This window comes from Chitinophagaceae bacterium (genome assembly GCA_016717285.1).
Classification (GTDB): domain Bacteria; phylum Bacteroidota; class Bacteroidia; order Chitinophagales; family UBA10324; genus JACCZZ01.
In genome coordinates this window covers 1,558,941-1,616,611 of record JADKFU010000005.1, presented here as the reverse complement: position 1 = coordinate 1,616,611, position 57,671 = coordinate 1,558,941, and the positions used below count along the sequence as shown (strand labels likewise).

40 protein-coding genes (1 of these 40 only partly in view) are annotated in these 57,671 nt (G+C 40.5%); 17 read left to right on the top strand and 23 right to left on the bottom strand.

Annotated features, from left to right (window positions below):
• From IPO83_16395 to IPO83_16385, 3 genes are all read left to right on the top strand, one after another.
• A protein-coding gene (locus IPO83_16395) for a hypothetical protein (protein MBK9732833.1) crosses the window boundary here: on the top strand, positions 1 to 1,222 show its 3' portion. It extends 32 nt beyond the left edge of the window; the window shows 1,222 of its 1,254 coding nt (coding positions 33-1,254); its start codon lies beyond the left edge, outside the window; it ends in the stop codon at positions 1,220 to 1,222.
• A 50-nt stretch (positions 1,223 to 1,272) separates the two neighbouring features.
• Positions 1,273 to 1,575 carry a hypothetical protein gene (locus IPO83_16390; protein ID MBK9732832.1) on the top strand — a complete coding sequence of 101 codons (303 nt, stop codon included), beginning with the start codon at positions 1,273 to 1,275 and terminating at the stop codon, positions 1,573 to 1,575.
• A gap of 269 nt (positions 1,576 to 1,844) precedes the next feature.
• The gene (locus IPO83_16385) at positions 1,845 to 3,440 is read left to right on the top strand and encodes a tail fiber domain-containing protein (GenBank protein ID MBK9732831.1); all 1,596 of its coding nucleotides are present in this window, start codon (positions 1,845 to 1,847) and stop codon (positions 3,438 to 3,440) included.
• Between the two features lie 294 nt (positions 3,441 to 3,734).
• Here the strand turns inward: IPO83_16385 and IPO83_16380 are convergent, their stop codons facing one another.
• The 4 genes from IPO83_16380 to IPO83_16365 form a co-directional block, all read right to left on the bottom strand.
• Positions 3,735 to 5,078 carry an MFS transporter gene (locus IPO83_16380; GenBank protein ID MBK9732830.1) on the bottom strand — a complete coding sequence of 448 codons (1,344 nt, stop codon included), beginning with the start codon at positions 5,076 to 5,078 and terminating at the stop codon, positions 3,735 to 3,737.
• A 100-nt stretch (positions 5,079 to 5,178) separates the two neighbouring features.
• Positions 5,179 to 6,246 carry a hypothetical protein gene (locus IPO83_16375; GenBank protein MBK9732829.1) on the bottom strand — a complete coding sequence of 356 codons (1,068 nt, stop codon included), beginning with the start codon at positions 6,244 to 6,246 and terminating at the stop codon, positions 5,179 to 5,181.
• Positions 6,247 to 6,343: 97 nt separating this feature from the next.
• Positions 6,344 to 6,805 carry an META domain-containing protein gene (locus tag IPO83_16370; GenBank protein MBK9732828.1) on the bottom strand — a complete coding sequence of 154 codons (462 nt, stop codon included), beginning with the start codon at positions 6,803 to 6,805 and terminating at the stop codon, positions 6,344 to 6,346.
• A gap of 154 nt (positions 6,806 to 6,959) precedes the next feature.
• Positions 6,960 to 8,138 (bottom strand): acetyl-CoA C-acyltransferase, encoded by a 1,179-nt coding sequence (locus tag IPO83_16365; protein MBK9732827.1) that lies wholly within the window; start codon positions 8,136 to 8,138, stop codon positions 6,960 to 6,962.
• A gap of 435 nt (positions 8,139 to 8,573) precedes the next feature.
• On the opposite strand from IPO83_16365, the gene IPO83_16360 reads away from it, so the two are divergent.
• Positions 8,574 to 9,848, top strand: a complete 1,275-nt coding sequence (locus IPO83_16360; protein MBK9732826.1) for an aspartate kinase — start codon at positions 8,574 to 8,576, stop codon at positions 9,846 to 9,848.
• 65 nt (positions 9,849 to 9,913) lie between these two features.
• Here the strand turns inward: IPO83_16360 and IPO83_16355 are convergent, their stop codons facing one another.
• Positions 9,914 to 10,405, bottom strand: a complete 492-nt coding sequence (locus IPO83_16355) for a hypothetical protein (GenBank protein MBK9732825.1) — start codon at positions 10,403 to 10,405, stop codon at positions 9,914 to 9,916.
• A gap of 349 nt (positions 10,406 to 10,754) precedes the next feature.
• Here IPO83_16355 and IPO83_16350 point away from each other — a divergent pair, with 349 nt between their 5' ends.
• The 3 genes from IPO83_16350 (at position 10,755) to IPO83_16340 (ending at position 16,842) form a co-directional block, all read left to right on the top strand.
• Positions 10,755 to 12,038 (top strand): AAA family ATPase, encoded by a 1,284-nt coding sequence (locus IPO83_16350; protein ID MBK9732824.1) that lies wholly within the window; start codon positions 10,755 to 10,757, stop codon positions 12,036 to 12,038.
• Positions 12,039 to 12,229: 191 nt separating this feature from the next.
• Positions 12,230 to 14,425, top strand: a complete 2,196-nt coding sequence (locus tag IPO83_16345; GenBank protein MBK9732823.1) for a sulfatase-like hydrolase/transferase — start codon at positions 12,230 to 12,232, stop codon at positions 14,423 to 14,425.
• A gap of 239 nt (positions 14,426 to 14,664) precedes the next feature.
• Positions 14,665 to 16,842, top strand: coding sequence for a sulfatase-like hydrolase/transferase (locus IPO83_16340; GenBank protein ID MBK9732822.1), 2,178 nt, complete (start codon positions 14,665 to 14,667; stop codon positions 16,840 to 16,842).
• A 46-nt stretch (positions 16,843 to 16,888) separates the two neighbouring features.
• Here the strand turns inward: IPO83_16340 and IPO83_16335 are convergent, their stop codons facing one another.
• Positions 16,889 to 17,362 (bottom strand): DNA starvation/stationary phase protection protein, encoded by a 474-nt coding sequence (locus IPO83_16335; protein ID MBK9732821.1) that lies wholly within the window; start codon positions 17,360 to 17,362, stop codon positions 16,889 to 16,891.
• A gap of 294 nt (positions 17,363 to 17,656) precedes the next feature.
• On the opposite strand from IPO83_16335, the gene IPO83_16330 reads away from it, so the two are divergent.
• The 3 genes from IPO83_16330 (at position 17,657) to IPO83_16320 (ending at position 22,221) form a co-directional block, all read left to right on the top strand.
• On the top strand, positions 17,657 to 18,466 hold the full coding sequence (locus tag IPO83_16330) for a serine acetyltransferase (GenBank protein ID MBK9732820.1): 810 nt from the start codon (positions 17,657 to 17,659) through the stop codon (positions 18,464 to 18,466).
• Between the two features lie 41 nt (positions 18,467 to 18,507).
• Positions 18,508 to 19,425, top strand: coding sequence for a cysteine synthase A (gene cysK, locus IPO83_16325; protein MBK9732819.1), 918 nt, complete (start codon positions 18,508 to 18,510; stop codon positions 19,423 to 19,425).
• 1,548 nt (positions 19,426 to 20,973) lie between these two features.
• Complete coding sequence (locus IPO83_16320; GenBank protein MBK9732818.1) at positions 20,974 to 22,221, top strand: DEAD/DEAH box helicase; 1,248 nt, start codon at positions 20,974 to 20,976, stop codon at positions 22,219 to 22,221.
• 173 nt (positions 22,222 to 22,394) lie between these two features.
• Here the strand turns inward: IPO83_16320 and IPO83_16315 are convergent, their stop codons facing one another.
• The 5 genes from IPO83_16315 to IPO83_16295 form a co-directional block, all read right to left on the bottom strand.
• A complete protein-coding gene (locus IPO83_16315; protein MBK9732817.1) occupies positions 22,395 to 22,988 on the bottom strand; it encodes a hypothetical protein in 594 nt (197 codons plus the stop codon).
• Positions 22,989 to 23,094: 106 nt separating this feature from the next.
• The gene (locus IPO83_16310) at positions 23,095 to 24,954 is read right to left on the bottom strand and encodes a T9SS type A sorting domain-containing protein (protein MBK9732816.1); all 1,860 of its coding nucleotides are present in this window, start codon (positions 24,952 to 24,954) and stop codon (positions 23,095 to 23,097) included.
• Positions 24,955 to 25,042: 88 nt separating this feature from the next.
• Positions 25,043 to 26,647: an FAD-binding protein gene (locus tag IPO83_16305; GenBank protein MBK9732815.1), complete on the bottom strand. Its 1,605-nt coding sequence runs from the start codon at positions 26,645 to 26,647 to the stop codon at positions 25,043 to 25,045.
• A gap of 336 nt (positions 26,648 to 26,983) precedes the next feature.
• Entirely contained in the window at positions 26,984 to 27,958 is a 975-nt protein-coding gene (locus IPO83_16300; protein MBK9732814.1) for a fatty acid desaturase, read from the bottom strand.
• A 136-nt stretch (positions 27,959 to 28,094) separates the two neighbouring features.
• Positions 28,095 to 28,967 carry a lysophospholipid acyltransferase family protein gene (locus IPO83_16295; protein MBK9732813.1) on the bottom strand — a complete coding sequence of 291 codons (873 nt, stop codon included), beginning with the start codon at positions 28,965 to 28,967 and terminating at the stop codon, positions 28,095 to 28,097.
• Positions 28,968 to 29,196: 229 nt separating this feature from the next.
• Here IPO83_16295 and smc point away from each other — a divergent pair, with 229 nt between their 5' ends.
• Positions 29,197 to 32,727, top strand: a complete 3,531-nt coding sequence (gene smc, locus IPO83_16290) for a chromosome segregation protein SMC (protein ID MBK9732812.1) — start codon at positions 29,197 to 29,199, stop codon at positions 32,725 to 32,727.
• Positions 32,728 to 32,832: 105 nt separating this feature from the next.
• Here the strand turns inward: smc and IPO83_16285 are convergent, their stop codons facing one another.
• Positions 32,833 to 34,494, bottom strand: a complete 1,662-nt coding sequence (locus tag IPO83_16285) for a glutamine--tRNA ligase/YqeY domain fusion protein (protein MBK9732811.1) — start codon at positions 34,492 to 34,494, stop codon at positions 32,833 to 32,835.
• Positions 34,495 to 34,707: 213 nt separating this feature from the next.
• On the opposite strand from IPO83_16285, the gene IPO83_16280 reads away from it, so the two are divergent.
• Positions 34,708 to 36,579: a PQQ-dependent sugar dehydrogenase gene (locus tag IPO83_16280; protein MBK9732810.1), complete on the top strand. Its 1,872-nt coding sequence runs from the start codon at positions 34,708 to 34,710 to the stop codon at positions 36,577 to 36,579.
• Between the two features lie 183 nt (positions 36,580 to 36,762).
• Here IPO83_16280 and IPO83_16275 read toward each other — a convergent pair whose 3' ends face one another.
• The 5 genes from IPO83_16275 to IPO83_16255 form a co-directional block, all read right to left on the bottom strand.
• A complete protein-coding gene (locus IPO83_16275) occupies positions 36,763 to 38,004 on the bottom strand; it encodes a T9SS type A sorting domain-containing protein (protein ID MBK9732809.1) in 1,242 nt (413 codons plus the stop codon).
• A 244-nt stretch (positions 38,005 to 38,248) separates the two neighbouring features.
• Positions 38,249 to 39,871 (bottom strand): family 16 glycosylhydrolase, encoded by a 1,623-nt coding sequence (locus IPO83_16270; protein MBK9732808.1) that lies wholly within the window; start codon positions 39,869 to 39,871, stop codon positions 38,249 to 38,251.
• Positions 39,872 to 40,156: 285 nt separating this feature from the next.
• Positions 40,157 to 40,930, bottom strand: coding sequence for a DUF2236 domain-containing protein (locus IPO83_16265; protein MBK9732807.1), 774 nt, complete (start codon positions 40,928 to 40,930; stop codon positions 40,157 to 40,159).
• A 270-nt stretch (positions 40,931 to 41,200) separates the two neighbouring features.
• A complete protein-coding gene (locus IPO83_16260) occupies positions 41,201 to 42,325 on the bottom strand; it encodes a hypothetical protein (GenBank protein MBK9732806.1) in 1,125 nt (374 codons plus the stop codon).
• Positions 42,326 to 42,443: 118 nt separating this feature from the next.
• On the bottom strand, positions 42,444 to 42,665 hold the full coding sequence (locus IPO83_16255) for a hypothetical protein (protein MBK9732805.1): 222 nt from the start codon (positions 42,663 to 42,665) through the stop codon (positions 42,444 to 42,446).
• Between the two features lie 275 nt (positions 42,666 to 42,940).
• Between IPO83_16255 and IPO83_16250 the strand changes: the two genes are divergently transcribed.
• On the top strand, positions 42,941 to 44,113 hold the full coding sequence (locus IPO83_16250; protein MBK9732804.1) for an ATP-binding protein: 1,173 nt from the start codon (positions 42,941 to 42,943) through the stop codon (positions 44,111 to 44,113).
• On the top strand, positions 44,094 to 47,000 hold the full coding sequence (locus tag IPO83_16245) for a sel1 repeat family protein (GenBank protein ID MBK9732803.1): 2,907 nt from the start codon (positions 44,094 to 44,096) through the stop codon (positions 46,998 to 47,000). The genes IPO83_16250 and IPO83_16245 overlap by 20 nt, the downstream gene beginning before the upstream one ends.
• Positions 47,001 to 47,437: 437 nt before the next feature.
• Here the strand turns inward: IPO83_16245 and IPO83_16240 are convergent, their stop codons facing one another.
• The 5 genes from IPO83_16240 to IPO83_16220 all read right to left on the bottom strand — a co-directional run bounded on the left by IPO83_16240 (position 47,438) and on the right by IPO83_16220 (position 51,452).
• Entirely contained in the window at positions 47,438 to 47,728 is a 291-nt protein-coding gene (locus IPO83_16240; protein ID MBK9732802.1) for a T9SS type A sorting domain-containing protein, read from the bottom strand.
• Positions 47,685 to 48,506, bottom strand: a complete 822-nt coding sequence (locus IPO83_16235) for a hypothetical protein (protein MBK9732801.1) — start codon at positions 48,504 to 48,506, stop codon at positions 47,685 to 47,687. The genes IPO83_16240 and IPO83_16235 overlap by 44 nt, the downstream gene beginning before the upstream one ends.
• 31 nt (positions 48,507 to 48,537) lie before the next feature.
• The gene (locus tag IPO83_16230; protein ID MBK9732800.1) at positions 48,538 to 49,725 is read right to left on the bottom strand and encodes a T9SS type A sorting domain-containing protein; all 1,188 of its coding nucleotides are present in this window, start codon (positions 49,723 to 49,725) and stop codon (positions 48,538 to 48,540) included.
• Positions 49,726 to 49,827: 102 nt separating this feature from the next.
• A complete protein-coding gene (locus tag IPO83_16225) occupies positions 49,828 to 50,100 on the bottom strand; it encodes a T9SS type A sorting domain-containing protein (protein MBK9732799.1) in 273 nt (90 codons plus the stop codon).
• Positions 50,097 to 51,452 carry a hypothetical protein gene (locus IPO83_16220; protein MBK9732798.1) on the bottom strand — a complete coding sequence of 452 codons (1,356 nt, stop codon included), beginning with the start codon at positions 51,450 to 51,452 and terminating at the stop codon, positions 50,097 to 50,099. The genes IPO83_16225 and IPO83_16220 overlap by 4 nt, the downstream gene beginning before the upstream one ends.
• 182 nt (positions 51,453 to 51,634) lie before the next feature.
• On the opposite strand from IPO83_16220, the gene IPO83_16215 reads away from it, so the two are divergent.
• The 3 genes from IPO83_16215 to IPO83_16205 all read left to right on the top strand — a co-directional run bounded on the left by IPO83_16215 (position 51,635) and on the right by IPO83_16205 (position 56,272).
• Positions 51,635 to 54,808 carry a hypothetical protein gene (locus IPO83_16215; protein MBK9732797.1) on the top strand — a complete coding sequence of 1,058 codons (3,174 nt, stop codon included), beginning with the start codon at positions 51,635 to 51,637 and terminating at the stop codon, positions 54,806 to 54,808.
• Positions 54,809 to 54,904: 96 nt separating this feature from the next.
• Positions 54,905 to 55,540 (top strand): response regulator transcription factor, encoded by a 636-nt coding sequence (locus IPO83_16210; protein ID MBK9732796.1) that lies wholly within the window; start codon positions 54,905 to 54,907, stop codon positions 55,538 to 55,540.
• A 606-nt stretch (positions 55,541 to 56,146) separates the two neighbouring features.
• Positions 56,147 to 56,272 (top strand): T9SS type A sorting domain-containing protein, encoded by a 126-nt coding sequence (locus tag IPO83_16205; GenBank protein ID MBK9732795.1) that lies wholly within the window; start codon positions 56,147 to 56,149, stop codon positions 56,270 to 56,272.
• 123 nt (positions 56,273 to 56,395) lie between these two features.
• Here the strand turns inward: IPO83_16205 and IPO83_16200 are convergent, their stop codons facing one another.
• Positions 56,396 to 57,187, bottom strand: a complete 792-nt coding sequence (locus IPO83_16200; protein ID MBK9732794.1) for a hypothetical protein — start codon at positions 57,185 to 57,187, stop codon at positions 56,396 to 56,398.
• Positions 57,188 to 57,671: the final 484 nt, after the last annotated feature.

Below are 57,671 nucleotides of genomic sequence, written 5' to 3'. Positions count from 1 at the left end.
GCTGTCTGTTGCACGAATTTCTTCTGCACAGATTGATTCTTCTCTTTTAAAACGTGTTGAAAAAGACACCACGAATACAACCATGAGCATGGATGAGTTGTACAACCGTCCGTTTCTGAAAATAAATAAGCTGCCGGTTTCCCTTGGCGGCTATTTAGAATTCAACTATCAGCATCTTGGAACAGATGGTGTTTCTGACGGACATGAATTTCAATTTCGCAGATTGAGTTTATTCATCGCTTCTTCAGTTTCAAAAAGAATTAAATTTCTTTCGGAAATAGAATTTGAACATGATAAGGATGAAGAGTTGGAAGGAAATCCCATGGAAATAGAAATTGAATTTGCAGCAATTGATTTTGAGTTTCATCCGTTACTGAACCTGCGGGGTGGCATAATTCTGAACCCGATCGGCAGCTTCAATCAAAATCATGACGGACCTAAATGGGAATTCACCGACCGGCCAATTGCCATGACGCAAATGTTACCTGCCACTTTCAGCAATACAGGTTTCGGACTTTATGGAAAACACTATTCCAATGATTGGATGTTTGGATATGAATTTTATCTCACAGGCGGATTAGACAATACAATTATTGACAACGATCTAAACAAAACATATTTGCCTCACGCAAATGAAAACTCTGCGAGGTTTGTAACCAGCAACAGCGGTGAGCCGCTGCTTACAGGAAAATTAGCAGTGCGAAATACTAAAATCGGGGAATTAGGAATTTCGTGGATGGGTGGCGTTTATAACAAATGGCGGGAAGACGGAGCAATCATTGATGAAAAGCGAAGGAGCGATGTGATAGATATTGACTTCAACACCACCCTTCCAAAAATTGACACAAAAATTATTGCAGAGTGGGCATGGGTATTTGTGCAGGTGCCGGATGATTATTTTGAGCAATTCGGAACAAAACAACAAGGAGGTTTCATGGATATAGTGCAACCTGTTTTAAAAACAAAAATATTAGGGTGGGAAGATGCAACACTCAACATTGCCATGCGATTGGAATATGTAGACTGGAACATCGGAGAATTTGAAGACACCGGCGACAATATTGCGGATGATGTGTGGAGTATTATGCCGGCGATAAGTTTCAGACCGACAGCGCAAACTGTTTTGCGGTTGAACTACCGATACTTGAAACAACAGGATATAATTGGTAATCCTCCGGCAACGACTGGCGGAATTATTTTTGGAGTGTCTTCTTATTTTTGAAGCAGGATGGTTGGATAGTTGGATGAACCTATTAAAACTGCAGGATAAACATGAACGAAAGAAGCGATAAATCATCACATATCATGAACACTTCAGCAAATCTGCTGGGACTTTGCTTTATAGTATTAACATCGCGGAGTATACTCTCAATGAAAGGGGCCACTTATATTGATGAACTGACAGCTTTCGCCATTTTAATGTTTATGTCAAGCTGCGTGCTTTCCTTTATTTCTATGAGAAGAACCAATGCAGTGAGCAAACGATTTGAAAACATTGCAGATTTTATTTTCTTCATCGGTCTTTTCTTTCTTTTTGCCACCACCATGCTGATATCGTTTGATATCATCAGTTAGTCGTACCTCTGTGCAATAAATAAAATTAGTTACGCGGATTATTATAGTTGTTTGTGAAGACAAACGGCGGCGGAATCATCTTTCACTGTGTATCACATCCAACTTCTCTGCGCTGATTTATATTCTAAATAAATATTGGAAGCATGAAGCTTTAACCATATCCGGATTTATGCGCCGCACGATCATCATTGTCCCATGTTCATGGTATTGATTTCAGTAGCAATATGTTGGACGTTTGCATCCTGAACTTTCACTAAAAAAACAAACCAATGAAACACACCATCCAAATCATTTCATTTACTCTCATGCTGATCGTTTTCTTCTCCAATGCGGAGGCACAATGGAGCTTATCAGGAAACGTACTCTCAGGTAATGAGAAACTCGGTTCCACCAATTCGGCCGATGTAAATATGATTACCAACAATAACACGCGGCTGACCATTAAATCAAGTGGGAAAATAGGTATCGGTACTACTTCACCCTCGGCGAAGCTTGCAATAAAATACAATAGTAGCGAAGCTGAGCCAACCCTTCTGCTCAATGAATCAGAAAATGACTACTCAAGGATCTCGTTCAAGAACACAACCAATTCCAACTACTGGAATATTTCCGGCTATACAAATAGCACAAACAGCTTATCGAAACTAAGTTTCTATAACAATATTTCAGGAAACCTGATGACACTCAGCGGAGATGGAAAAATCAATATCGGAGGCCCTGCCGTAAATTATACAATGACCACCATCAATAATAATATCAACAGCAGTCAGACGCTTGATGTTGAAGGCGGTTACCGGGCACTCAATGTTCACACACGCGGAGTGAATACTTTGGGATATGGTGATTCTTCTGCTGTCGCTGGCACATTCACTGCTGATAATGAACATTCATATGACAATATCGGATTACAGGTTTATGCAAAAAATGCGGCAAATCAAAATGCCTTTTATCCTATCAATACAGGTATGTACTGCAGCGGTGTCAGTGACTACTTTACAAGCAGCGGTGGTATTAATACCGGTATCAATTGTTTTGGATCTGGTAAAGGCAATATTAATTATGGCATATACGCATCAGCAGATTATGCAACTACGAACTATGCAATTTATGGAACGTACTACAGCGGCACACCAGGAACCAAATATGCAGGCTATTTTAACGGGAATATCGGAGGTACCGGAATATTTTCCTATACCTCTGATGAAAAATTAAAAAAAGATATTAAACAGGAAAGCGGAATGGTTAACAGGATTATGCAATTGCAGCCAAGCAATTATACTTTCAGAACCGGTGAATTCGGTGCGATGAATCTTGCGGAAGGACTTCATCACGGATTAATTGCGCAACAACTGAAAACAGTTTTTCCGGAGCTGGTTTCTGAACAGGTTTTCCCGGCGCAATACGATGCAAAGACGCATAAAATAACACAGGAAGAAGTCAAATACCTGGGTGTAAATTATATTGAGTTGATTCCTGTCCTGATAAGTGGAATGCAGGAGCAACAAAAACAGATCGACCAGCTTACAAAGGAGCTGAATGAATTAAAAGGCTCAGGAAGCACTACATTATCTTCATCTGACGCAAACAAAAATGTAACACCAGGCGAAAGTTACCTTTTGCAAAATGCACCGAATCCGTTTTCTCAGTTTAGCCAAATCAACTACAGCATCAGCTCAAATGTGAAAAATGCTGTTATCATAGTTCACGATTTGAATGGAAACATTGTCAGATCGTTTGACAACCTGAAGACTGGTAACGGATCTGTTTCCCTCGCAGCCGGTTCCCTGGCAAGCGGCACTTACTCCTATTCACTGATCCTTGACGGAACTCCGGTTGAAACCAGGAATTTCGTCATCACCCGATAAATAGCTATGTGAAATATTTCATCCCCGTTGCCGGAATCATTCCTGCAACGGGGATTTTTTTCATCAGTGAAAAGTCATCCTATCACTGCCCATTCAATTCAATCCGGGAAATTATTGAAGCAAGGAAAAATCAGTTCTCTTCTCTCTCCTTCTTTTTCTTGGGGTTTTTTTTTTTTTTTTTTTTTTTTTCTTTTTTTTTTTCCCCCCCTTTTTTTTCTTTTCTCCTTTGTCTTTTTTTTTATTTTTTTGAATTTTTTTTTCTTATATTTTTTCTTTTATACCACCTGCTGCACACTAAATTACATTGGGATTTGCTTCTAATGATTTCTCCTTCTTCACCTGGTATAGAAAAATAATTCCAACAATAAAAAACAAGATGAGTGCAAGCACTGAGTTGCGCATATTGCCCGTAATTTCCAGGATAAGTCCATAAATGGCTGTGCCAAACACCGTCGCCAGCTTTTCAGTAACATCATAAAAACTGAAGAAAGAAGCAGTATCTTTTGTTGGAGGAACCAGCTTAGAATAAGTAGAACGAGACATTGATTGAATACCGCCCATCACCATCCCCACCACAAATGCAATTCCGTAAAATGGATATTCGCTGGTGACCTGATAGACTGCAATACAGACGCAGATCCAAACGATAATAGCGATGTTCAGACTTCTGATGTTGCCATAACGATTTGATATCCTCGAAAATAAGTAGGCACCTGCAACAGCAACAAGCTGAATGATCAGTATGATCATGATCAATCTTGTTTGTTCCAGTTTTATTTCATCCTTTGCAAAAATAGTTGCCAGATACATTACCGTTTGAACGGCACTGTTATAAAAGAAAAAAGCGACGAGGTAATTTTTAAGTGACTTATACTGACGCAGTTGATTCCAGACTTTCCGAAGCTCCTGGTATCCACCAAATAAAGAATTCATACTGAGTTTTTTCTCAGCCGGAATATCATCGCTAACCGGCGGAATATACTTGAATCTCTTCAACGCATAAAAAGTTATCTGCGCAAATCCGGCCCACCAGATGCCCACTGCAACAAATGAAATTTTTGTTGGCATGGATTCATCTGCAAATCCTAACTGCTTATAGAAAATGATCATGACCAGGTTGACGATGAGCAATATCACGCTGCCGATATAACCCATAGAAAAACCTCTTGCACTCACACGATCCTGGTCTTTTTCATCTACAATCTCTTTGAGAAAAGCATTGTAATAAACAATGCTTCCGGCAAAGCCAATGCTCGCCAGCACAAAAAAGAAGATGCCGAAATGTATGTTTTCTCCAGTGAACCAAAAGAGCGCAATACAACTTGATGAACCGAGGTAGCAGAAAAACTTCATAAAAGAAAGCTTATTTCCTCTGAAGTCTGCGATGGAAGATAGCAATGGCGCTATGAGCGCAACAATAAGAAATGAAACTGAGAGTGCGTACGAATAAAGCGCAATGTTCAGATAGTCTCTTCCCATGAAATGAACCAAGCCGTTATTGATGGCACCTGTCGCCGTCATGTAATAAATCGGGAAAATAGCGGTGGCAATCGTGAGTGAATAAACAGAATTGGCCCAGTCGTACATGGCCCAACTGCTGATCAGTTTTTTGTCGTTGCGTAAGTACACTTTGCTCATAGAGAAGATTGACGTTACACAATATCAGATGTTTTTTTGGGGAAACGAAATGCCTGTTCTGAGCATATCGTAGCAGCTTATAACCGCAAGGGTGAACGATCTATTTTCGCTTGTACTTATCCTTCCCAAAATCAACCGGATTTGGAAATGGCACCTCTGTCATAGTTGAAGTGAATACATTGTCAAAATAATTCCACTTGCCATGCTTCCATTGAAAGGCTTCATAAGAACCATCCGGAACATAGGTATAGGGAAGATCCTTTGTAGAAGCGTCTTGTGGTATCAGGTGATCAAAAGTGATCATTTGCAGATCGGCATCGTAATTAAGAGAGACCTGCGCATCCTTTTTATACTCCAATATAAATCGCATGATAGCATTGCGATCCGATTCTTTTCCGAAATTAAAAATCGCTGCACCGAACACCGGCTCCTTCTGTTTTGAAAAACTTAACACTTCCAGTATTTTTTTATTACTGGTCATATTATTTCCATCCCACCCAAAAAGCATGTAATACTTTTTTCCATTCCCCTTTACTTCCATAATCCGGTAATACAAAGCACCAAACCATTTTTCATTGTCTGTAATGGTATCTGCAGGATGCAGGATGTAGTCAGAGTAGTCATACAAAGGAAATAGTTTTAATTCTTTTCCGTTGCGCATTTGAATCGCGCCAAAAAATCGTTGTTTTCCTGAGGTAAGCGGGAGTTGCCAGTTAAAGATGCGGAACGATTTATCTTCCGGTGTGAGGATCGAAATCCTGGTAAGTGAGTCAAAAGGATAATCAAACGAGCCTTCTACTTTTAGCGCTTCCACTAATTTTTTTATAAAATCATAGCAGGCATTTTGACGAATGCCCTGCTCACTGCCATCCAGTATTACATCGTTGATTTGTTTCAGCGAATCTTCATAGTTCATTAATAACTGCATGTTGCCGGAATTGCGCTGGCCTTTTGCTGAGGTTGTCATGAAAATAACAGCCAACAAAATAGCGCCTGCATAAGCCCTCTGTCTTAAAAAATTGCTAATTGAAATATAGAATGGCAACCAGTGAGAAACAGTAAGAGGTTGCAGCGTATGCATGTTATCAAATGAAATTATCAATCGCTGTCTCATCAGATGGGAAGGAAACGTTTCCGTAGAAAGATTATTGGAGCGTTTGAATTTCATGAAGGATAAAAATAAGAAACCAGGTTCTCTTAGGAAACCTGGTTCCTCATTTATTAATTATTTACTTCTGTAATTATATACAGGATTTTATTCCCACTTATTTAGGCAATGGATCAAATGACATCAGTTGCTTTCCTTCTGCATCATTCAGCACCAGTTTACCTTCATAAATAGTGTAATTTTTTGCATTGGGAAGCGCGCTTAGGAAAGCTGTTTCCATTTTCATATCAGGGCAAGACATACGCGTAGTTACAAGATTCCCAAAAGATACGGCATCCTTCTCCGCAGTAAACGCTCCTGAAAAAGTATTACATCCACTGTTTCCGCTCACCGTCATGTTTCTGGGATCGAAGGATAAAGTTGGAATTTGGCCACCATCCGGAGCATTCGCTTTCTGCGCGTTCATAGAGAACAATCGCCAGTTGGTTTCGGATAAGGTAGTAAGTGTCTTGGAAAGTTTAGCAGTAGAAGTCTCAGTTGATGTAGTAGAAGAAGACGTTCCACAGGATGCTATAAACATTGCAACGATCAGCGTTGCGGCAATTGACAAGTTTTTCATGAATTGAATTTGATTTAGGAGGTTAACTATTCGCATTGCTAACACTTGAATGAATGTCTGCTTTGACACAGTTTACAAGCGTGCAAAAAATGTTCAGCTTGCATTAACCCTGCCAAAATTTACTCAAGAGCGTAACTCTACAGAATTCCCCACATCAATTCAGATTTTCAATTACAATGGCACTTGCACCACCGCCGCCATTGCAGATACCTGCCACACCAATCTTTTTTCCTTTTTGTTTCAGTGCGCTCAACAAAGTGATCGTGATCCTTGCGCCGGACGTACCAATGGGATGACCCAATGCAACAGCACCACCATAGATGTTGACGTTTTCAGGATTAAGATGAAGCAGGTTGTTATTCACGATAGAAACCACAGAAAACGCTTCATTAATTTCTGCAAGCTCAGCATCCTTCATTTCGAGTCCGGCCATTTTCATGGCTTTAGGCATCGCAATAGAAGGCGTAGTTGTAAACCATGTCGGATCCTGCGAGGCATCAGCAAACCCGATAATTTTTGCCAGTGGTTTCAAGCCCAATTCTTTTACTTTTTCACCGCTCATCAGAATTACCGCAGCAGCACCATCATTTATTTTCGATGCATTGGCAGCAGTAATGGTCCCATCCTTTTGAAATGCAGGACGCAGCGTCGGAATCTTATCAAACTTCACTTTTTTAATTTCTTCATCTTCTTTCACCATCACCTTATCTTTTCCAACAGTCACTTCCACCCCAACAATCTCATTATTAAAAGCACCTGATTCAGCAGCCTTAATCGCGCGGTTATAAGATTCAATGGCATAATTATCCTGGTCTTCACGGGTAACCTTATATTCCTTCGCACAAATTTCTCCCGCATTACCCATTGCAAAATCACTGTAAGGATCCCACAAGCCATCGCGGATAATGGCATCTATAAGCTGACCGTGACCATAACGATAACCTGTTCTTGCTTTTTCAAGATAATAAGGAGCGTTAGACATGCTTTCCATACCTCCAGCCACCACTATACCATTCACACCCGTCATAATAGATTGTGCACCCAGCATAATTGATTTCATACCCGAAGCGCACACTTTATTGATGGTAGTGCACGGCACCGAAGTCGGTATCCCGGCAGCAATGGAAGCCTGTTGAGCAGGTGCCTGTCCCACATTCGCGCTCAACACATTTCCCATATACACTTCCTGCACCTGGTCTGCATTAATTCCAGCACGTTCTAATGCGGCTTTAATAGCAATGGCACCCAACTGAGGGGCAGTCACTGAAGAAAGTACTCCCCCCAGACTACCTATCGGAGTTCTGGCTACAGACATTATAAAGACTTCATTCATGGTAAGTTATGATTTGATGATGGAGGAAATTATTTGGGTCGAAAATCGTGCAAATTTAGTGGAGTTATCCGTGTGAACAAACGGAAGGAGGAATTAATTCGGGGAATTGAGAATTAAGAATTGAATTGGCAGCAACCACTGATGACCGACGACAAAGAATGACTTTGACTAATTTAGAGTTCAAAATTTAGTGCTTATTGTTAGTCCTTAGTCCTTAGTCGTTAGTCTTTAGTCTTGTTAGAAAATCCTATTTTGTATGTCCCAATTTAATTCCTAATTCCTAATTCCTAATTCCTAATTCCTAATTCCTAATTCCTAATTCCTAATTCCTAATTCCTAATTCCTAATTCCTAATTCCTAATTCCTAATTCCTAATTCCTAATTCCTAATTCCTAATTCCTAATTCCTAATTCCTAATTCCTAATTCTATATCACTTGAAGATTTTCAAATTCGGAGGCGCTTCCATAAAAGATGCAACGGCAATAAAAAATGTAGCAACCATTCTCCAAAAATATAAAGGGGAACAGGTTGTAATTATAGTTTCCGCTTTGGGAAAAACAACCAACGCATTGGAAGCCATTACCAATGCTTATTTCAACAAAACAGGAAAGGCAGCCGTGCTTTTGGAAAAATTAAAGCAGCAGCATTTTGCCATTCTTGCTGAATTATTTCCTGGATCAAATCAAGAAGTGTATGATTCTATAAACAATACGTTTGTTGAAATTGACTGGATTTTAGAAGATCAACCCTTAGATAAATATGATTACATCTATGATCAGATTGTTTCCATCGGGGAAATGGCTGCAACTAAAATAGTGAGCGCTTATCTGAACCATCAAAACATACCTACACAATGGATCGATGTGCGTGATTGTATAAGAACTGACAATACCTATCGTGAAGGAAAAGTAGATTGGGAACTCACTCAAAAAAACATCGCGTTACATGTGTTGCCACTGCTGCAAAATCAGTTCGTACTCACCCAGGGCTTTCTTGGAGGCACTTCTGAAAATTATACCACTACATTAGGTCGGGAAGGATCTGATTATACTGCTGCAATATTCGGGTATTCACTGGATGCCGAAGAGGTTACCATTTGGAAAGATGTTTCCGGTGTGTTGAATGCCGATCCGCGCTATTTCCCTGAAGCGCAAAAAATCGACACCCTCTCCTACCATGAAGCAATTGAAATGACTTATTACGGTGCATCAGTCATTCATCCCAAAACCATCAAGCCGCTGCAGAATAAAAAAATTCCATTGCACGTACGTTCGTTTTTAAGTCCTGCTGCAGAAGGCACTGTCATCCGCGAAATTCCAGTCAATGATAATCAGTTAATGGAAATGATGACTCCGGTAATCGTTTTGAAAACCAACCAGATCCTGATTTCCATGTCAGCTAAAGATTTCTCTTTCATTGCAGAAGACAATCTCAGCTACATATTCGGCATCCTTTCCAGCCATCGTGTAAAAATGAACCTGATGCAAAATGCTGCCATCAGTTTTTCTATTTGCGCGGATAACACAGAAAATATTCCTGCTGCAATCAACGAACTGTCAAAAAGTTTCACGGTAAAAAGCAATGAAAGCTTATCCTTGTTAACTATAAGACACTATACCGAAGCGGTGCTGGAAAGCTATACTTCAGGCAAAAACATTTTACTGGAACAGAAGAGCCGACAAACAGTGCAGGTGGTAATAAAGAATTAGGAATGGAGAATGACTGCCCCAATGACCAATGACTAAGGACTAACTAACGACTAACGACTCACTCCTCACCACTCCGGCCGGTCAAGAATAATTTTCGCAATAACTGCATCTCGCAAATTGACTTTTCTAATGCTTATTACCGGCGCTGCTTTATTATAATCGTAGCCCGATTTTGAAAAGCGCTCTTCTCCCATAGGCGTCCAGGTTCCTTCAGGTGCGCTTTCTTCCTGCGTCATATCGACATCCAAAAACGGCGAGGGTTTTTTCTTTTCAACTTTTGGAACAGGTTTACTGATGGTTTGCACTTTAGCAGGTTCGGCAATTTTTCTCTGCACTGGTTTATCAGGCTTTGCATAAGGTTTGTTTTTCATCTCCACCTCGCGAAAAATATCTCTCATTCGCTCTTCCATGGTAGGTGGTGCCACTTCGCGTACCATGCGGCCGGGTTGGTCTGCATTTTTCTTTGCTTCTTCCTGTGCCGCGTTTCTCTTGCGGGCCTGCATCGCCTGCCAGATAAAATAAGCGATCACTACTAAAATGTAGACGAGGTTTCCCATTGTAATTGATTGAGCCGGTCAAAGTTAAATCTTTCAAACCATAAATATCCGTGACTACTGCTTTTTAAACTCTGCTTTATTCCATTTTGAAGCGGCATCCATGTAATGCCTTATGATTGATTTTCATATCTAATTTTAAAACATTTTTCCAAATGGATTATTCTTATCGCGCTTCCCTCTGCTTCAAATATATGCAGCTATGCGTTGGAAAAATAATTTCCAAACCAATTTGGTTTTCATTGTTTTCATTGGATTGTTGCTCCTTTTGAGAAATGTATGCTGACAAGATCCCAAACAATCATCTTCCATAAAAAAATGTGCAGCGGTTAATGTCTATCTTTAAATCATTATGAAAAATTCAGCACCAGGTGCTCCTATTGAGCTCAATTCCGAATTTCAACAGGCGCTGGAGCGGATGGAAAATTCCGATGAATCTATTTTTCTCACCGGCAAAGCAGGAACAGGCAAGTCCACGCTGATAGATTACTTCCGCAGCAACACGAAGAAAAAAATGGTGGTGCTGGCTCCCACCGGTGTCGCGGCTTTGAATGTCGGCGGACAAACCATTCATTCCTTTTTCCGTTTTGGTCATCATATTTCGCCGGAAAAAGTGCGCAAACAATCTACTTCACTTTTCAACTATTCAAAAATTGATACGATTGTTATTGATGAAATCTCCATGGTTCGCGCGGATCTGCTCGATAGTGTCAGCAGGTTTATGCAACTGAATGGCAGCAACAAAAACCTTCCGTTTGGTGGCGCACAATTGATAATGGTAGGCGATCCGTTTCAATTACCCCCAGTGGTATCAGAAGAAGAATGGCAACTCTTCAATTCAAAATACAACTCCCCGTTTTTTTTTGATGCGTTGATATTCAGGCAGGAAAAATTCAAGACACTTCACCTCAAGAAAATTTACCGGCAGCAGGACGCGGATTTTATCAGCATACTGAATGGAATCCGTGACAATAATATTGATCAACACTTGCTGAACGTATTGAATGAACAATTGGATAACGAAGCTGCACATCACATTCCCAATTTCTACATTTTCTTAACAGGAAGAAACCGGTCAGCCGCTGAAATCAATCTGCGTTCATTAAATAAGCTGCCCGGCATTACAAAAAATTATTCCGCCACTTTAACCGGAGATTTTGATGAAAAATATTTTCCTGCAGACAAATTATTGCTCCTGAAAGAAGGCGCCCAGGTAATGTTTCAAAAAAATGATCCGAAAGGAAGATGGGTTAATGGTACTGTAGGCACTGTTACCAAAATGGAAAATGATAAAGTAACGGTGCTGATGGAAAGCGGTTCAACTGAAGAAGTGGAAACTGCGGTATGGCAAATACTCCGCTATAAATACAACCTCGAGAAAAATAGGGTTGATACAGAAGAAGCAGGTACATTTACTCAATTTCCCATCAAGCTTGCCTGGGCCATCACGGTCCATAAAAGCCAGAGCAAGACCTTCGAAAAAGTAATCATTGATACACGATCCGGATTTTTTGCGCCCGGGCAACTTTATGTAGCCCTTAGCAGATGCAAATCTTTGGAAGGAATTAAACTTACGGCACCTGTTACTTACAAAGACATCATGATCGATGAATACCTGATGAGTTTTTTTTCTTAGCAGCAATTTGATTTTGATAAGTGATTGCCTCGTAAAGTCGCAAAGTCTGCAAAGGAAAAGAGGGAATTTAACCTTGCTTGCTTTGCGCTTTTGCGAGAAAAGCCAAATAGCGGAAAATGTTGTTCAACCGTGTGTACCACTGCTTATTCAATTAAATCAGTCTTATTATATTTGCAAAAAATGAACATATTATGAATCACAAATACCACTTCTTTTTCACCATTCTTTTTTTGCTTGGTAGTGCTGATTTGTTTGCTCAGAATTGCAACCTGATACCCCCTTCTAATCTTTCCATTACAGATCTTTCTTCCTGTCAAGCCACGCTTCACTGGACATCAGGAACAACGGTATTAAAATATACTGTCACCTACAGAAAAACCGGTACCACCCAATGGTCACCAAATAAAAATATTGGCACCAACACTTCCTATCAGTTTACAGGTTTGCTTGCAAATACATCCTACGATTTCTCTGTTGTTTCAAAATGCAGTGATGGCTCAAAAAGTAAAAAAACAAAAATCAGTGCCACTACGCTTAAGTGCACAATACCTTCCAATGTAGATGTTACAGGCATCAATAACCATTCAGCTAAAATAACCGTCACCACTGCCTGCGGATATGATTCGCTGCTCGTGCAATACCGGCCTCTTGGCGGTACACCAAAAAACAAGTCATTTGCCAATTCCCCTTTCTATATTTTGGATGGGTTAACCGAAGATTCAGTGTATGTGGTCCGTGTTTCTACCTGTCCCAAACCTACCAACAACTGGGCGCCAGCCGATACAGTTCACTTGCCGCAACAGCCGAACATTATATTAATCCTGATTGACGACAGCCGCTTCGATTACTTCAGTTGTAATGGTGCACCTCCATTTGTTCATACACCAAACATTGATCGTATTGCCAATGAAGGGGTGAATTTTCAGAGATCATATGTAGTTACTTCATTGTGCGCCCCAAGCCGCGCGACTATTGCAACCGGCCTATTTTCATTGAAAACGGATGTGCTAAACAATAAGCAAGGATTGGATACTACATTTGTAACGGTTCCGGAAGTGTTAAGGCCAAATGGTTATTATACGGCGCTTGTAGGCAAAAATCACCGTACCTTTTTACAGGGAAGTATTTCTGAGTTTAATTATTACCTGCAGTCGGTTGGTTTTGAAGAATCAGATGGAACAGAATACAATTATAATGGTCAGCTGAAATTTATTTTTAAAGAAGACGAGCTCACTTTTACCGACACCGCTGTTGCATTGATTAAGCGCGTAGACGACCCCTTGTTTTTATGGCTGGCATACAGAAATCCTCACATTCCGGTTAAGCCAATGGCATCTTTTAAAGGAATCTATTCCGGTTTTCCGATTGCATGGAAACCGGATACCGCAAAATACACGGTTAACTTCCCATCATATCTGTACGGTGGAATTTCTTCTGATTATGGAGTGCTGCATGGATATACTTTGGATACCACCTTCCGTGATGCGCTGGAAGATATTGCAGGACTTGACAGTTGCATTGGTGAACTTTTTAAAGCGCTGGAAAGCACCAACAAACTTGATAATACATTATTGATCTTCATGTCCGATAATGGTTATATGATGGGAAGTCATTGGCTGGAAGGGAAAACTCATGCTTATGAGCCGTCCATGCGGGTTCCTCTTTTTATCCGCTATCCGGCCTGGTTTGCACCGCAAAGTCATATAAAAGATCAGTTTGCAGTGAATATTGATATAGCTCCAACAATGTATGATGCAGCCGGCATTACATATGAAGGGCCTATGGATGGCCGGTCATTACGGGATCTGTATGATGGCACTTTCAAACGGCAGGAATTCTATTACCTGATGTATGCCAGCGAAGAAGCAGGAGCACCCATCAAAAGATCAATCCGTGATCAATACTACAAGTACATTCATTATAGCTGCAACTCAGATACCGTTGAAGAATTTTTTGATATGGTGAATGATTCATTGGAAATTACCAACCAGATCAATAACAGTGCGTACCAGTCGCTCATTGCCAAGTACCGTTTGAAATATGATTCCATTCGCATCGCATGGCAGGATACCACAGAGGGAACCATTAAACCTTGCTACATTCAAAATCCATTTGCTTTAAAAGCAATGTATGACGAAGCAGAAGAAACGCCGCTTGATCCTGTAGTCTATCCTAATATAACTAACGGTCCAACGGAGATTTACATTCCCTGGACTGAAGCCAGCGTAAGCTTGTTTGATGATCACGGCGCAATTCTTCGCAGTTGGGAAATCAATGAAACGTATTCAACGATGAATCTTGAAAATCTTTCTGACGGAATTTACCTGGTTCGCTTTAATCACGGCGAAAAATCTGTTACGAAAAAAATAGTGCTTACACACCAGTAGCAATTATTATTAATGCTTCTCACAATGTTATGAATGACCCAATTCGGGTCATTCATTTTTATATGTTCAGCAAATAGCAACATTATCTCAATAGTTGTTCGCCGATGTTAAATATTATTTAGCATGGAATTGAAAATGCCCTGGCGCTACTTGAATGAATTACATTGGAGATGCTGCCGCTTTGATTTTATGTTTTTTTCATTTAAGCACACTTGCTATATTTAGTGCAAATACACTTTATGAAATTCACCCGCTACTTTATCCTGGTAATTCTTTTCTTATCAGGAAATATCCAATCCTTCGCCCAAAATTGCAACCTCATTCCTCCTTCCAATCTTTCCATCAGCAACCTGTCATCCTGCAACGCAACACTGCAATGGACATCAGGCACTTCTGTTCAGAAGTTTACCGTTTCTTACAGGATAAAAGGAACCGGTCAATGGTCACCGAATGTGAATGTTGGCACTAATACTTCCTATCAGTTTACCGGTTTGCTTGCCAGTACCAAATACGATTTTTCTGTAGTGTCAAAATGCAATGACGGTACAAAAAGCGAAAGAGTAAAAATTACCGGTAAAACACTCGCCTGTACTTTACCAGACGATGTAAAAGTTACAGCAATCAACAGCACTTCCGCAAAAATCGAGGTAGTCACTTCCTGTAGTTTTGATACTTTATCAATATCATATCAACCTGTCGGTGGTGTGGCGAAAACCAAGTCGTATCCTGTGGCTGCATCTTATACGCTTGATGGTCTAAGCACCGATTCTGTTTATCTCATTCAGGTTTCCACTTGTCCAAAACCAATCACCAGTTGGACGCCAACTGATACACTACATCTGCCTGCATTGCCAAATATCATTTTGATTATTTTGGATGACGGGCGTTATGACTATTTCAGTTGCAATGGTGCTCCTTCATTTGTTCATACACCAAACATTGACCGTATTGCCAATGAAGGCGTGAATTTTCAAAGAAGCTATGTAGTTTCTTCCCTGTGCGCTCCGAGTCGTGCAACAATCGCCACCGGATTATTTACTTTGAAAACAAATGTAAAAGACAATTTGCATCCGCTGAATCCAAGCTTTGTTACCATTCCTGAAGTATTGGGAGAAAACGGATACTATACAGCTTTGGTTGGAAAAAACCACTTCACTTTTTTTCAAGGAAGTGTTCCCGAATTTGACTATTACCTGGCCACCGATATTAAAAAAGAAGATGGAATTCACTACGACTATAATGGCGTGAAAATTATCATCAACAAAGAAGACGAACTCACACACACCGATACTGCCATTGCCCTGATTAATCGCGTTAACGATCCGTTGTTTTTATGGTTGGCTTATCGTGTTCCGCATCTGCCAATAGATCCGCTTCCTTCTTTTAAAGGTGACTATGATGGGTTCCCGATTCCTTGGAAAGCTGACACAGCGAAATACACGGTTAATTACCCTTCTTTTATTTACATCGGTCAGAAAATACACGGCTATACGCTCGACACTACTTATCGCGCTACGCTCGAAGAAATTGCCGGACTTGACAGTTGTATTGGTGAACTCTTTAAAGCCCTGGAAACCACCAATAAGTTGGATAACACATTGCTCATCTTCATGTCGGACAATGGCTATCTGATGGGAAGCCATTGGCTCAATGGAAAAGTAAAATCCTATGAACCTTCCATTCGCATTCCATTATTCATTCGTTATCCGGCATGGTTTGAACCACAAAGCATCATCAAAGACCAGTTTGCTTTGAACATGGATATTGCTCCCACCATCTATGATGCGGCAGGTATTGATTTTACCGGACCTATGGATGGCAGATCACTGAGATCGTTATATGATGGCACGTTTTCCAGGCAGGAATACTATTACCTGATGCCACATAATTCAGGCGATAACAATACGCCGGCGATAAGGTGTATCCGTGATCAGCATTATAAGTATGTTCATTACACCTGCTTCACGGATACGGTAGAAGAGTTTTTTGATATGGTGAATGATTCATTGGAACTAACCAATCAAATTAACAACAGCGCCTACCAGTCATTGATTGCTCAGTACAGAATAAAATATGATTCAATAAGAATCGCCTGGCAGGATATTGCGGTCGGTCCAAAAAAGGAATGCTATATCGAGAATCCTTTTGTGTTAAAAGAAATGTATGAAGAAACAGAATCAACTCCTGACACTCCTTCCATATATCCTAACCTGACAAGTGGTTCCGTAGAAATTTTCATTCCCTGGCCGGATGCGAACGCTGGTTTGTATGATGAACAGGGCGCAGTACTTCGTTCATGGAAGATCACTGATTCCTATTCAAAGACTGATCTGCAAAATTTGCCGGATGGAATTTACCTGCTGCACTTTATGCATCAGGGAGCATCATTTACGGAAAAACTGGTGCTGAAAAAATAAATCCAGAGATGCAAGTGAATGATTTTGTAGTTGGCAAAATCTTTCGTCAATTCAAATATCTGCGAAGCGTCCAGGCAATCGTTTCATGCGATTCCATTAGATTAGTCAGGAAATCTGCAGTTCCGGCATCTTTATACGTGTCTGCACATTCATCTATATTTTTTCTTAGTTGGATGATCACAGATTCATGATCATTTAACAATTCTTTCACCATCTCTTTTGAAGATGGATATTTTCCCGGAGATTCTTTCAAAGTTGATTGGGCAAGAAATTCCCCCATTGTCCCAATTGTTGGACTGCCCAATTTATTAATACGCTCCGCAATCTCATCAATCGACTCTTCTAATAGTGTGTATTGATTTTCGAACAACTTGTGATATTCCATAAAACTTTCGCCTGCTACATTCCAGTGAAATTTACGGGTCTTAATGTAAAGCGTCATTGCATCTGCCAGCCCTGCAGAGAGCATGATCGTGATTGCTTTCAGATTTTTTTCTGAAATACCGATGTTTGGTTTCATCATGGTAATTACTTTTGGTTGAAAAAAATGTTTGTCTTCGGAATGCAGAACAATTATCCGGCCTGACTCTCGAAAGCTTGATGGTTAAAGCCTTAATTGTCATAAGAAAAAGCAAGATGTAAATTCAGCATGAGTTTCCTTGCAATGATTTTCTTTATGCTAATTGCTTGATCTGCAAAAGTTGCAATGAATTCCCGGGAAACGAATTAGAAATGGTTGTAATCAATTAAATTTGTTTAATCAACGAACCGTGAGATTGATACCGGTGCTTTTTTCTAAATTAATTTGCTGCATATGAACAGTCGTCTTCCGTTGGATTTTTCAAACCTTCCTTCCAAAACAGGAACAATCTCTTTTGTAAATGATGCCTTTCACTTTCTGTTTCCCCATGAAAATGAGATTAACGGGCAAGCGATTCATCATTTAAAAGATCAGCAACAATTAATAGCTCAATTGCAGCGGCTTCTGACAATGATGCAACCACGGTTTGTACAAGACATTGATCCGCTCGTAAATAATTTTATGTCACAACTTCCACGCATCAAGAATGAATTGCTCGAAGATGCCGATTTGTTTGTTGAATCAGACCCCGCGGTGGAATCCATTGAAGAAGTGGTGATGGCGTACCCGGGATTTTTTGCTATTGCCGTCTACCGGATATCCAATGCTTTGTATCATTTAAATGTTCCATTGCTTCCACGCATCATCTCGGAGTATGTTCATTCCAAAACTGGTATCGACATACATCCGGGAGCAACTATTGCCGTTCCTTTTTTCATCGATCATGGAACCGGTGTGGTGATCGGACAAACAGCCGAGGTTGGATCGCACGTTAAAATTTACCAGGGCGTAACACTCGGTGCGCTTGCCGTCAGAAAAGAAGCACAAGGAATGAAGCGGCATCCTACCATCGGGGACAGGGTTACTATTTATGCGGGAAGTTGTGTGCTGGGTGGCGATACGATTATCGGACACGATACAGTTATCGGAGGCAATGTATGGCTCACACGAAGTGTTCCCTCACATTCAATTGTTTATCATAAAAGTGAAGTGAAGATCAGGGAAAATGCAACAATTGATGAAGTAATAGATTTTGTTATTTAGCACTATAAAATTCATTCGACACAGCAATCCAAACAACCTTTATGAAAGCAAATAACATTCTCGAAACCATTGGTAACACACCACACCTGCGCATCAACAAATTATTTGGCAGCAATCACGAAGTATGGATCAAACTCGAGCGCTCAAATCCCGGCGGAAGCATCAAAGACCGCATTGCACTTTCTATGATTGAAGATGCTGAAGCACGAGGCGTGCTGAATAAAGGAAGCACCATTATCGAACCTACTTCCGGCAACACAGGCATTGGACTGGCATTGGTAGCAGCAGTAAAAGGATATCCATTGATTCTTGTTATGCCTGACTCCATGAGCATTGAACGCAGAAGACTGATGAAAGCATATGGTGCTACATTTGAATTGACACCACGCGAAAAAGGCATGAAGGGTGCCATGGAAAAAGCGAATGAGATCGCTGCTTCGATTCCCGGATCGTGGGTGCCGCAGCAATTTGATAACCCTGCAAATATTGAGGTGCATCTCAAAGCAACTGCTCAGGAAATAGTGAATGATTTCCCGGAAGGATTCGACTATCTCATCACCGGCGTAGGAACAGGAGGACATATTACAGGTGTTGGACGTCTGCTGAGAGAAAAATTTCCCAACGTGAAAGTCTTTGCAGTTGAACCGATGCTTTCACCAGTCATCAGTGGCGGACAACCTTCTCCCCATCCTATTCAGGGCATCGGCGCAGGTTTTATTCCACATAACCTCGACCTGGATGTGTTGGATGGCACCATACAGGTTACAAAGGAAGAAGCATTTGAATTTGCAATCCGCGCTGCAAAAGAAGAAGCATTATTTGGTGGCATTTCATCAGGTGCAGCCCTTGCCGCTATCGCGAAAAAACTTCCGGAAATCCCTCCAGGCAGTCGCATACTCGGATTTAATTATGATACCGGTGAACGATATCTTTCTATCGAAGGATTGTTTGAGGCGTGAGGTTTTGCATTGTTAAATTGATTAATTGTTTAATTGTTGTGGTCTTCATGGCAATTCGTTAGCGTGTTGCAAATGAAGTGAACGGGCTAGTAGTTTTGATTCGAGTCACCTTTTAAATGTGCAGGAAATTTCCGTTGTATAATTTTTTTAACAAAGTGTATAGCATGCAAAAGCCAAACTTTATTTTTCTTTGCGGTCTTTGCGACTTTGCGAGCAACACTTTAGGTTTGATCCGAGTCACCCTTTATATGTGTAGGACATTTCCGTTGTATAATTTTTCTAACAAAGTGCAAAGCATGCAAAAGCCAAAACTTTATTTTCTTTGCGGCCTTTGCGACTTTACGAGCGAAACTTTAGGTTTGATCCGAGTCACCCTTCATATGTGTAGGACATTTCCGTTGTATAATTTTTTCTAACAAAGTGTAAAGCATGTAAATGCGAAACCTTTTTTTTCTTTGCGGCCTTTGCGACTTTGCGAGCGACTCTTTAGGTTTGATCCGAGTCACCCTTTATATGTGTAGGACATTTCCGTTGTATAATTTTTCTAACAAAGTGCAAAGCATGCAAAAGCCGAAACCTTTATTTTCTTTGCGGCCTTTGCGACTTTACGAGCGACTCTTTAGGTTTGATCCGAGTCACACTTTATATGTGTAGGACATTTCCGTTGTATAATTTTTTCTAGCAAAATGCAAAGCATGCAAAAGCTAAAACCTTTTTTTTGCGGCATTTGCGACTTTACGGGCGACTCTTTAGGTTTGATCCGAGTCACCCTTTATATGTGTAGGACATTTCCGTTGTATAATTTTTCTAACAAAGTGCAAAGCATGCAAAAGCCGAAACCTTATTTTCTTTGCGGCCTTTGCGACTTTGCGAGCGACACTTTAGGTTTGATCCGAGTCACCCTTTATATGTGTAGGACATTTCCGTTGTATAATTTTTCTAACGAAGTGCAAAGCATGCAAAAGCCGAAACCTTTATTTTCTTTGCAGCCTTTGCGACTTTACGAGCGACTCATTAGGTTTGATCCGAGTCACCCTTTATATGTGTAGGACATTTCCGTTGTATAATTTTTCTAACAAAGTGCAAAGCATGCAAAAGCCGAAACCTTTATTTTTTTGCGGCCTTTGCGACTTTGCGAGCGACACTTTAGGTTTGATCCGAGTCACCCTTCATATGTGTAGGACATTTCCGTTGTATAATTTTTCTAACAAAGTGTATAGCATGTAAAAGCGAAACCTTTTTTTTCTTTGCGGCCTTTGCGACTTTGCGAGCACCTCTTTAGGTTTGATTCGAGTCACTCTTTGAATGTGTAGAATATTTCCGCTGCATAATTTTTTTAACAAAGTGCAAAGCATGCAAAAGCCAAAACCTTTATATTCTTTGCGGCCTTTGCGACTTTGCGAGCGACACTTTCAGTTCGTGATCGGCGTTTCGCCCACCACTAACTGCGCTGAAGTCTACTGTGACGCAAACCCTCCATAGATTAATTCAACTAAACTCCCTTTCAATTGCCTATTTTTACGATTCAAACCTCCACCATAATTTATTTTGACGTTCTCTGATTTTAATCTCTGCGAGCCTTTGTTAGAAGGGCTCGATGCAATGGGTTTCCGCAAACCTACTCCGATACAGGAGAAAGTTATTCCGCTGATTTTAAGCGGCAAAGATGTAATTGCAACTGCACAAACAGGTACGGGAAAAACCGCAGCATACCTGTTACCAGTCCTGAACAACATCTCTCACAACAAGATACCGCACACTTCAGTATTGATTGTTGCTCCTACCCGGGAACTGGCGCTCCAGATTGATCAGTCGTTCCAGGGATTGGCCTATTTCACCCACGCAAGTTCTATTGCTGTGTATGGTGGCAGCGACGGTGATGTTTTTGAACGGGAGAAAAAAGCGATGAAAGGCGGTGCTTCTGCCGTGATCGCAACGCCGGGCCGTTTACTCAGTCACCTGAATATGGGGAATTCAAAATTTGACCAGCTCGATTGCCTTATTCTTGATGAAGCAGATAAGATGCTCGACATGGGTTTTTACGACGACATTATCCGCATCATCGGATATGTACCAGCGAAAAGACAAAACCTGTTGTTCAGCGCCACTATGCCACCACGCATGCGCGAACTCGCACGGCGCATCATGAACAATCCGGCTGAAATAAATATCGCGATGAGCAAACCGGCAGAAGGAATTTTACAGGGTGCTTACCTGGTGCACGATACACAAAAAACACCTTTGTTAAAAAAATTACTGGATCCTTCTAAAAATAATTCCACAGAAAAGAAACCGGTAAGTACACTGATCTTCTCTTCCACCAAATCAGGTGTGAAGTCATTGGAAAAAGAATTACGCCAGATGCACCTTCCTGCAAAAGCAATTCACAGCGATTTATCTCAGGAAGAAAGGGAAAATGTATTGTTAAGCTTCAGAACAAAAGAAACGAAAATTTTAGTTGCCACTGATATTTTATCAAGGGGAATTGATATTGACAGCATTGGCTTAGTGGTAAATTATGATGTGCCCGGCGATGCAGAAGATTATGTGCATCGTGTCGGACGCACAGCACGCGCTGAAACCACCGGCGTAGCACTTACCTTCATCAATGAACGTGATCAGCGGAAATTTGCAGAGATAGAAACATTGATTGAACGTACCATTCCTAAAATTGCCTTGCCTCCTGAATTGGGTGAAGGTCCGGTATGGAATCCATCCAAACACCATCCACGGATTTTTGGTGGTGGTGGAAGGAAAAGCGGAAATAGCGGAGGGAGAAATAAGAAACGGAGGTGAGATTTCAAGTATATACTTAGAACACTATCATCATTGCAATAAATCACAATGATATGCTGCTTGTTTCACTTCTGTCACTAGTTTTATAATTACGATTCTGATATTGACACGCCAAAAAAATCCGAAGGCATAAATCTCCAGCTTAGAAAAGCAGTTACAAAAGACCCAATTCACTATTCACTACTCACTACTCTAAAGGTCAGATACACCATTGTTCCATTGTATAGAAACAAATAAACAGGAAACAAAGCGTACAACCAATCATGACCAAGGCAAATGAAGAGGAAAACAGACCAGGAAACCAATCCGTAAGTCCATGCAGCAGTTTTTTGTGTTTCCGGTTTAGTATAGGCATTTTGAATGGTTGGAATGCCTGTTACAAAATCCGCTAAAATGGCAAACACCGTAGTAAGCCACGGATCTTTTGATAATAAATAGATAAGTAGGCAAAGCATTCCAAGCAGCAGGAAAATCCAGTCTGCTTTTTTTATCAGGAAATTATCCAACAACAAAGACAAGATAAAAATTGCGAAGCAACCCATTGTTGAAAGCAATAAACCCACAAGACTCCATTGCCAGCCTGCACCTGCAATTTGTGAAACAAGACTGGTTCCCATCAGCAAAGTCCAACCCAACCAGGAGAGCAGGCTTGGTTTCATTTTTCTTCGATAAACATCATTAAGCAGCAACAACTGCGCTGCAATAATCAATAGGCCCGCAATGATACTCAATGACTGTTCGAGAAGTTTTGGGAATAGCTGCGTCATTGAAATGATTTACTCATTCATTTTATAGAATATTTCAGGCGTAATGCAGAATACTATATGAGTAAATAATTTTCCAACAGCATCTCTATTTGCATCAGACAATTACTTATCGTTCAATCACCACCTTATTTGCAAAAGAGAAATCTGCTGTTTGCATTCTCGTAAAATAAATTCCATTGCTAATCATATGCACATCGATATGAAGTTTGTTTTCCCCATTCACGAGTTGCAAATTCTGCGACAATACTACTCTTCCCATTGCATCCATCATTTGCAATGGAAATGTTATTGCCTTATCTGAATGAAGCGTGATAATTAAATCATCAGTCACAGGCATTGGAAACATAGTTACATCACGCACTGAAGATTGAATTGTCTGCACTGAAGTAGCAAGACAACTGCTGATGGTAAAATGCGACACGTTGGTAGACCATGATGTTGTTGGATTATAAGTTGCCGTAAACCAAAACGAACCATCCACCGGATCCGTCACCATTCCATTGTAATCACCATAACGGTTGGAGCTGTTGTGATTGCTGCCTTCAACACCAACGGTTTCGGCGGTAGTCATAAGGTTTAAATCATCGCACTTTGCACGGCCGATTACCATCGTGCCCGGAAAAACTGTTTCACTTGATATGTTGTAACCCAATGCAATGGCTCCGTCGTCATTGATGCTGATACTGCTCATCCACCGGTTTTCTGTGTCCGGTGAATAGGTTCCTTCCTGGAAAACATGCCATGTGCCTCCGGTTGTTTTCCTTAACTCATACCATCGTACGCCCGCGGTTTCCTCACCGTCAGCATTTACACCATGGGTACAAACAATGGACTCATAATTTTCAAAATTCCGGTACATCACCTTGTCCATCACAATATTTGCGAGTGGATCTAATTTAAGCGTGGTGCCCGGTTGTGGAATACAGTTAAGGGAATTAAAACCGCACATCTCACTGTTATAATCTGATGTTGCAAGATTATAAGGCCCGCTGATGGTTGAATTTGCAGGTAAAGTCCAATCAATATTCACTTCAAAAATTTCCAGGTGATCGGAATCAATCGTTCCGCCCCAGGCATCGTCTGCAACACGAATCATCAATGCAGGTGAACCTTCAGGAGGTAATGTGGTACCGGTAAAATTTACAGGCGAAGCGGCCTCGAAACCAATGGATGGAAAACCTGCAAGGGTGAATTTCTGCACTGTTCCTATTGGAAGTCCATCCAGCACGGATGCGCGGTCAACTGCCCAAATAGTAGGGCTGTTTGAATTAGTAGTAATGAAATACGAATCGCCCCAGGTAGAAAGCTTCGGATAATCAGGAAAGCCACCAGAGGTGGTAAAAGTGTAGACATACCACTCACCTGTTGGATCATTGGTTTGTGAAACACAAATTTCCAGCTTGCTCGAAGAGCAGGAACCCAGCACAAGCAATACGTATCGGTCGGCCTGTTCATCGTATACTAAATTCGGATCTCCACAATCATTAATACCCGAAAAATCTTTCACCTCCAGTTCATCAATCAATATATTTCCTGTTTTATCCCAGATGCGGATAAACGTGCTGATGTTATTATTCACCATCTGCATAACATGATTGGGGCCTACAGCAATGCAATTGTCGGAAGGGTCTATGTTCGCTGACATACCTTCCCAATTAGAAAGCATTGTGATTTCAGTATCCGATGAATCGCGTGTGTTATCATCCATTTGCCGGATAGGATCTGCACCCACAGGTCGGGCATTTGGATTCACTGTTTCCATAAATCTTTCCAATGAAGGATTTTCATGCTCCACCCTGATCTCATCAAAAGAAATTAAATGTTTAGTGGTAGGAAGATCACGCAGCGCCGGAGATAACCTGATCAGCTCCAGTGGAACTATTTCAGGATTATTAAAAGAGTAAATCTGTGCTTTTGCGAATGCAGAACATATTATGCAACTAATTAAAAGTAGTATTTTCTTCATGTCAGATGAATTAGGCTGCTAAAGTTAGTTAAAGTATAATTTAGGTTTCAATGCAAAAAAACATTCTTGGCATAAAGTCTATTTCCAACTAAAATTCATGCTTTCCTATTATAGCTGCAACACATGCCGCTGCATTTTGTCCATCAATAGCTGCTGAAACAATTCCGCCTGCAAAGCCCGCTCCTTCTCCAACAGGATATAATCCTTTTACCTGTGGGTGTTCCATCGTAATTTTATCTCTTGGAATTCTTACCGGTGATGATGTTCTAGATTCTACGCCATGAATCACTGCATCATTGGTAAAATAACCTTTCATCTTTTTTCCGAAAGCAATAAATCCCTCCTGCAAACGTGCGCTGATTGCAGCAGGAAGTAATTCATGTAACGGTGCAGATTTTATTCCGGGTTGATAAGAGGTCAAGGGCAATGTTGCAGAAAGTTTTCCATTTACAAAATCAACTAATCGCTGTGCAGGTGCAGCTTGCGTGCCTCCTCCGGCATCGCAGGCCATTTTTTCTAACGTCTGCTGATACGCAATGCCGGAAAGATTTCCAGCTTGGCTGTATGGCGACAAATCTTCTAATTCAACACTCACCACTACACCTGAATTCGCGAAAGGATTGTTTCTTTTAGATGGTGACCATCCGTTCACCACCACTTCGCCCATTGCCGTCGCACACGGCGCAATAATTCCACCCGGACACATACAAAAAGAATATACTCCACGGCCATCGGACTGATGCACAAAGTTGTAAGAAGAGGCCGGTAATAATTTTCTCTTATTAATCATTTCCGATTCCGTTTCGCAATGATACTGCACCTTGTCAATCAGTGACTGCGGATGCTCTACCCGTACACCCATTGCAAATGGTTTTGTTTCTATCAGAATATTTTTATCGTTCAGTAATTGAAAAATATCTCGTGCAGAATGACCGGTTGCCAGCAACAGTTGTTGTGTCACAAATTCTTTTTCTTCTCCGGTAATAATGGAAGTTGTGATAACACTTCTTACCTTATCATTCTCAATTACAATATCCTTTAACCTTGTGTTAAAATGAATTTCGCCGCCATGTTCTAAAATCGTGCTGCGGATATTTTCAATAATCTCCGGCAGCTTATTGGTACCAATATGAGGATGCGCATCAATCAGTATATCTTCATTCGCTCCGTGTTGTACAAAGAGCTGAAGAATTTTTTCAGTATCTCCACGCTTGGTGCTTCTGGTGTAAAGTTTTCCATCTGAATAGGTGCCCGCTCCGCCTTCTCCAAAACAATAATTAGAATCAGGATTCACGATGTGATGCTTATTAAGCTCTGCAAGATCTCTTCTGCGATCGCGCACCGTTTTACCGCGTTCAATTATGATTGGTTTGATTCCGGCTTCGAGTAATCTTAAGGCAGCAAATAATCCTGCCGGACCCGCGCCAATAATTAATACCGGAGCAATATGATTTACTTTTTGAAAAGATATAGATGGTGTCTTAATAAAAGGAACATCATTTCCAAAAATCACCTCAATACGCAGGTTGATTTTTACCTGCCTGTTTCTTGCATCAATGGAACGACGCAACAGGCGATAACTTTCAAAATCCTTCTTTGAATTTCCAAGCGCTTCTGAAATTATTTTTCTTAACGCGACTTCGTTGGCTGCCTGTTCAGGTGTTACTACAAGGTTTAATTCCTGAGTCGTCATGGAAAGTATTTTTCTTTCAAAAGATCTCTTACTGCAAATGAAATCTGGTATCCGTTTTTAACTTAGCATCCAAATCATTAAATTCTGTCAGCTTTATAGCAGTTTTATTTGAATATGGAAAATCCAAAAAAATTGAGCCAGATCATTAACGATCGATAATTGTATTTTTTTCGAGACTACTATAATGTCTGGATCTCCTCTTTTACTTCATCATTCAAAAATCGTTGATCGGTGTTCGATATGTATTTTCATTCCTCTCGCACAAATCAGGTCACTGATTGAAAAGCAATTCATCCGGCAACGATAATAAGATTGGAAAATGGAAAATCGCGCAAACTAAATCTGATCCAGTCCAATCATCTGTTGTCTTTCAGTATCCCACACTTTAAGGCGGAAACAGGCGATAATGTCAGAAGGATTAAGAGAAGTGACTTTAGCTGTTTGTAATTCCGGGATGGCAGCCATTACTTCCGGCAACCTGTAAAATGGAATACGCGAATTGATATGATGTATGTGATGATAACCGATGTTTGCTGTCACCCATCTCCAGAAAAAATTCATCTCCATGTGACTTGATGATTCCAATGCTGCATGGTCATAACTCCATTCGATATCTTCTTTAAATGTGACGCCGGGAAAATTATGTTGCGCATAAAAAAGATACGCTCCCATCGCACAGGCAATGGAAAATGGAAGACAGATAGACAACAACCAAATTTGCCAGCCGAAAAAAATGATGATGAGTACGCTTACTGCAACATGAAGAATTACTGCAATCATAGAATCCCAGTGCTTTCCCGGACTGCTTAGAAATGACTGGATCGTCATTCCGTACAGAAAAACAGAAATGTAGCCCATTAAGATTGTTAAAGGATGCCGGATGGCGAGATAACCTATTTGCTGTGACCGCGTACACTTCAAATACTTTTCGCGCGTAAAAATCGGAAACGATCCGATGCTGGCAGTATAAAGCCGCGAATTGTGCGCATGGTGATAATCATGTGTACGTTTCCAAATGCTCGTTGGTACTAAAATCAGGATGCCAAAAACAGTAAACAACGCGTCAGCGATCCATGACTTTGTTAAGATGGAATGGTGCTGATGATCATGGTAAATCACGAATAAGCGCACCAATACAAAGCCGGCAAAAATGCTGCAGATCAACCTGCCTGCAAAAAAAGGGACCATCACGGTTCCGATAAACAAGGCGATGAGTATGAGCAACGTGCTGATCGTAAAATACCAACTCTTCCAACGCACCTCTTTTGCGTAAGTTTTAGTAGCTAAAATCAGTTCTTTGCCTTGTAACATCTATCGGCGAAAGTACAGAATATTCAACTATGAAGGAATCATATGAGAAAGCATCGGGCGCTGACACCAACTATTCATCCTGTAGAAGCGGTAGCCCGGAGAGCTTGCCTGCCCTGAAATGTGATCAGCGAAATAATTACGGCTTCTTATGTTTCCATCGTCTATGACTCCACAGCCATATCTCCGGCTGCATCCGGATTTCATTTTCAAGTTTTTGGGTATGCGCTTCCGAAATTTCTCCTTCCATAGTTGCTGAAGGCGTTTCGAAAATAGTTTCCGCAAAAATTTTATAGTAACCACGTTTCACACGGTGAACACTTGCATATACTACCGGATAATTCAACTTACGCGCAATAGCTTCTGTGCCCCAGAAAACCGGTGTGTCCTGGTTTAAAAAAGTTGTCCAATAAGCTTTCTCCGGCGATGGCGTTTGATCAGCAATGAAAGCCGTGCTGCTGATCAGTTTCCGGTTTCGCACCATCTCTCTGAAGGTATCCTGCATCGCAATGAGCTTCGTACCAAATCGCATCCGCATATCAATGATCAACTTGTTATAATATGGATTGACCAAAGGATGATAGATCACAAACAACTGTTGCTTGCATTGCAGACTGAAAGCATTCCCGGCCCACTCCCAGTTTCCGAAATGACCCATAACAACAATGATGCTTTTCTTCGCTTCATAATAATCATTAAAAAGTTTCATCGCCTGCTCATCAAAAGTGCAATGCCTCATCGCAAATGACCTGCTCATAGTCAGTGTCTTGAAGGTTTCCAGGAAGAGATCGCACAGATAATGATAGAAATTTCGCATGATTACCTTTCGTTCCGCTGTCGTTTTTTCCGGAAAAGATTTTTCCAGATTTTCACTTACCACTTTCTTCCGGTAACCTGCCACATCATAAAGAAAAAAGCAAACCAGATCAGAAAGTCCATACAATAGACGTTGCGGCAAAATGGAAATGAGGTACAGAAACGGAAGAGCGAGGTAGAATCCGATAGCTTGCATAACGTGGACAAAGGTATTGCGAACCAATCATTAATTCCCTAAAGTCGCTATATGGCTAAATGGTTATATGGTTGTTCCGACTTCAAGCTTGCAATTAATAACGGCTTCGCCGCAACCATTTGACCATTCAACCATTTAACCATTATCATCACAACTCAAGTTATCCACACCCTCTGTTTTCACAGTATAACTACCCTATTTTCGCAGTTGATATAAAACCGGAAATAAAGTGCGTTTAGTCAATCTCGAAATAAAAGGATTTAAAAGTTTTGCCGACAAAACGGTCATTAACTTCAACGATAATGTGACAGGTGTGGTGGGGCCCAATGGCTGCGGCAAGTCGAATGTAGTAGATGCTATTCGCTGGGTATTGGGCGAACAGAAAACCTCCATGCTCCGGTCGGAAAAGATGGAGAACATCATCTTCAACGGTACCAAAAACCGTAAAGCATCTTCACTTGCCGAAGTTTCGCTCACTTTTGAAAATAACAGGAACCTTCTACCAACAGAATTTCACACCGTAACCATCAGCCGGCATTACTATCGCAACGGCGACAGCGAATACAAACTTAATGGCATCACCTGCCGGTTAAAAGATATCACATCGCTCTTTCTGGATACAGGCATCAGCAGCGATTCCTATGCAATTATTGAATTGGGCATGGTGGATGAAATCCTGAATGATAAAGATCATTCACGTCGCAAACTGTTTGAACAGGCTGCCGGCATTTCAAAATACAAAGCACGGAAAAAGGAAACACTCAACAAGCTGGAAGCAACACAGCTTGACCTGAACAGAGTGGATGATCTGTTGTTCGAAATTCAAACCAATCTGAAAGCACTGGAAAGCCAGGCTCGCAAAACAGAACGATATTATAAACTGAAAGAAGAATACCGCAACCTCAGCATTGAACTGGCTTTGTTTACACTCGAAGGATTCAAAAAATCATTTGATGTGCTGCAGCAACAACAGCAGCAGGAAGAAGATAAAAAATTAAAACTGGAAACCGATGTGGTGATGCACGATGCAACACTCGCACAGGAAAAAACAGACAACATCAACAAAGAAAAGCAGATGCTTGCTGTGCAACGTGAACTGAACACTTTTGTCACAGCTATTAAACAAAAGGAAAATGAGAAAAATATTTTCACTGAAAACCTGAAATTTCAGAAAGACAAAAAGGAAAACCTCACTTCGCAAAGTGATAAAGCCGCTGCTGATCTTCAACAAATAGCTGCCGGCATTGAAGGATTTAAAGAGCAGAAAATTAAAGAACATGAATTATTCAGCTCCTTTACCCAAGAGCTGGAAATCGCGAAACAGGTGCTTGAAAATATTCGTGCCGATCATGGTGGCATCAAAACACGGCTGGAAGAACAGACCAATGTAATGCGCGATCTGGATCGTGAAATTGCGGAGACGGAAAAAAATATCACCATCCGCGATGTGCAAAAACAAAACCTGTTGCAGGAAAAAGAACGTGGAGAAACGGAATTCAATCAGCGCCAGAATGAGTACGGGCTGTTTCAGCAACAACTGCAATCATTACGCGAAGAAGAACAGTTGAAGAAACAAATCGTGCTTGAGCTGACCACTGCAGGCGACACGCTTCAAACACAAATCAACTCCGTAGAAGAAGAGCTCGAAGGCACACGCGAAGAGTTGCGCAGCATTCATCGTAACCTGGATGCACGACAGAATGAGTTCAACCTCACCAAAAGTTTTATCGACAACATGGAAGGATTTCCTGAGTCGATTAAATTTCTGAAGCAACATCCGGAATGGGCTACTCATGCACCGTTGCTTTCCGATGTGATCTCCTGCCCTGCTGAATTTCGTGTTGCTATTGAAAATTATCTCGACCAGTATCTTAATTTTTATGTGGTGGCGGATATGAATGATGCCATGAATGCAGTCAACTTATTGAGCGCCGCGTCTAAAGGCCGTGCGAACTTTTTTGTGTTGAATGATTTTGAAGATGCTCCGTTGAAATCAATTCCGACTCCGCCAAATGCCATTGCAGCATTAGACGTTGTGGAGGCAGATCCTAAATACAGGAAGCTGGTTTCATTTCTGTTATCAGGCACTTTCATTTTGCGGGATGAGGAACAGGCAGACCTCAGAAATATTGACAAGCAGGCTTCTGTTATTTCGCGCAGCGGAAAATTTGTGCGTACACCACTTGGGCTTTCAGGCGGACAAGTGGGTTCCTTTTCAGGAAAAAGATTAGGCAGGATAAAAAACCTTGCAGCACTTGAAGCAGAGATTCTTCAATCGAAAGAACATGCTGAACGTTTACAGCAACGTATCCAAATGCTCCAGGCTGATCTGATTGCATTGAAAAATTCTTCGAAAGACGCGGAGCTGGATGAGGTACGCGAACAGCATAATCTCGTGAAGAATCAATTGACTTCCATTTTCACAAAGATTGAAAATATCGAAAGCTTCTTCGTTACACACCATTCCCGCATGGAAAATATTCATGCGAAAATTGATACGCTTGAAGTTGAAAAATCACAGTATGGCGGTCAACTGAAAATTCATTCAGATAAGAAAAACGGATTACAACAATCACTCGATGAATTGACTGCTTCTTTCAGCGCAAGCGAATTAAAGCTGAATGAAACATCACAGGCGTACAATGCGAAGCACATTCAGTTTGTGCAACAGCAAAATAAAGTGGCCACCATTGATCGCGAGCTGGAATACAAGAATCAGCAAGCCGGTATCACACAACAATTAATTGAAAGCAACCAGTCGGAGCTCGATCGAACGGCTGCGGCTATTATTGACATTGAGCAGAAATTAACTGTTGCCGAAGCTGTAATCATACACGATTACGCGGAGAAGGAAAAAATGGAACAGCAGGTTGCTGCAGTGGAGCAGGTTTATTATGAAAGCCGTGGCAAAATAAATGAGTTGGAAGAATACCTGAAAACCATTTCAAAAAATAAAGAACAGGTTGATCTGTTGCTTGGCGAGATCAGGGACAAGACCACAGAATTAAAGCTGCAACTGAATTCATTAAAAGACAGGTTGGCCATTGAATTTAAAGTGGAGATTGATTCACTGATGGACAGGAATGCAGATCCTGAATTGAACCCTGAAGAACTGAAGCAAAAATCAGAAAAGCTGAAAAGCCGCATAGAAACCTATGGCGAAATTAATCCCATGGCGATGGAGGCTTACAATGAAATGAAAGACCGTCATGATTTCATTGTAACACAGAAGAATGATCTGATGAATGCAAAAACATCGTTGCTGCAAACCATTGATGAAATTGAAACCACAGCGAAGGAACAATTCCTGACGGCTTTCAACAGCATCAAAGTAAATTTTGTGAAGGTGTTTAAGGGATTGTTTACAGAAGACGATGAATGTGATCTCTTCCTGGAAAATCCCGATAATGTATTAGAGTCGAAAATTCAAATTACTGCAAAGCCAAAAGGCAAGCGGCCTCAAATTATTGATCAGCTTTCCGGTGGAGAGAAAACCCTTACAGCCATTTCGCTGCTTTTTGCATTGTATCTCTACAAACCTGCACCTTTCTGTATACTCGATGAAGTAGATGCACCATTGGATGATGCGAACATTGAAAAATTCAACCGTATCGTCCGCGAATTTTCCCAAAACTCCCAGTTTGTGCTGGTAACACACAACAAGAATACGATGAGCTCTGTAGATGTTATTTACGGTATTACGATGCAGGAAGAAGGCATCTCGCGTGTGGTGCCGGTGGACTTTCGGAGTTTGAATTAGCCTGAGGGTTTGAATGAGTCGTTAGTCCTTAGTTAGTCGTTAGTCCTTAGTCTTTAGTCTTTAGTCTTTAGTCTTGTTAGAAAATCCTATCCTGTATGTACCAATTTAATTCCTAATTCCCCAACCGTCTTTCAACGTCACCGTCCTGTTAAATACCAGTTTATTCTCATTGGATGCTTTGTCAAGACAGAAATATCCTTTGCGTATAAACTGATAAGCCGTTCCTTCTTTTGCTTCCAGCAAGGAAGGTTCCGCATAAGCATTTTCGATTATCTGCAAACTGTCAGGATTCATATACTCTTTAAAATCACCTTCTTCTGCATTCGGATTCTCCACTCTGAACAAACGGTCGTATAAACACACCGTTACCTTTGCTGCATGATCCACGCTCACCCAATGAATGGTGCCTTTTACATTGATACCACTGGTGTCAGCTCCGCTCCTGCTTTCAGGAATATAAGTGCAATGAATTTCTTTCACCACACCATTTTCATCCTTCAAAAAACTTTCGCATTTCACAATGTAAGCGCTCTTCAGCCGCACCATTAACCCAACTCCCAGCCTGAAAAATTTCTTTGGCGGTACTTCCATAAAATCTTCCCGCTCAATCCACAACTCTCTGCTGAACGGCATCATCCGGATTCCGCTGTTCTCCATTTCGGGATTGTTTTCTCCCGGCAATTCTTCTGTTTTTCCCTCTTCATAATTGGTAATTATCAGTTTGACCGGATCCAGAACCACCATCCGCCGAATCGCATTTTTATTCAGGTCTTCGCGTACACAAAATTCCAGCAACCCGATGTCGATTGAATTCTCTCTTCGTTGAATGCCTACCTTCTCGCAAAAAGCGCGAATGCTTGCTGGCGTATAACCACGCCGGCGAAACGCGGAAATCGTTGGCATGCGCGGATCATCCCATCCGGAAACCATTTTGTCATTCACCAATTGCAACAGCTTGCGTTTGCTCATTACCGTATAGGTCATGTTCAACCTTGCGAACTCATACTGATGCGATGGAAAAATTCCGAGCTTTTCTATAAACCAATCGTACAACGGACGATGCACTTCAAACTCCAGCGTACAAATGGAATGTGTGATCTTTTCAATGGAATCACATTGTCCATGTGCGAAATCATACATCGGATAAATGCACCACTTATTTCCAGTGCGATGATGCTCGACATGTTTAATACGATACATCAAAGGATCACGCAACTGCATATTTGGTGAAGCCATATCCACTTTTGCGCGCAATACTTTTTCTCCTTCCTTAAAATCTCCATTACGCATTCGGGCAAACAACTGCATGTTTTCTTCTACACTGCGGTTTCTGTGCGGGCTTTCTTTGCCCGGCTCAGTGGGTGTTCCTTTGGTTGCTGCAATTTGCTCTGCCGACAAATCATCTACATAAGCAAGTCCTTTCCTGATAAGTGTGACTGCAAATTCATACAACTGTTCAAAATAATCGGAAGCGTAAAATTCATTATCCCAGTTAAAACCTAACCATTGAATATCTGCTTTGATGCTGTCAACATATTCTACGTCTTCTTTTTCAGGATTGGTATCATCAAAACGCAGATTAGTTTTCCCGCCAAACTTATCAGCCAAACCAAAATTCAAACAAATACTTTTCGCATGACCGATGTGCAAATAACCATTTGGTTCCGGTGGAAACCTTGTTAACACACGCCCGTTATGTTTATCACTTTTGATATCTGCTTCAACTATTTCTTCCAGAAAATTAAGAGACTTCGCTTCTTCACTCATTTTATTGTTGGCTGATTTAAGAGGGCAAAGTTAACCTCAAATTATTCAATTGCTATAGAGAAAAAAGGAAATGCCGCGAAGCTTGCAAGAAGGCGAATCAGTTTCCTTATACTGTTTAATTTATTTTCGAAATCCGGAAACCTATATTTAATTAGCCATTTATGAATCAGGTATTTATAAAAAACAGTAGCTTAATAGCCTAAATCTTTTTCTATGAAAAACAAAATCATACCCTTTTTAATTTTTGCAACAGTAATTTGCTTTCGCACAGTAAATGCCCAACCCACCATTGCACTCAATACTATTGCAACCGGCTTCACGAAGCCTGTTGACATTGCAAATGCAGGTGACGACCGTTTGTTTATTGTTGAACAGGATGGCATCATCCGTATCCTGCATCCGGACGGAACAAAGTCTGTTTTTCTAAACATTGATTCCAAAGTTAATTCCATTAGCAACGAACAGGGATTATTAGGCCTTGTCTTTCATCCTGATTATGTTAACAATGGTTACTTCTATGTAAATTATATTAACAACAGTGGAAATACCCGGATTTCACGTTTCAAGCGCAGTAACAGTAATCCAGACATGTCCACTTCTTCCAGCGAGCTGGTCCTGCTGACTATCACGCAACCTTACACTAATCACAATGGTGGTGATCTCAATTTTGGACCTGATGGATATTTATATATCGGTTTGGGTGATGGCGGAAACGGTGGTGATCCGGGCAACAGGGCACAGGATATTAATAACCTGTTGGGAAAGATGCTTCGTATTGACGTGAACAACGGTGCTACTTACACCTCTCCGCCAACGAATCCATTTGTAGGCGTGAATGGCGCCGACGAAGTCTGGGCGTATGGCTTTCGAAATCCATGGCGTTTCAGTTTCGATCGACTCACGGGAGATCTATGGATGGGCGATGTTGGTCAGAATGCCTGGGAAGAAGTAGATTTTCAAAGCGCATCTGCCGGCGGAGGATTAAATTACGGATGGCGTTGTTATGAAGGCAACCATATTTATAATTCTTCTGCCTGCGTACTCACCGATCCATTTGTGTTTCCTGTTTATGAATACAACCACGACTTTACCACTGGTGGATTTGCGCTCACCGGCGGGTTCGTTTACCGTGGATCACAATATCCTTTACTGAATGGGTATTATATTTTTTGCGATTACGTATCCGGAAATTTCTGGACTACTGTTTCAAATGGTGCAGGCGGATGGACTACTGCGAAACAACCATTGATCAAAGGTGAAATCGCCACGTTCGGTGAAGGAAAGGATGGAGAAATTTATGCAGCCAATCTTGGCAATGGTGAGATTTATCATTTAGTACAGCAATGCACCGCGCCGGTATTGTCTTTCAGCATTACCAATGCAAGTGCTCCCGGTGCAAGCAATGGTGCTGTAAACATGACAGTTGCCGGATCCGGACCATTTACGTATAGCTGGTCCAATGGAGCAACCACGGAAGACATCAGCGGATTGATTGCAGGAACTTACAGTGTTACAGTAATCGGAAGCGATGGTTGCCCGGCAAATGGCGTTGCAGTGGTGAATAACAACTGTGGCCCGGTAACCAATTTAATTATTTCAAATATCACTTCCACCAGTGCAACTGTGAGTTGGACTGCTTCAGGCGCGACTTCTTATAAGGTAATTTATAAAACAGGTGGTATAAAAAATATGGTGAGTACTGCCGGAACCAGTGTAAACCTGGTGAATCTTACACCCAATAAAACTTATACTGTAACGGTGCAGAATAAATGTCCGGGAACGACTGGTAATTTTTCCACCACCACAACACTTGTTACACCTCCTTTAAAACTGCAAGAAAATTTTTCATTGGAATCACCTGAAATTTATCCCAATCCGGGTAACGGGTTATTCACGATCACACAAACTGCCGGCTGGCAAACAGTGCAAGTGCTCGATGCTACCGGAAGAACATTGCGTGAATTCAACATTGCAGGACAACCGGATCTTTCACTTGATTTAACTGAATTGCCTGAAGGAATGTATCTCGTGCAACTAAAGAATGAAATGCATACGCTTGTACAAAAACTGGTGTTGAAGAAATAATTGAAACAACTGTGCTTCTGTAATCACAGTTGAACAGATCAAAAAATTATGCTTAATTAATTGCAAAGGACTGCTGTCATTGCTTCACGGATCTAACGCCGGGATAGCAATGACAGCTTTTATATTTAACCGGACTACTCTTCGGCTTTACAGCAATCCACTAAAGCATTATGAGTTAGCACTTCATCTTCCAATCCACAATTTTCCCGTCACAATTCTTTGATTGTTGCCGGTAATTTCATAGCAATAAATTCCGGGTGCATATTGCGATATGTCAAATGTTGATTCATTTTGAAATAATCTTTCCTCCAAAATATTTTCACCCATACAATTAACCAACTTAAACTTTGCTCCTGTTAAATTTTCTCCGATAGTAAGAATGAGTTGATCATTGATGATCCGGCAATTTTCCTTTTTGTTGGCATAGACAGACAGATCAGCACCTGTACAAACCTCTACAACAATGTTGATTGAATCAGTGTTCGAACAACCTGTTACATCAGTATAAGTATAATATACAGTGAAAACGCCTGCAGCCGGAGGAGTAAAATGGTTGTAGCTGACACCTGGTCCGCTAAAAATTCCACCATAAGGATCTCCTAACAACAGTACGGTAGCATCACTTAAGCATACAGTATCCACTTTCACTCCAATGGAAACTTCAGGCAATGCATTTACAGTTATTTCCACTTCAGCAGAATCAGTGCACCCTGATGCACCGGAAACATTAACAGAAAACTCTCCTGAAGCATTTACAACGATAGCAGAGTCCGTTTCACCATTTGACCATAAATAAGTGACACCGCCGCTTGCTACATACGTATTGAATACCCAGTCAAACTCAGTAAGGTAAGTTCCGGAAGGATCAACAAATCCCATAACTCCGTTTGTATATGGGTTTCCTGCACCAATTTGCAAACCATATGGATCAGGCATTCCCGGTCCGCCGCGTATTTGAAAAGTATAAGTTTCGCCTGCAGTAATTGGAATATCTTCCGTAAAGGATAGAAGACAATTTCCACCCGAACAATAAATATTCAATGCTTGTGAATCCAACATGGCTCCGCTCGTACCGCTTCCTTCCCAAACAGTCCAATAGCCGGTGCCGTTGATGTAGGTAAAAAATCCTGCATCAATCTGCACCAATGTTCCACTGACACCTGCAACAAATGATTGCCAGTAAGAATAGCCTGGAAGATTTCTTGCACTTGTGCCACCATTGTATAATGTCTGCGACTGATCCAGTGTGAGTGAACTGCCATTACCTGATGCAACAAGTACCACCGAATCACCCTCACAAAAAGTGGTAGCACCCTGCGCTGTTATGCTTACGTCGCATTGTGATTTTGCAGAAAAAGAAATAATAAGGAAGAGAAGAGTAACAACTACAAAGATGCTGCTCTTATAAATTGAAGGTTGTAACATTTCATGAAAAAATGATTGCTGCAAAGAATTGAATTATAAATGGCAAAACCAATGATAATCATCATTGTAATGGTAAAAAGGAAAACTGCAATGGAATTGAGGACAACTGTGTGCTTCCGGTATCATTTTTCCTAAGGCACAATTCACTGTTTATTCAAAAATTCACTCTGAAAACTTACACCCTTGTGAACAGTCAGTACGCAATCAAAACCGCCATCCTTTAAGATGCAGTCAACAGGAGCACCTATTTTTTATAGACTTTAAAATTATAGCCTCTGTGATTGAATCGCAGGGAAATTATGTACATCCCGTTTGGTAAAAATCCCAGGTTATCAAGTGTGAATCTGTGGCAATCTGCCAATTGATTGTATGATTTCATGAGTTGGCCATCAAGATTATAAATGTTCAGGTTGATATTTTCCTGGCCAACGTCACTTAACACGATCGTCAGTTCATCATCAATTGGATTAGGATAATAAAGCAGCGGTTGCGGATTGCCTTTTTCTAACGCTGATAACGGACACGCCTGATACACTCTTACGTAATCAATCTCCATTGAACTTTGGGTAAAAGTTGGGGCGATGCTGGATTGAAGAGCGACGTTTAACAACAGGTATTGTTCCGCATCAAAAGGCCAGGTACTGGCATCTTTAACAGCCGGATCATAGGTATAATGAACAACACCGTCAACACTAAATACCATTTTGTCGGGCGACCATTCCAAAGCATATACATGAAAATCTGTGGAAGCAGTGGGGATTACCTGGCCTCCTAAATTAACCGTACCTCCATAACTGGAAGGCGTATGCAGCGCACTTTGAACATAGTTTTGATTGCTGCCCCAGTGTTCCATGATATCTGTTTCGCCACAGGCAGGCCAATCAGTTGTTCCAAAACCATTGTTATCCCAATAGCCACCGTCTTCATTAATGTTTTTACCAAGCATCCATATCGCAGGCCAGGTGCCGACTCCTGTGGGTAATTTTGCCCGGACTTCAACTTTGCCATATTTGAATGCGAACCTGGAGTTTAACCTGGCGGAAGTATATTGCTTAGTCTGCCCCTGGTCGGTGAATGTCTCCTTTTTTGCAATGATCTTTAAAGTGCCATTGCTTACCACCGAATTGTCTATACGACTGGTGTAATGTTGTATCTCACCATTATACCAACTTCCACCAACAGGCAGTTGGGTTTGATGAAACCATTTGTTGGAATCAATTGCGCCGGCAACATCAAACTCATCAGACCAGATCAAATCATCATAAACCGGGTCTGCTGGAATGGTGCCATTATAAAAAAAGTCATCGATATAAGCCAACACATGGGCATTGTTGTTTTCACTGTTAACCTGTATTACAATCCTGTTAAAATCTGTTCTTTGAATGGGGGGAAGCGAACCGGAACTGAGATTGATATAATTGTCATTTTTAAAATCAAAGGTTATTGTTTGCCATTGATTCAGAAGGATTCCCTTAATGATTTCACTTTGAGTTACCCATGGAGCGCCTACAGTTCCATCCTGCAATTTTAAAGAAACCTGGTTGGGTTGGTTTCCTGTTATGCCGGATGAAGGCACATAAATCTTTAATGAAAACACGTAGTTTGTTGACAAATTAAAATTAACCGGAACATCAAATCTCACATTGGCGTATTGCCCGCCTGTATCATCATACTTTAATACTTTGGCAGACAGATCGCTTCCTTGTTGAAAGGGATTTGAAAAGGCAGTGTTGATGCCGCAATCATCTCCAAACCAGGTGGTAATATTTCCATTGCCCTCAAAATCGTCCTGTACAGTTTGTGCTTGTGTATAAGTTGCAGTGCTCAAACACCATACAAAAGATAACCATAGAGGGAAAAATTTCATCGTATGAATGTCCATTTTCAGTAATTTATTAGTCGGTCAATGACTCAAACTTTATTTTCTGATTAAATACCCAAATAATTTTTTTGCAGCGACCTATGATGCATTCATGGTTCCGTAACAAGATGATGATTGTGATTTAAAACCACGTCTGCTCCTTTCAAACAAATGTAAATGAAAAGCCCAACAAACCTACGTGCTATCGAAAACGCCGCTACTGAAATGCCAGAGATGTGTAATACCTTTTTTTAAATTGAAAACCAATGCTGTTTCTGATAAGCGTTGCTATCACACATCTTCATCTGATGAATGTTCCATAGCTAAAACCTGGTCCTTGTATTCATCCGGTAGTAATATGTTCTTTACAAAACCATCAAGACTGATCAACCGGAGCAACTTATAAACCGGCACGGAAGGCAGTAACCATTTAACCCTTTTAAGCTGCAACAGCGTTGACACCTGATCAGGCACCACTAATTTTTGCGCTTCAATCAATATCCGGTAGCGGTTACTGCCAAGATGTTTTTTGTATTGCAATAACAGATCGTTAGTAAAATGACTGCGCACAAGATCTTTTTGTAAATGTTGCTTTTGTACAATCAGCCATTCAGGATAATTTGAAGGCAACTCTTCCAATCGCATGCGCTGACCAACACGAAGAAAAACATTGTACACCTCTTCCTTTTCATCCGCGTTAAGATTTCTTTGCAACAATTCAAATGCAGCAATGGAATAATGAATGAGCATAAAAAGGACATCGCGATACGCCCATTGCGGAATCTTGCTTTGCCTGTTTGCTTCCACTTGTTGATGTATGGATGTGATGGTATCAATTGCCTTTAATGCATCAGCATTCGAAGAGAAAACAATCTTGCGTGCATAAGTTACTGTTGAAAACAATCGGCCTATCGGATCTGCAGGAAGCTTGCCGGTGAAATAAAGCCAATCAACCGCCTTGTTCAGCGCAAACTCCGCCGATGCACCGGCAAAAATAAACAGGATCGTATCCGTATTTCCCCAGATGCGGCGAACGACAGATTGCTGATGAACGAAGTATTCCATTGCCAGCGAAGTTACTGAAAAGTGAGTGCAGCATTTTGTTCTATACCATTTTGTGTACGACAAACCTTGTAAAAAAGTGGTTTGACTTTAGAAAACACGGGGGCGGTGTAAATATTGAACCGTTGTTTAAATTTCTGAAACAACATCTTAACCTCACGCACTTGGTCTCCAGAAATACCAGTGGGAAAGTGCAAATTTCTCATGGTTAGAAAAGGTAAATCTTTCGAACCGTTATTATTAAATCCGGTCCAACATGATGTTATTATAGTACTATTTTTCTTGCGGAGTGACGGCTTTATTCAACACTTCGAATACACGTTCATTAGCAAGGGGCTTACCCGCATTGCCTCCCAAATAGAGCGTTTTGTAATAAGAGCTAATAGGTGGACCAATCATAACCAGTGACCTGCTTAGATAAACGTCAAAAACATAGTTATTGAAAAGAGCACTTCCCCCACTATGAAATGCATAGGTCAGTGCAACTACCTGGGGTGCAATCACGATAAAAGCATTCCCGTCTTCACCATTGAATATTGCTGTCTCATATTCCGATTTGGAAACAATTCTGATAGGGTACGTGTAAATTTTCTTCACTTCCTGCTCGGAAAGTTCAGGATCTAAACGATCACTTCTCACGTATACGGTTTTACTTCTTACTAATGCATAATCTGCCTTAAGCTGTTGTACATAATTAATTTTCTCAGTTCGTAGCGAACTTTTTAGATAGTGCTGCACCATTTTTACACCGTACACGACCGATGCCGTATCAGGAAAAATTTCCGGCAACGCTACTCTGGCCACCACGTCAGGTGTCTTCATCAATCCCTTTTTCATTTTTTCTACCCTCCAGAATTCCATTATGGTGTTTCCATTCCAATAGTCCCGGTCATCTTCCCAATTCTCCTCTTTCAGCTCGGTGTAGCTCCAATTAAGATTTCCTCCGTACTCTGATGTGGCAACCATTTGCGTACCTCCCGGGTTATATGCAGCTCCGGAACCATTATGAATCATGCCAGTACCGATACTGGTAGTAGCACAACGGATAATGACGTATTCAGTGCTTTTTGAATCAATCAGTGTTGTGATCTCATCGGGAGTCATATAAAGAATCTGGTCAGAAAATTTCCAGTACTTGTCCATAACAGCTTTCATCGTAACATTGTATTTCTCGAGTGCCTTCTTATAGGCAGTAATCGCATCGACATTCTTCTTTTTCTGAAGTTTCTCAATTACCTTGACGTTCGGTACTTCTATCTGAACAATAACGGGTTTGTCCTGGGCTGCTGTGGCTTCTTTCTTATCAGGCAACTCGTCTTGTGCGCTGAGCAACTGTACTGAAAGTGAGCATATGATAATCAATGTCCATGAACTCAACTTAAATTTTTTTGCGGCCATAGAAGGATGTTTTATGATTTCAAAGAAAGTAAATTTTCATATTAATAGGATGATTTGAAATGGATTGAAAAATAGTTGGCTGTCAATGTGACATTGTTTTTATTGGCGCTTGTTGATCTTACACCGCCGCCGTGTTCCCTTCGGGACAACGGGTGCGGTGTAAATTCGTCTTGCTTCCTGCGACTCCGGGATTCCAGTCCTCCAAAATAGAAAGCAAACTGTCTGTCTGAAACTGTCCGGCGATGTGAATGCCTCCTGCACCAACATCAAATCCTGCAATATCAATGGTGAAGGTGATGGTGATTTGGGAAAAGCTGTTGATGTAAAAAAGCAGCAGCACAAACAGGAAAGAAGCTTTTAGATAGATACTTCTTGATTCATCTTTACAATCAGATATGAAAGGTAAACAACTACGGTTAAGGGCTGGTATCCCAAATAGTAGGTTTAAAAGCCCCATCGGCCTGTACAAAAGACAGTTTATTGTTGGATTTTCAGGTAGTTATTTGAAAAAAGAGAAAGTGAAGTCAATGGATTTTGCTTTGACAAAAAATAATTTGTTAAAAATTTTCACAAAATAAAAATTGTCATTATTTTTGGCAAAAATTATTTTGTCAAATGAAACAGTCTATCGGTACTGCAGCAAGGGGAGATAACTATTTTCCGCGTCCAGCCATTGTTGCTAAGATTCTCACTTCCTTAAATAATGAGTCCAATATCTACTTATCAGGACCGCGGAGGATTGGAAAAACTTCCATCATGTACCATCTTCAGGATTTTACACAAGAAGATTACCATTTCATTTATACGATCACCGAATCCGTAGATGATGAAAATGAATTTTACAAAACCATTTTTGAAGCACTATTGCAAAGCAATGAAGTGAATCGCTTCATCAAAGCGACAGAAGCTTTTAAAGGATTTCTTAGCTCAATTCTCGACTTAGTTGATAAAATTTCAATCATCAAACTGAAAGAAGGCAAAGAGGCCAATTACTTCAAGCACTTCTGCAATCTTGTTGAGAAAATTGAATTGGAAGAGCGTAAGGTTGTAATAATGATAGATGAATTTCCCCAAACAATTCAGAACATCCAGGAAATGCATGGTGACGAGGAAGCGAAAAAATTCATTCAGCAAAATCGTGAACTCCGACAATTGCCCGGTGTGCTTGGCAAAATAAAATTCATCTACACCGGCTCTATTTCATTGTATCCGATGGTTGAAAAAGTTTGTTCGCTTACGGAGATAAATGACTTGTATTCTATTGAAGTGAAACCACTCGCTGAAGCAGAAGCACAAGCGTTTATGATTTCACTGTTTGATGAAAAAAATTTTCGAGTAGCCCCTGCACAATTGAATTACCTGGTTGAAAAGATAAAATGGTTGATCCCATTTCATTGCCAACTTATGGTAAATGAAGTTGCTCTGTTTGCAAAAGCAAATGATTCACTCATTACAAATCAGTTGATTGATGACGCATTCAATGACATTATTGAATTGCGAAACAAACCGCAATTCGAACCCTACTTCTCAAGGTTAAAGAAAGTCTTTAAACACAATGATTATGATTTCGTAATTGAGGTGCTCGGCTTTTGTGCAATGAATGATATAATTGATAAACTCACCCTGACCAACCTTGCTGCAAAACATAAAACGAGTGATGTAAAAATCATCCTGGGAAAACTGGTGGATGATGGCTACATAGTAAAAGACAAGACTGTTTATCACTTTAACTCACCATTGCTTCAACTCTGGTGTAAAAAACATGTTTATGAAGAGGAAGATTTTTAATCCGCATGCTGAGAGCGAGGAAGTGCTCGTCAACAATTTCGTAGTCAGGTTAAAAGAATTCGAAATGCTCTTTGAAGACATACGCACTTCAAAGATGAAGCATCCTGAACAACACTATCTCATCCAGGGGCTGCGTGGTATGGGAAAAACCACCTTGTTGATTCGCTTGAAAATTCAAGTTCAGCGTAATCCTGCTTTGAACACTTGGCTTATTCCGGTTTTCCTCAATGAAGAAACTTATAACATCCGTTCTCTTTCAAATCTTTGGGAAAGGATTGCTGAATACCTTGATGATCTTGAATTCAGCGATGAAAAACTAACAGCACAATTTGAAAAATTAGAAGGCGAGAAAGATTATCAGAATCTCTGTTTCAAAACGCTCTTGAATTTCCTGCACAAACACGGCAAGAAAATTCTGCTGCTGTTCGACAACATCGGCGAATCATTTTTTGAAAAGCTGAGTGAGAAAGAAACCCATCGTTTTCGTGAAATACTGATGACTTGTGCTGATTTGCGTATTATAGGTGCTTCATCTGTTACATTGGATTATACCTACGACTACTCAAAACCCTTCTTCGATTTTTTCCAAACTATTCATCTTGGTGAATTGAGCGCTGATGAAACCATGCTGATGCTGGAGAAACTGCAGGATTCTCTCCCTGAAGTGGAACGTGTAAATCTAAAGAGTCAGGCTGGAAAAATTGAAACCTTGAGAATACTCACAGGCGGCGTAACACGAACCATAATTCTGCTAAGTGAAATACTATTGTACGACAGCGCAGGCAATGCCATACAAAACCTCGAAGAAATTCTCGACCGCATCACACCTCTATATAAGCATCGCATGGATAATCTCAAGCCACAGCAACAACAAATTATGGACGTGATTGCAAAAGGTTGGGATGCCATCAGTACAAAGGAAATTGCAGCTAAGGTGAAAGATGACGGAGAGAGTTCTTCAAGCAAACACATCTCTGCCCAACTTGCGCAATTAGAAAAAAACGATTTAATCATAAAAAAAGAAACTTCTACCAAAAACCATTTATATCAAGTGAGAGAACGGTTCTTCAACATCTGGTATCTCATGAGATTAGGATCAAGGCAGGATAAGAGACGTGTGCTTTGGTTAACACGGTTTTTAGAAGAATGGTATGGCAAAGAAGGGCTTCAACCTTTTGTTGAAGGGTTTATTGAAAAGGTAAAATCCGGTAAATACAACCCTTATTCAGCATATGTTATGTCGGAAGCACTCGTTCAAGACAAGCACATTGAGTATAAACTACAACATGAACTGCTGGAAGAAACAAAAAAATTGCTTCCTGATGAACTTAAGAAAAATTTATCGATTTCAGCTTCAGATACTTTAATACAATTTGAAATATTAAGAAAGCAAGGAAAATACAATGAATGCTTGAAAATTTTAAATGAAATATCACCTCAAAACGATTCATTGAATTTTTACTACGGATTTGTTTACTCAGAATTAAAAAACCTTAAGTCAGCAGAAACATTTTATTTAATGGCGATTGAGAAAGGGGATTCAGGTGCCATGTTCAATCTTGCCATTCTCTATCAAACTGAATTCAAAGATTTTATATCAGCGGAAAGATATTACCTGATGGCTATTGACAAAGAGCATTCAGGTGCGATGTTCAATCTTGCCATACTTTATGAAAGGGAATTCAAAGATTTCAAATCGGCTGGGAGATATTATATAATGGCGATTAAGAAGGGATATTCAGATGCTATGTTCAATCTTGCCCATCTCTATGAAACTGAATTCAAAGATTTCAAATCGGCTGAGAAATATTATCTGGTTTTGATTGAGAAAGAGCATTCAAATTCGATGTACAATCTTGCGCTTCTTTATCAAACTAAATTTAAAGATTTCAAATCGGCTGAAAGATACTACATGATGGCAATTGAGAAAGGGCATCCAGGTGCTATGTTCAATCTTGCTCTTCTCTATCAAATTGAATTCAAAGATTTCAAATCGGCTGAGAGATTTTACCTGATGGCGATTGACAAAGAGCATTCAGGTGCAATGTTCAATCTTGCCGTACTTTATGAAAGGGAATTGAAAGATTTCAAATCGGCTGAAAAATATTATCTAATGGCCATTGAGAATGGGAATTCCAGTGCGATGAACAATCTTGCTCTCCGTTATAAAATTGACTTAAAAGATTTTGAATCGGCTAAGAGATATTTCTTGATGGCGATTGAAAAGGGGCATTCAGGTGCGATGAACAATCTTGCCAATCTTTACCAGATTGAATTCAAAGATTTCAAATCAGCAGAAAGATTTTATCTGATGGCAATTGAGAAAGGGCATTCTGGTGCAATGAACAATCTTGGTCTTTTATATGAAATCAAATTCAAAGATTTCAAATCAGCTGAGAAATACTATTTGATGGCCATTGAGAAAGGTGAATCCGAGGCGATTTACAATCTTTGCTTAAATTATTTTGAACAAAAAATTGGCAAAATAAAGGCCTGGAACCTATGCAAGCATCTCATCTCGCAATCATCTACGGCATTGCACAAACTAACTGTCATATTTATAGCAATTTGGAATAATAAGGTTGAAGAAGCATATAAGTTGTTAAATCTTATTCTTGCAGAATCTGGTTTGATTGAAGAATTTTATGATGATATTGGTTTCAATCTTCAACTTTTTCTTGCCAAAAAACAGGAACATAAACTTTTTGAAATCTTCAACACCAATCCACACAATCTCAAAGAACGTTTCAAGCCAATTTACTATGCGCTTATGAAACGTTTGAAAAAGGAATATCCGAATGAATATTTGAAGATGGGCAAAGAGTTAGAGAAACCTGTGGAAGATATTTTAAAGTATGTGGAACAATTGGCGAAGGATTATGCTTAGCATCATTTCTGGATTTGATAAATCTGATGAGACTTATCATCAATATGCAATAGCATTCGAGGTAAGTCAGAAAATATGTATTTACAAACTGTTTTATGGCTCGCAGAATCCAAGTTCTGTTGTTATCTGTAATCATTTCTATAGCATGCTTTGTATGCAAAAATCTTGTGACTTCCGATTTTTCAAAAAATACAGATTCTTCACTTCGTTCAGAATGACAAAGTGCAAGGCTCTAAAAACTAAATACTGAAAACTATGGACTAACTACTTCCGACCAGCGACTAAATACAGATTCTTCGCTGCGTTCAGAATGACACAACTCAAAACTGTAATAAGAACAGAACCGCAGCCAGCGAGAAAAGGATGGTCTGAATTAGAACTGAACAAATTGTAAGTGGCATTTACAATTTGTCCAGTTTTAAAAATTATCGTATTTTCTATTTCGTCACCATCAGCTTCTCCGTCCGTGAAAAATCAGTTGACCGAAGTTCAAGAAAATAAATTCCTGCACTCACTCCATTTCCGTTTTCATCACGGGCATCCCATGTGAGTTCATGTGTTCCTGCGGTTAGGTTTGCCTGCAAAAGTACACGCACGAGGCGACCGGTAACGTCATAAATTTTCAAAGAGAGGTTACCGGGTTGCGAAAGTGAAAATGAAATGGTTGAAAATCCGGAAAATGGATTAGGATAAGCAGTGAGTAAATTGTTTTGAGCTGTTGGCGTTATCCGTCACGTTTACTTTGTAGTTACCGGCAACCTTCGCTGTTAAGCTCTTATTTGTAGCACCGGGAATGTTGGCTGCGTTCATCTTCCAATGGTAAGAGAGATTGGTTCCTGTACTTGCAGAAGAAAGAATCACACTATCACCGACACAAAAAGTTGTGGAGCCATTCGCAATAATAGCAGCTTGTGGAGGACAAGTTTGTCCGGCAAGAATAGATTGATTCGCCACCGTATTGAAAGTATAATCATGCACAGTAAAAGAAGTGCTTGAAGAAACGGTTAATCTCGTCCATCCATAATAAGTATTGGCACCAACGATAAGTTTTAGCCCTAAATATTTCATGGAGGACCAGTTGCCCGAATAACTTACACTAATTGGATGGCAACTGCCTTGTGAATAAATAGTTTGTGCATAATAATGAAGCAAAAATCCGCCTGAGGAAGACCACGTATTTGAAGCAGAGATTATTGTTCCACTATCCAATGCTGCCGGATAGCCATTTAAAATAACTACAGAATTTCCATTGAGGAGATTAAGCGTTACGGAAGAAGAATTGCCATTCCAATAACAGGTTTTGCAGCAAGTCGAGCTGCTGGTCTTTGCGACGGAATAATCAAAAGTTCCATCATTGTTCAAATCGAGCGAATAGGATGATGCATTGGTAACATCAGGATTCAAATCCGTGTAATTGATTTGTGAGTAGGCAACACGACATAACACCAGCAGAAAAATGGTTGCCACTGTAGCAATGCTGGCCAGAAATTGATTTTTTGTCTTCATTTTTTGAAATTTTTTGATTTGAGTATATAGGTTATTTAGTCACCATCAGCTTTGCGGTTTGCAAAAAAACTGATGTTTGTCCGCAGGACTCCTCGCGGAGGAGTTGAAGCAGATAAATTCCTTCACTCACCTTATTTCCGTTTTCATCCTTTGCATTCCACATAAGTGTATGTTCTCCTTCGTTCATGTTTCCCTGTCCCGATAGATCGGAATTTTCGACAAGTGTGCGAATCAATCTTCCCTGCGAATCAAAAATTCTGAGAGAAACTTTTCCTGATTGCAAGAGTGAAAATGAAATAGTGGTTGATTGCGAAAAGGGATTTGGATAAACTTTCAGCAAAACATTTTCATCAGCGTTCAATTCTTCATTCAATACCCTGCATGGAACTTTTACTTTCACCAATGCTGACGTAGCAGAACAACCATTGGTGTTGTCCTTCACGTTCACTTTGTATTTGCCGGCAAATTTTGCTGTGAAACTTTTATTCGTGGCTCCGGAAATATTCGAACCGTTCAGTTTCCATTTGTAAGAAAGATTGGTTCCGGCATTGGAAGAAGAAAGTATCACGCTATCACCCATGCAAAAAGTTGTGGAGCCGGTTGCTGTAATCATTGCTTGCGGCGGACAGGTTTGACCGGCAAGGATGGATGAATCGGGATTGGAATTGAAAGCGTAATCTTTGATTGTAACTGAGGCGGAAAACCCGGTGACAAATACAGATAGTCGCGCCCAGCCATAATAAGTATTGCCACTGCTTACCATTTTTAAACCTAAATAATGATCACTCGGGTTGCTCCATTTGCCGAAACTGGAGTTGCAAAAAGAAGAAGAGCCAAACTCTGCATGTCTCAATACCTGATCATTATTGCTTGACCACGCAAGTGAGCTCCCAATAACTTCTCCTTCAAGTAGTGCACCTGGACAATTGGCAGCTTGCGCAATTTTACTCCCATCCTTCGGTGTCGCATTTGCCTGACTCTGATGGCCATCTCCATATCCACAATGAGTTATACCAGAACTTACATTAAGAGTGACAGTGCCGGATCCGTCATTATCAAGGTCAAGGGAATAAATGCCGACACCGGAAATTATTGCGTCAGGAGCTACATCTGTATAAACGATCTGTGCGTTAGCCCTAATCACTGAGAAAAAGAGAATCAAAAAGGGAAATAATTTTTTGAGGAAAGAAGTTTTTCCTGCTAAGGAGCGGGATTTCACAGGATGCCGTTTATTTAAGGAGTTCAACATTGCTTTTGAAGTTTCAGGTCGTTAAAAAAGTATGCGAGCCAGGCATAATGCATGGCTCGCAGAAAGAAAACGTTACTTCATCACACTCAATCGAATCGTTTTACGCTCACTTTGCGTTTCCATTTTCAGAAAATAAATTCCCGCGCTCACAGCGCTTCCATTTTGATCCGTTGCATTCCATTGAAGTTGTACAGTACCTGCATTCATTGGCGAATCAGCAAGCGTTGTCATCAATCTTCCTGTCAGATCATAAATTTTCAACGAAACGTTTTGTGGCCGGGAAAGAGAGAAAGAAATAGTGGTAGATGCAGAAAAAGGATTCGGATAGTTTTTTAATTCAATCACTGCAGCAGTTTCATTTGATGAAGAAATTTTTCTCCATCACCTGAGAGTTTTACTACCCATGAATCCCCATTGCCATGCTGATTGGTTACATCTCCATCACCTGAGCGCGTATAGCATGCTAAGAGATATCCGCCGTCATCTGTTTCTGCCAGGCCATCAACCATATCCAGATCATTGCCGCCAAAAGTTGTTTTCCAGACTTCATTTCCATCAGCATCAATTTTTATCACCATCGCATTCCATGTGCTGTCAACATCAAAATCGAAAGCATCAGCACCTACAAGAATATAACCGCCATCTTCATCAGCATAAGCACTATACAATCCCTGCATGCGGGTAACTGATCCGTAGCAGTGTTGTGAAATCAACGCTCCGGTTTCAGCGCTGACAATGGGCACCCAGGCATCAGCCTCATAGTTGATGTGGCCGCTCACATCGCCATCATTTGAGAGCGCTGTTCCTACATTCATCAGGTTGCCATCAGGTGTGGCAACGAGTGATTGAACAAAGCAATAGTCAGCATCGCTGCCTCCATGGCAAGCAGTCCATGCAACATCACCGTTCAATTTAAGCTTGGCCAGAAAATGATCAAATAAACCGGGAGCGCTGTGGTTTTGGATTGCATCACTATCAAAAGACCATGTAAGCCCGCTAACATAAATCTCATCGTCCAAGGTGATAATGGAAGTGAATTGATCATAGTCGCTGCCGCCAAGGCACTTCTGCCAAATAATTTGTGTTTTGTTATTCACTTTTATCACCCAACCATCACCATCACCGCCCTGATAAGAAACTCCGGTTAGATCACCATCTGTTGAGCTCACCGTTCCACACATGAAGAAGCCACCAAAGTTGCCTTTTACAACACCACTGAATTCATCAAAGGCGCTACCGCCATAACAATGCTGGCCAAGAATAACTCCATCAGCATTAAGAAGGACCAGCCAGCCATCCCGTGCACCGTGATTGCCGTGCACATCGCCATTGTTAGATTCAGAATAGCCAGCAGCCACTAATTTTCCGTTCGCGGTTTCGATCACCTGATTGAAGCCATCATCTTGTCTTCCGCCATAAGTTTTTGACCACAAAATATTACCTGAATCATCCGTCTTAATCATGTAAGCATCATCATGACCGTGATTGGAGCTGAAATCACCATCGCCGGAAGCCGTGTTGCCATATTGAAGGTAGTTCCCGTCTTGCAACTTAAGGATGTAGCCATAGTATTCGTCACCACTGCCGCCATAGGTTTTCTGCCAGGCGATGCCGGGAGGTTGTGCGCTTGCCATCAGAGAAACAGAAATTGCGAGGAGTGTAAAAATGAAATTAAGTATTCGTGTTTGTGATTTCATGTTGAAGAGTTTTAGTGTGAAATTTTACGTAGCAAAGTTGCAGTCCGGTGCAAGGCAGCACAACTACATAAACATGCAGGCCGGTTCCAATAGTTGCCATCTAAACTTTATAACCCGCATATTCATGCAGGTAATTCATCTATCTTGAGATGATACTTTTGACTCACAAAATTGTCTTCCCGGTGATTTCACTTATTATAAAAAAAATTTTCCGTGTTCAGCAGTGTGTGAAGTTTTCTTTTCTGATCATTATTTTATTTTATCAGTCGCATTGCCTGGCCCAAACTGTTAAGGATAGCAGCATTCCTTTCAATCATTTTAGCACGGAACACGGCTTATCACAAAATCATTTCGAGGCGATCATACAGGATCAGAAAGGATACATGTGGTTTGGAACATGGAGCGGCTTATTAAAATTTGACGGTTACAACTTTACTTTGTTTCAATATGATCCCGATACTAAAAATTCTTTCGGGGGAAATTTTGTGTACCGGTTATGTGAAGACCATCGCGGCAATATTTGGATAATAGATGGAGACAACAATCAATTGAGCAGATACAACACCCATACCCTGCAATTTTTCTCTTATGCTCCTGATGAAAGAAATAAATTCCCGATTGCTCCGGGCGCTGTTAATTGCATGGTGTGTGATCATGACGGCTCCATGTGGATTGGAACCAGCGATGCAGGATTGTGCAGATACGATCCGGTGACTGATCACTTCATAAATTATTCAAGCGATCATCTATTACCCGATACGCTTTGCAGCAAAACCATTTTATCACTCCTGGTTGACCGGAAAGGAATGCTTTGGATCGGGACAACACATGGTATCAATATTTATGATCGTGTTCACAATCACCTGCAAACTTTCAATCCATGTAAAGAGAACAATGATCAACAGGATTGCCAGGTAAGTAAAATGATGGAAGATCATACCGGGAAAATCTGGATTACTTTTCCAGATCCAAAGGGTCTCCTGAATTTTGATCCATCCAATAACACACTTAAGCGCTACAGTCATTCAAATGAGCAACGCAACTCCCTCAGCAGTAATTATGTGAATGATATTTACGAAGATCATAACCACAACATTTGGATTGCGACTTATCAGGGACTTAATCTTTACAATCAGAACACGGATGATTTCAAAATTTTTCTTGCAGATAGTAAAGACGACCGCGCGCTCAGTTCAAGCAAGGTGATGAGCATTTTCGAAGATCGCAGCGGGATAATCTGGATTGCCACCAATGGAGGAGGGCTGAATACAGTATACCCTGACAACAAAAAATTTCAGGTATATCAGGAGAGCTATGATGACGAATTCACTACACATTATCCGGTTGGCTTGTATAATGACCATGAAGGAAAAATCTGGATCAACACATTCGGCGCAGGCCTTAAACGCTTTGATCCTTTAACGAAACAATTTAAAGTTTATAAGTTTGATGAAAGGAAAGCAAAAGGACATTTTTACAATGCATGCTATTGCGCGTTTGAAGACAGCTATGGGACGCTGTGGGTTGGAAGCACGAGTGAAGGATTGCATGCATTGAATAAAACGGACGGATCATACAGAACCTATCATTCCACCAGCGACAATACGGACACAACCATCTACAACCAGATCAATTGCATCACGGAGGATCACAACAAAGCGTTGTGGATTGGTACCACCACAGGTTTAAAATGCTTCGACCTGAATACAAAAAAATATTCAGCTTTCGAAAAGCTTTTTCCTGATACAAATCAGTTGAGCGGCGACAACATCCAGGCTTTGTATTGCGATGATGAAGGTGTTTTGTGGATAGCAGGCTCGCGTAGCGGTTTAACTTCATTCAACACAAAGACGGGGAAGGTGAGGGTTTTTAAACATGATGAAAACGATCCTCATTCACTTAGCAGAAATTTCATCAACTGTATTTATGATAACGGAATTGAGAAACTGTGGATTGGTACTGAAGGTGGCGGACTAAATGAGCTCGATAAAAAAAGTGAACAATTCATTTCTTTCACCATAAAAGATGGATTGCCGGATAATTCTGTAAGAGGAATTGAACAAGACAATCTGGGAAACTTGTGGTTAAGCAGCACCAAAGGAATTTGCCGTTTCACTCCACCTGCATCTCCAAATCAAAAAGCTGTGTGCCGCAATTACAACGTGAGTGATGGTTTACCCGGCGATGAATTTTATTACAACACTTGCACAAAAGGTGATGACGGGACACTCTATTTCGGATGCAATGCCGGCATAGTTGCCTTCAAGCCTGAAGAATTAAAAGACAATTCTTTTATACCTCCGGTGGTGATTACTGATTTTAGTGTCTTCAATAAATCAATCGCCCCCAATGATTCGAGCGGAATTCTAAAGCTTCCTGCTGATGAAACCAAAGATATCCGGCTGTCTTACTCGCAAAATAATTTTTCATTCATGTTTACTGCATTGAGCTATGTTCATCCGGAAAAAAATCAATACGCCTATCGTCTTAAAGGTTTTGATAAGGATTGGATTTACACCGATGCATCAAAGAGATTTGCAAACTACACCAACCTCGGTGCAGGAAACTACATCTTCCAGGTAAAAGCCAGCAATAATGATGGCGTATGGAATGAAACTCTCACTGAAATTAAAATCATCATTACACCACCATATTGGCAAACATGGTGGTTCAAATTGATGTGCCTGATTACCTTCGGATTAATTTTTTATGTAATCGTTCATACACGTTTAGAGAAGAGCAGAGACATCCGACGCATCAGAAATAAAATTGCAAGCGATCTTCATGACGATCTGGGTGCAACACTCAGCAGCATCAGCATCATGAGCGAAATTGCAAATCAGCAGATTAAAAATCAATCACCGCAAACTTCACCTCTGCTTGAAAAGATTGGAAGCAGTTCTAGAAGTATGATTGAGAATGTGAACGACATGGTATGGGCTATCAACCCCAGGAATGATAGCTTTGAAAACATCGTCAAGCGTATGCGCGCATTCGCTTCCGAAATTCTGGGCGCCAAAGACATTGATTTCCATTTTGACTTCGACAAAAATCTTTTACCATCTAAAATGAAAATGGATACGAGAAGAAATTTTTACCTGATCTATAAAGAAGCAGTAAACAACATTGCAAAATATTCAGGCGCTTCAAATGCCTTTATCACCATTTTGCAGCGGGAGCAAAATTTGAAAATGACCATTCGCGATGATGGAAAAGGCTTTGACCTGAACCTGATTACGAAAGGAAACGGATTAAACAACATAGAGCAGCGTGCAGAAGAAATGAAAGCGAAGTTGATTCTGCAAACCGATGTTGGAAAAGGAACCATGTTACAGCTTGAATTTAAAAATCAGTAAGCAACGTGAAGTGGAATATCATACTCAGCTAGTCGAAGCATTGCGCAACAGAGCGTTCGACAAGTTCAAGGTTGACAGCGCTTCAAAAATAATTATATGGAAATCAAAGTAGTCATCTTCGAAGACAATATGCTGCTAAGGGAAAGTTTGTTCCAACTCATCAATGGAACTTCCGGTTTCACATGCGCAGGAGCATTCCCAAACTGCAATGACATTATTTATAACATCCGGAAAAGTGAACCCAATGTGGTACTGATGGATATTCAAATGCCCGGCAAAAACGGAATTGAAGGTGTGAAAATTATTAAAGAGAATTTTTCAGCGATTAAAGTCATCATGCACACGGTAGTAGAAGATGAAGAGAAGGTTTTTGCTTCGATTTGCAATGGCGCTTCCGGTTATCTGTTAAAGAACACTACCCCGATAAGAATGCTCGAATCAATCAAAGAAGTGTACGAGGCTGGTGCCCCGATGACCCCTTCCATCGCGCAGAAAGTGTTGGAGAAATTCCGGAAGCAATCCCCCGCGATCAACGAATTCGAAAACCTTTCCACCAGAGAAAAGGAGATTCTGGAATGTCTTGTGGTGGGAATGAGCTACAAGATGATAGCAGCGAATTGTAAGATCAGCATTGACACCGTGCGGCATCACATCCGGAATATTTACGAGAAGCTGCACGTGAATTCAAAGTCAGAAGCAGTGAGTAAAGCCATCAGAGGGAAGATTGTTTAATAAAAAAACTTGCTGTGAAAAAATACATAGGATAGAATTAATAATAATAATAGCAATGCACTAAGTTAATATGGAAAAATGGTTGGCGAGGACGCCAACCAGGGACAAAGCACCCAGACTCGCGCTCGTTTGCAGGCAAGCCCTGAGGGAGGCAAACGAGTGCGCTTCTGAATATATCATGCAGTGCAATCCTTAAAGAGTAAAGTAATGATAGGAGCCGGCTTTTCATTGAATCAGCTCCACATCAAGATATTCTTTTCCGCCAGCATAATCAATTGCCGATTATAACTACCCTTTCTGCTTACAATTAAATGCAGATGACTTGGCATCAAATTCCATCCATGAATAATCAGACCTTTTCTTTGCTGGCAATGGCGAATTGAATTGGGAACGAGTTCAACATAATCCTTTCTAGTAAATAAATCAATCCAATTTACGATTGTAGAAGCAGTAAAATAGATTCCTTCCGGATTCAGAAATTTGTATTGTTCGGACGTGATACTATATATTGAGAAAATGAAGATAAGATTTTAATGGAGAAGCGGACGCGCACTCGTTCGCCTCCCTCAATTGCTTGTCTGCAAACGAGCGCGAGTATGAGGAATCGTGATGGAACAAACTGTAAGTAAACAAGTCCAACAGTATGATGTTTCGAATCTTGTTCCGGGTTTATATGTGATTAGGATTGTTTCAGGTGATCTGATACAAACAAGAAGGTTGGTAAAAGAGTGAGTGAAATTTCTTTTACCATTTGATTTATTAAAACCAGCCGCTGCAATGTGGCTGGTTTCATTTTAAGCCGGATGGCTGTCTGTTTCATTTTCAAAAAAACAGTGATTCATTTCTGCAGTTATGTTACGTCCCTTTACTTAAACTTAAAAGAGCATAAGCTGGATCTAAATCCGTTGCATTTACGAGCAGTACATTCGAATTATCAATATGGGTGCAATCGCAACCTGGTCCACCAAACCATTTCCAATCATTATGATGACAAACAACAAATTTGGTTCCGTCTAAAACTATAACGTTTCCATTGCTATTCACTACGTGACTTGGATTACTACAAAAACCTAAAAAAGACTCCATCCAACAAGTTTTACCTTTATATGGCAATGCCAATACAGGCGTAATAAAATTTTTTTCGTTGTCGATTACAGTATATTGGTAATTATTGGTATTATTGGCGCGAAGCATATTGTGCAAATTAGGTGTTACAAGCTGGCCTTCAATTTCAAGAAGCTTTATACCACCGAAAAATTCAAGATGATAGGATTTTGTGACATCGAATGTAATTCCCCCAAATATGAATCTAACGATTCCTACGATCGTCCCAAAACTCACATTGTCGGGAACTTTGTAACCCACTTTTAATGTATGTTCGGTAGCGGTTTGAAAACTACTTTCGAAAGTAGTGGTGAATTCAGTTTCTGATGAGACATTGTAGGAAGCGTTTCCTCCGATCCCATCCATCATTACACCAACAGATTTGGTCATACCAATTTTAAAAAGCTCTCTGAATGAAGTTGTAAATTTCTGAGAAACGTTGGTTTTGACTGATGTTACCTCTTCAATTGTCATACCTGACAAATAACCTGAAGGAATGTAATCAAAATATATATTGAAAGGTTTAATTGGTTGGATATTCATAAAATGAATTTAAAGAGTTTCTAAAAAATTTCAACTTTCGTTTTAATAATAACAAATCTACTTGATTAATTCAGTAAACAAAATATAATTTACCATACTCGCGCTCGTTTGCAGGCAAGCCCTGAGGGAGGCGAACGAGTGCGCTTCTGAATATATCATGCAGTGCAATCCTTAAAGAGTAAAGTAATGATAGGAGCCGGCTTTTCATTGAATCAGCTCCACATCAAGATATTCTTTTCCGCCAGCATAATCAATTGCCGATTATAACTACCCTTTCTGCTTACAATTAAATGCAGATGACTTGGCATCAAATTCTATCCATGAATAATCAGACCTTTTCTTTGCTGGCAATGGCGAATTGAATTGGGAACGAGTTCAACATAATCCTTTCTAGTAAATAAATCAATCCAATTTACGATTGTAGAAGTAGTAAAATAGATTCCTTCCGGATTCAGAAATTTGTATTGTTCGGACGTGATACTAT

Excerpts from the sequence above, each read along its gene's own strand:
- IPO83_16390 (MBK9732832.1), top strand. The coding sequence starts at position 1,273 with ATGAACGAAAGAAGCGATAAATCATCACATATCATGAACACTTCAGCA.
- IPO83_16385 (MBK9732831.1), top strand. The coding sequence starts at position 1,845 with ATGAAACACACCATCCAAATCATTTCATTTACTCTCATGCTGATCGTT.
- IPO83_16380 (MBK9732830.1), bottom strand. The coding sequence starts at position 5,078 with ATGAGCAAAGTGTACTTACGCAACGACAAAAAACTGATCAGCAGTTGG.
- IPO83_16375 (MBK9732829.1), bottom strand. The coding sequence starts at position 6,246 with ATGAAATTCAAACGCTCCAATAATCTTTCTACGGAAACGTTTCCTTCC.
- IPO83_16370 (MBK9732828.1), bottom strand. The coding sequence starts at position 6,805 with ATGAAAAACTTGTCAATTGCCGCAACGCTGATCGTTGCAATGTTTATA.
- IPO83_16365 (MBK9732827.1), bottom strand. The coding sequence starts at position 8,138 with ATGAATGAAGTCTTTATAATGTCTGTAGCCAGAACTCCGATAGGTAGT.
- IPO83_16355 (MBK9732825.1), bottom strand. The coding sequence starts at position 10,405 with ATGGGAAACCTCGTCTACATTTTAGTAGTGATCGCTTATTTTATCTGG.
- IPO83_16350 (MBK9732824.1), top strand. The coding sequence starts at position 10,755 with ATGAAAAATTCAGCACCAGGTGCTCCTATTGAGCTCAATTCCGAATTT.
- IPO83_16345 (MBK9732823.1), top strand. The coding sequence starts at position 12,230 with ATGAATCACAAATACCACTTCTTTTTCACCATTCTTTTTTTGCTTGGT.
- IPO83_16340 (MBK9732822.1), top strand. The coding sequence starts at position 14,665 with ATGAAATTCACCCGCTACTTTATCCTGGTAATTCTTTTCTTATCAGGA.
- IPO83_16335 (MBK9732821.1), bottom strand. The coding sequence starts at position 17,362 with ATGAAACCAAACATCGGTATTTCAGAAAAAAATCTGAAAGCAATCACG.
- IPO83_16330 (MBK9732820.1), top strand. The coding sequence starts at position 17,657 with ATGAACAGTCGTCTTCCGTTGGATTTTTCAAACCTTCCTTCCAAAACA.
- cysK (MBK9732819.1), top strand. The coding sequence starts at position 18,508 with ATGAAAGCAAATAACATTCTCGAAACCATTGGTAACACACCACACCTG.
- IPO83_16315 (MBK9732817.1), bottom strand. The coding sequence starts at position 22,988 with ATGACGCAGCTATTCCCAAAACTTCTCGAACAGTCATTGAGTATCATT.
- IPO83_16310 (MBK9732816.1), bottom strand. The coding sequence starts at position 24,954 with ATGAAGAAAATACTACTTTTAATTAGTTGCATAATATGTTCTGCATTC.
- IPO83_16305 (MBK9732815.1), bottom strand. The coding sequence starts at position 26,647 with ATGACGACTCAGGAATTAAACCTTGTAGTAACACCTGAACAGGCAGCC.
- IPO83_16300 (MBK9732814.1), bottom strand. The coding sequence starts at position 27,958 with ATGTTACAAGGCAAAGAACTGATTTTAGCTACTAAAACTTACGCAAAA.
- IPO83_16295 (MBK9732813.1), bottom strand. The coding sequence starts at position 28,967 with ATGCAAGCTATCGGATTCTACCTCGCTCTTCCGTTTCTGTACCTCATT.
- IPO83_16285 (MBK9732811.1), bottom strand. The coding sequence starts at position 34,494 with ATGAGTGAAGAAGCGAAGTCTCTTAATTTTCTGGAAGAAATAGTTGAA.
- IPO83_16280 (MBK9732810.1), top strand. The coding sequence starts at position 34,708 with ATGAAAAACAAAATCATACCCTTTTTAATTTTTGCAACAGTAATTTGC.
- IPO83_16275 (MBK9732809.1), bottom strand. The coding sequence starts at position 38,004 with ATGTTACAACCTTCAATTTATAAGAGCAGCATCTTTGTAGTTGTTACT.
- IPO83_16270 (MBK9732808.1), bottom strand. The coding sequence starts at position 39,871 with ATGAAATTTTTCCCTCTATGGTTATCTTTTGTATGGTGTTTGAGCACT.
- IPO83_16265 (MBK9732807.1), bottom strand. The coding sequence starts at position 40,930 with ATGGAATACTTCGTTCATCAGCAATCTGTCGTTCGCCGCATCTGGGGA.
- IPO83_16260 (MBK9732806.1), bottom strand. The coding sequence starts at position 42,325 with ATGGCCGCAAAAAAATTTAAGTTGAGTTCATGGACATTGATTATCATA.
- IPO83_16250 (MBK9732804.1), top strand. The coding sequence starts at position 42,941 with ATGAAACAGTCTATCGGTACTGCAGCAAGGGGAGATAACTATTTTCCG.
- IPO83_16245 (MBK9732803.1), top strand. The coding sequence starts at position 44,094 with ATGAAGAGGAAGATTTTTAATCCGCATGCTGAGAGCGAGGAAGTGCTC.
- IPO83_16235 (MBK9732801.1), bottom strand. The coding sequence starts at position 48,506 with ATGAAGACAAAAAATCAATTTCTGGCCAGCATTGCTACAGTGGCAACC.
- IPO83_16220 (MBK9732798.1), bottom strand. The coding sequence starts at position 51,452 with ATGAAATCACAAACACGAATACTTAATTTCATTTTTACACTCCTCGCA.
- IPO83_16210 (MBK9732796.1), top strand. The coding sequence starts at position 54,905 with ATGGAAATCAAAGTAGTCATCTTCGAAGACAATATGCTGCTAAGGGAA.
- IPO83_16200 (MBK9732794.1), bottom strand. The coding sequence starts at position 57,187 with ATGAATATCCAACCAATTAAACCTTTCAATATATATTTTGATTACATT.